The organism is Janthinobacterium sp. BJB401 (assembly GCF_013372745.1).
Classification (GTDB): domain Bacteria; phylum Pseudomonadota; class Gammaproteobacteria; order Burkholderiales; family Burkholderiaceae_D; genus Janthinobacterium; species Janthinobacterium rivuli.
Genome location: NZ_JABXFH010000005.1, coordinates 56,725 through 111,337, shown reverse-complemented (window position 1 = coordinate 111,337; position 54,613 = coordinate 56,725). Strand labels below are relative to the sequence as shown.

The following is a 54,613-nucleotide window of genomic DNA, read 5'->3' as shown; positions in this document are numbered from 1 at the left end:
ATCACGTCGGGCGCGGTGCCGATGAAGCGCCCGGGCGCCGTCTTGCGCAAGGTCCACACGCGCCGTTGTTTGCTGCCGTCGGAATACGTGAAATCCTCGTCCAGGGTGCCCGTCTCGCCCGCCCAGCTGGCCCGCATCACGACCGTGAAGCGCTTGACCACCTTGCCGGAGCGGTCCTGGAAAATGCCGTGGGCATCGAGCGTGCCATTGAAATACTGTTGCAGATCCAGCTTCGGCAATTCCTGCGCGTAAGTGGCTGGCGTGGGCGGCGTGGAGCAGGCGGCCAGCGCCAGCAGCAAGGCCGCCAGGGCGCCGCGTTTGCAAAATGTCATGAGGCGCATGTGCGAGTCTCCGAAGGTTGTGTATATATATGTTGCAGGGGCGCGCGCCACAGCAGCAGCGCGGCCAGCAGTTTCAGGACGCAGGGCAGCAAGGCGTAGGCGGCGGACAGGGCCGGCAAGCCGCCGCTGCCGCCCGGCACATAGCCGAGCCAGGCCAGCAGGGGCAAGGCGATGCCGGCCGCCAGCGCCAGGCTCATCTGCACGCCCCAGTTCCACCAGCCGAAATACGCAGCCTCATGCCGCCCGGCATGGCCGGCCGCGCCGATCAACCCTGCCAGCAGGGCCGGCGGCAAGGCCAGGTCGGCGCCCAGCGCCAGGCCCGACAGCAGACAGATCGCGGCAAAACCCCAGGCCGCGCCCGCGCCCAGGCCATACGCCCAGACAAACACGGTCGCGGCCAGCAGCATGGCGCCGCCCCAGGCGCGCGCCTCGCCAAAACGGCGCGCCAGGGCCACCCATACGGGCATCGAGGCGGCCGCCGCGCAAAAGTAGACGATCAAAAACGGCCCCGCATAATGGCCCAGGCGCAAGTAGTCGGCGGCAAAGAACAGGAACAGGGTGGCGGGAATGGCGGCCGCCACGCCATTGACGAGCAAGACGGCAAACAGCCAGCGGAACGCGCGCTGGCGAAACGGCAGGCGCCAGGCGCCAGCGGGCAGCGCCTGCGTACCTTGGCGCAAAACCGGACGCGGCGCGCGCGCCAGCAGCAACGCGCCCGCCGCCAGCAGGCAGACGGCAAAGGCCAGCGACAAGCCGTCATAGCCGAACACGGAAGTGAGGCCCGCAGCCAGGATGACGCCCAGCAAGCCGCAGCCTTCGCGCACGGCCGTCACCCGCGTCCGCTGCGCGCGCAGCTGGCTCAAGGCCGCGCCCCAGCTCTGGTGGGCGATGCCGGCCAGGCCATAGGCGGCGTAGACGAGCAGCAAGGCGGCCAGGAACCAGGCCAGGGTGGCCGCTTCCTGCATCGCGGGCGGATGGAACAGGGCGCCAAAACCCAGCAGCAGCAAGGGCAGCGAGGCAGCGACAAGCACGGCATAGCTGCGCCCGCCGCGCGCCATCCAGGCACCGAGGGCCGGATCGATGAAAGCGGCGGCGATACGGGCCGCCAGCAGCACGGCGCCGATCTGCGCCAGGTCCAGGCTGCTGCGCTGCGCATAAAACGGCGCGACATATATATAGATGGGCAGCGCCAGCATGGCCAGCGGCAAGCCGAACAGGCCATAACTGAACAAGGCAGGCAAGCTCAAGGCGCCGCCCCCGGCACTCATGGCAGCGGCGCCGCGCTCTGCAGCAAGGCCGCGCGCAGCTTCGGCGCCGTGGTCGACGGCGACAGCCAGATGGCGAAGAAGGCGCGCGCGAAGTCGCCGTCGCTCACGTCGGCCAGTACCTTGCCATCGAGATAAAAGCGCACGCCGGGCGCGATGCCGGCCCGGTAGACGCCCGCGATGCGCTGGTCTTCCTTAACGTCAGGAAAGATACGCTGCATGGTGGCCAGCCAGGCCAGGCGCTGCTCCGGCGTGCCGGCGCCGATTTTCTGCATCTGTTCATAACTGGCTTCGGCGATCTTCTTGCCGTCGAGCGCGCGCGCGTAGCGCAGTTCCAGCACAAACGGCGCCGTGGCGGACGCCGCGCCCTGGTAGCCCTGCGGCCCCACCCAAAGTTGCGCGCGATAAATACGCATGCCGAACCACGTGTATTCGCCTTCGCCCGCCAGGCGGGCTTCGGGCACGTCGGCGGCGATAAAGGCAGGCGGCGCGGCCGCGGCGCCCAGCATGGTCAAGGACAGGACGACAGTGGCAAGCAGGCGGCGCATGGTCAGTCCTTGATCAGGGTAAATTGCATCACATCCGTGTTATGCGCCTGGAAGGCGGCCTCGCAATACGCGAGGTAAAACTCCCAGGTCAGCAGGAAACGGCCATCGAAACCCTGCTTTTCCAGCGCCGTGCGCTGAGCCAGGAAGCTGGCGCGCCACTGGCGCAAGGTTTCCGCGTAATCGAGGCCAAAGCTGAAGGCGTCTTCCACACGCAAGCCCTGCGCTTCGGCGGCGCGGCGAAACTCGGCCGGTGACGGCAGCATGCCACCCGGAAAAATATACTGTTGAATGAAATCCGTGCTCTTGCTGTAGCGCTCGAACAAGTCATCGGCGATGACGATGGTCTGGATGCAGGCGCGTCCGCCCGGCTTCAGGTTGCGCGCCACGCATTCGAAATAGCCGGGCCAGTAACTTTGCCCCACGGCTTCGAACATTTCGATTGAGGCGATGGCGTCGTACTGGCCGGCGCTGTCGCGGTAATCGCACAGCTGCAGGTCGGCCTGCCCTGCCAGCCCCGCGTCGTGCAGGCGCTGGCGCGCATAGGCAAGTTGCTCCGTGGATAGAGTCAAACCCGTCACGTGCGCGCCATAGTCGCGCGCCGCCGTTTCCGCAAAACCGCCCCAGCCGCAGCCGATTTCCAGCACCCTGGCGCCTGGCTGCAGTTGCAGCTGATCGGCGATGCGCCGGTATTTCGCACCTTGCGCCTGCTCCAGGCTGGCGCCTTCGGTGAACAGCGCGCTCGAATACGTCATCGATGGATCCAGCCACAGCTGATAAAAGGCGTTGCCGATGTCGTAATGGGCGTGGATATTCTTCTTGCTGCCAGAGCGCGAATTGCGGTTGAGCAAATGGCGGACCTTGTAGACCAGGTTGCCCCACCAGTTGCCGTAGATCAGCGATTCGATGTGCGCGCGATTACGTATCATCAGCTCGATCAAGCCCGGCAAATTGTCCGTGCGCCAGTCGCCGGCGATAAACGTTTCCGCAAAGCCAATGTCGCCCGAACGCAGGACTGCCGAGCACAAACGCCAGTTGTGCAAGTCCAGGGTGACGGGGTGGCTGCCATCGCCGTACAGCAAGATGCTGCCGTCCGGCGTGCGCAGGCGCAGGGCGCCATGCTGCAATTTTTCCAGCAAGCGCAAGATCACCCGTCCGGAAGCGGGCACGTCCAGGTGCGTGTGATCGGCCGTGTGATCGGGACGGACGCAGGCGCGCGCCTGCAGGCCGGTCGGCAGGGAATCGGAGCTCATCGGGACACCTTTTCTTGTGGGGGAAGGGGTTTGCTGAAAAACGGCACGCGGCGCAACCACAGGCGCAAGGCTTGCCAGTGAATGCGCGCCATCACGCCTAACGTCATCAGGGGGTAGCGCAGCAAGGCCCAGGCGATGGCGCCATCGCGCAGCGGCTGCGCCGTGCCGGACAAGCTCGTCTGCAGCAGCGGGCCGTCGAGGTCGTCGTAGTCGACTCTGGCCAGGTGGCGTTCGCCGTCCTGTTCGCTATTGCGCAGGAAACGGAAGCGGTACCTACCCTCCACCTTGCAAAACGGCGACACGTGGAAAATTTTCTTGGCGACCAGTTCGCTGCCATAGGCGATGGCGCCGCCCTGTTCGAGCAGGTACAAATGGCGCTCGCCGAAGGTATTGCGCACATCGCAGACCACGGCGCGCAGCGCGCCATCCGGGCGGTGGCAAAACCAGAAACTGACGGGATTGAAGACATAGCCGAACATGCGCGGCATGGTTTGCAGCCAGATTTCGCCGCCCGCGTCCGACACGCCATGCTGGCGCAGCAAACCATCGATCCAGTCCAGCAGCGGCGTCGCACCATCGCCGTGGTCGCTGTCGCGGAAGGACAGCACATTGGCGCCGTTGCGCGAAATCAACCTGGCAGGAAAATCGTGCGCGCCCAGGCTGCGCAGGGGCAGGCGCAGATAAAACATGCCATAACTAAAAGCATGCGCGCGCGGACGCAAGCGCGCATGGCGCACCAGTCCCAGGCACAGCTGGGGCTGCGGCTGCGACGGCTGCGTGGGATCACGCGGCATGGCCAAGCTCCGCCGCCGCCATGCCATTGAGTACTTGCGCCACGGCCAGGCCCGACTTCAAGCCGTCTTCATGGAAACCATAGCCCGTCCAGGCGCCCGCGAACCACGTGTGCTGCGCGCCCTGGAAGCCGGCCAGGCGCGCCTGGGCGGCAATGGCCGCGCCATCGAACACGGGGTGGGCATACGAAAATTCGTCGATGATGCTGGCCGGAGCGGGCTCGTCGAGGGGATTGAGCGACACGATGACGGGCGTGGTAAAGGGCAAGGGTTGCAGCTGGTTCAGCAAATAATGCACGCACACTTGCGGCGCCTCGCCTTCCGCTACCGCCGGCCGTCCCTGGTAGTTCCAGGCCGACCAAGCCTTGCGGCGCTGCGGCAGGCAGGACGCATCCGTATGCAGCACAGCGCGATTCGGCTGGTAGCGCACGGCTTCGAGCACGGCGCGCTCGTCGTCGCGGATATCGCCCAGCAGGGCCAGCGCCTGGTCGCTGTGGCAGGCGAGCACGACGTGATCGACATGCTCGACGCCGGCGGCCGTGTGCAGCTCGACCATGCGCGCGCCAGCGTGCGGCTGGCGGCGCACGGCCAGCACGGGGCAAGCCAGGCGCTGCTGCGGGATGCCTGCCAACAATTTTTTCACATACTCGCGCGAGCCGCCGCGCACCGTGCGCCACTGGGGCCGGTCGCTCACTTGCAGCAAGCCATGGTTGTGGCAGAAACGGATGAAGGTGGCCAAGGGAAAGGCCAGCATCTGGCGCGCCGGGCACGACCAGATGCAGGCGGCCATCGGCAGCAGATACCAGTGGCGAAATTCCTCGCCATAGCCGTGCAGGTCGAGAAATTCACCCAGCGACAGGGCCGGTGCCGGCACGCTGGCCGTCGCCAGGGCGCTGGCCTGGCGGTTGAAGCGCAGAATATCGCGCAGCATGCGCAAGAAGGCGGGGCGCAGCAGGTTGCTGCGCTGGGCAAACACGGTATCCAGGTTGGCGCCGGCCCATTCCAGCACGCGGGCATCGGACGCGGTGCCCAGCGGCATTTTGACGGAAAACGACATGTCGCTATCGGCCGCCTCGACGCCGAGCTCGTCAAACAGTTGCACCAGGTTCGGATACGTGGCGTGATTGAATACGAGAAAACCCGTGTCCACGCCATGCGTGACGCCATCTAGCGTGACATCGACCGTATGGCTGTGTCCGCCAAAATAATCGCCCGCCTCGTACAAGGTGACGTCCTGGCCCGCTTGCGCCAGCCGATAGGCACACGACAATCCTGCGATTCCTGCTCCGACGACGGCAATTTTCATGAGTGCACCTGTGTTAAGTTTGTCCTGGACAAATAAGACTCATGGATAATCGATGAAATATTGATTTATGTCAATGAGCGTCCTGAGCCGTTCAGAAACTTATACGTCGGCAATTTCTAATCGGATTCAGCTATTTGGTACGGGGCGGCGGAAGGCGTAAAATGCATGCCACGTTCTTCCGCAAGCGAGCAAAGCCACCCTGGTATGGATACTGACCTGCAACCTACTTCCGCCTTCAGCATCAGCGATGTCGAACGCGATACCGGACTGGCCAAGGAAACCTTGCGTGTATGGGAACGCCGTTACGCCTTTCCCCAGCCCCAGCGCGACGCCTTTGGCGAGCGCAGCTACCCGGCCGAGCAAGTGCAAAAATTGCGCATGGTCAAGCGCCTGCTGGACCTCGGATTTCGTCCGGGCAAAATCATGCAGCACAGCACCGTGCAACTGCAGCAGCTGGCCAGCGCCGGCAGCGCGGCGCCGTCAACGCCGGCGCCCCAGCTCGAACACTATCTGGCCCTGTGCCGCGGCCATCAGATGGAGGAACTGGGCGGCGCCCTGCGCCAGGCGCTGGCCGTGCTGGGCCTGAGAGCGTTCACCATCGACGTCATCGCGCCGCTTACCGGCATGGTGGGCGAAGCGTGGGCTTGCGGCGACCTGGCCGTGTATGAAGAACATCTGTATAGCGAAACCTTGCAGACGGTGATGCGCCACGCCATTTTTTCCCTGCCGCAAGCGAGCAGCCCGTCCACGCGCACGCCGCGCATCGTCCTCAGTACCTTGCCGCAGGAGCGCCATGGCCTGGGGCTGCTGATGGCCGAGGCGCTGTGCGCGGCGGCCGGCGCCCATTGCATGTCGCTGGGGGTGGAAACGCCGCTGACGGACATCGTCGCGGCCGCCCGCGCGCAGCGGGCCGACATCGTCGCGCTGTCGTTTTCCAGCGCCAGCAAGCAACGGCAGACGCGTGACAGCCTGCAGCAGCTGCATGCAAGCTTGCCGCCAAGCATGGAATTGTGGGCCGGCGGACGCAGTCCCGTGTTGTACCGCCAGCCGCCGCCGTTTTTGCACGTGCTGGACTTGCGGCAAGTCGACGAAAGCATCGCCGACTGGCGCCGCCGCCATCAGGCGCTGGCCCTGCAAACCCATTGATCCCACTGGAAAGCACGGCAATTGCGGCGATCTCCGTGGATAGCCGCGCAATGTTGCCAATCGAACAGTAAAGCATGAAGGGCCGGGCGCGCTCTGGTAGAATAGCCCGTAACACAGTGTCCGGCGCCGCCGGGCCTTAGGTCAGCACCCGCCACCACACATCCATGTTTAGTTTCTTCAAGAAAAAACCCATCGCTCCCGAGGCTGCGCCAGCCGAGCCCCTCGTCCTTCCCGCCGCCACGCCGCCTGCACCGCAGCCTGCCGCTGCGCCCCTGAGCGGCGCGCCGGCCGAGCTCGTGCCCGTGATCGTGGCCGCCGAACCCGAGAAAAAATCGTGGATGACGCGCCTGAAGGCGGGCCTGTCGAAAACCTCGAACACCTTGTCCGTGCTGTTCGTCGGCGCGAAGATCGACGACGCCCTGTATGAAGAGCTGGAAGCGGCCTTGCTGATGTCCGACGCCGGCATCGACGCCACGGAGTTTCTGCTCACGGAATTGAAGAAGAAGGTCAAGGAAGACAAGCTGCTCGACGCGGCCGCCGTCAAGGCCGCCCTGAAAGTATTGCTGATCGACCTGCTCTCGCCGCTGGAAAAGCGCTTCGAGCTGGGCCGCCACAAACCGCTGGTGATGATGATTTCCGGCGTGAATGGCGCCGGCAAGACCACCACCATCGGCAAGCTGGCCAAGCACATGCAGTCGAACAACCAGTCCGTGCTGCTGGCCGCGGGCGACACCTTCCGCGCCGCCGCGCGCGAGCAGCTGATGGTCTGGGGCGAGCGCAACAACGTCACCGTCATTTCGCAGGAATCGGGCGACCCGGCCGCCGTCGCCTACGACTCCGTGCAATCGGCGAAAGCGCGCGGCATCGACGTGGTGATGGTCGACACTGCGGGCCGTTTGCCGACGCAGTTGCACCTGATGGAAGAATTGAAGAAAATCAAGCGCGTCATTGGCAAGGGCATGGAAGGCGCGCCGCATGAAACCCTGCTCGTCATCGACGGCAACACGGGCCAGAACGCCCTCACGCAAGTGAAAGCGTTTGACGATGCGCTGCAGTTGAGCGGCCTGGTGATCACCAAGCTGGACGGTACCGCCAAGGGCGGCGTGCTGGCGGCGATTGCCCGCGTGCGTCCCGTGCCCGTGTATTTCATCGGCATCGGTGAGAAAATTGAAGACTTGCAGCCTTTCGTGGCTGCCGAATTTGTCGAAGCGCTGCTCGGATAAGCCTATACATGATTGAATTTCAGCACGTCTCCAAGCAATACTCCCCCGATGCCGTGGCGCTCAGCGACATTTCGCTCAGTATTGCCAAGGGCGAGCTGGTGTTCCTGGCCGGCCCGTCCGGCGCCGGCAAGTCCACCTTGCTGAAAATGATCGCCGCCATGGAACGCCCCACGTCGGGCAAGCTGATCGTCAATGGCCAGGACATGGCCAAGATCAAGCCGGCCGGCGTGCCGTTTTTGCGCCGTAACATGGGCCTGATCTTCCAGCAGCAAAAGTTATTGAACGACCGCTCCATCCTGGCCAACGTCATGCTGCCGCTGCTCGTCGTCGGCGCGCATAAAGTTGCCGCGGAACAGCGCGCGCGCGCCGCGCTCGACAAGGTGGGATTGCTGGACCGCGCCATGGCGCGTCCGCTGTCGCTGTCTGGCGGGGAGCAGCAGCGCGTGTCGATCGCGCGCGCCATCGTCAACCGGCCACAGATCATCCTGGCCGACGAACCGACGGCCAACCTGGACCGCGCCAGCGCCAACAAGGTGCTCGACGCCCTGAAAGCCTTCCACTCCGTGGGCGTGACTTGCCTCATTTCCAGCCATGACGAACAGATGCTCGACGCGGCCGCCCGCGTGATCCACCTGAAAAACGGCCAGCTGGTCGCCATCGACAAGGCCACGCAGGCGCCCGTCTTCGCGCCGCCCGATCCCGATTTCGCCCCTGGCCTGGACGACGGCGAAGGAGAACAGGCATGAGAGGCTGGTTCCGTCAACACCGCTTCGCGCTCGGTTCGGCGCTGATCCACTTGCGCAAATCGCCGGGCGGCTTTTTATTGAACGTCGTCGTCGTCGCCATCGCCCTGTCGCTGCCGTTCGCCGGCTTGACCATGCTCGACAATGTACGCCCGATGTCGGAACAGATGTCGGTCGACCCGGAAATCAGCGTCTTCCTGAAGATCGACACCCCGCGCGAGCAAGCCGTGGCGCTGGCCAGTTCCATGCGCAAGATCGTCGGCGAGCAAAAGGCGAAAATCGTCTTCATCCCCCGCGAACAGGCGCTCGACACCCTGAAAAACAAGAGCGGCCTGGCTGATGTGCTGAGCACCCTGGGCGACAATCCCTTGCCCGACAGCTATGTGCTGAAACTCGACGCCTTCAGCAGCGCCAGCGAAGCGCAGGATGTCGATGCCGTGGCGGAACAGCTGCGCCAGTTGCCAGGCGTGGAATCGGCGCAAGTCGATTCGGCCTGGGTCAAGCGCCTGGCGGCCCTGCTGGGCGTGCTGCGCCTGGTGCTGTTGCTGCTGGCCATTACCCTGGGTGTGGCCGTGATCGCTGTTGTCTTCAATACCATCCGCTTGCAAGTGATGCAGCAGCGCGATGAAATCAGCATCTCGAAACTGATCGGCGCCACCGACACCTTCATCCACCGCCCCTTCTATTACACGGGCGCCCTGCTGGGCCTGTGCGCCGGTGCGCTGGCCCTGGGCGCCGTGGCGCTGGCCTTGCAACCGCTGAATACCGCGATTGCCGAGTTTGCGCGCCTGTACGCGTCCGAATTCCAGCTGGTGCCGCTGGCGCCGCTGCCGATGGCCGGCTTGCTGGCCGTCAGCGCTGGCCTGGGCCTGATCGGCGCCTTCCTCTGCGTGCAGCGCCACCTGGCGCGCCTGAACTGACCTTCCCTCCCATGGCGGCGCCTGCGGTGCCGCCATGCGCCTCACCCTCCCCATCTGCTGTTATCTTGATATTTAGCAAGTATTCTTAAGGTTCGCTTCAGCCAGAGGCCGTAGACTGATTACGTGTTCAAATCACTGTTCATATATATATCAAGCATTAAATCGCCATAGCATTTAGGCTATCAGGCCGATTAAATGTGCTGATTGGCACTCTCAAGCAGAGAGTGCTAATATAGGGACATACCAAAGGCAGAAGCGCCATGGACGCCAGATGAAGATGGTGCCGCGCTCTGCAAAGTGCAAGACCGAATACGCAAACAGACAACCGGACCACGTCGCGTGACGTGGCCAACTGGAACAAAGCAAGACTACGAGGGAGAAAACATGACTATGATGTCCGCAACGTCCGCATTGGTTCCGACCAAAAGTAATGCGCTGGGCCTCGGTTTCACCGGCAATCTGGGCAATATCGACGCCTATATTTCGGCCGTGAACCGCCTGCCCATGTTGACCCACGACGAAGAAATTTCGCTGGCGACACGCCTGCGTGAAAAAAATGACCTGGCCGCCGCGCAAGAACTGGTGCTGTCGCACCTGCGCCTGGTGGTCTCGATTGCCCGCGGTTACCTGGGCTATGGCTTGCCGCATGCCGACCTGATTCAGGAAGGCAATATCGGCTTGATGAAAGCCGTGAAACGATTCGATCCGGACCAGGGCGTGCGCCTGGTGTCGTACGCCATGCACTGGGTGAAAGCCGAGATGCATGAATACATCCTGAAAAACTGGCGCCTGGTCAAGGTTGCGACGACGAAAGCGCAGCGCAAGCTGTTCTTCAACCTGCGCAGCCACAAGACGGGCCTGGACGCGATGACGCCGAAGCAGATCGATGCGCTGGCCAAGCTGCTCGACGTGAAGCGCGAAGAAGTGATCGAGATGGAAACGCGCTTGAGCGGCCGCGACATTGCGCTGGAATCGCCGACCGACGATGAAGACGACAAGTTTTCGCCGATCGCCTACCTGTCGTCGGAGCAAAGCGAGCCGACCAAGGTGCTGGAAGCGGAACAAGTGACGCGTTTGCAATCGGAAGGCCTGGAAACGGCCTTGAGCAAGCTCGACGCCCGTTCGCGCCGCATCATCGAAGCGCGCTGGCTGGCCAACGACGACGGTTCGGGCGCCACCCTGCACGCGCTGGCGGAAGAGTTCGGCGTATCGGCCGAGCGCATCCGCCAGATCGAAGTGGCGGCGCTGAAAAAAATGAAGGGCGCGCTGGCCGCCTGGGTGTAATCGAAAGCAATGCCGCAATGCAAAAGGCGCCGCAAGGCGCCTTTTAGTTTTACCACTGATATTTATCAACAGATAAACATTGTCAGCCCTTACGCTGCAGCCAGGCCCTTGACGAGGACTTCGGCAACCAATTCATTCAGATCCGCGCCGCGCTCCTTGGCCAGGGTTTGCAATTGCAACACCAGATCGCTGTTCAGCTTGACGGCGAACGGCACCAGGCCCAGGGCCTGATCGCGCTTGCGCTGCTCGCGGCGGTCGACGACCACCGCTTCCTTACCGAATGCACCGGCGCCGGGAACACTCATCTTTCCCATCAGTTTCTTGGCATCGCTTTTGGCCAGGTCGGTTTTTTTCATGGTTGTTTCCTGATTTTCAAAACAGCCATTTTACGCAGTAATCGGCGCGCCGCGTGGCCGGCGCGTCAATTCATCGGCAGCACGCCAATAGTGCGCCTGAAAAATATCATTTTGTTACTATCATTTCATCCCACGCGTGAACAAGCACGCCGGGGACGCTCCACCTGAAAGGAAAAACATGCATTATCTGACCCGCTCTTATCGCAGCATGCTGCTGCCCCTGTTCTTCGCCTGCCTGGCCGTGCTGGCCGGCTGCGGCGCGGCCGGCAGCGCCGGCGACGCGGAAAACACGCCGCGCAGCGTCACCCACGTGCTCTCGCCGGGCGAACAGGTCGCCATCACGGCCACCGATACCCTGAAACTCGAACGCGTCAACGACAGCCGCTGCCGCAAGGGCGCCGTGTGCGTGTGGAAAGGCTACGTCAGCTACAGTTTCAGTTTGCTCAACAGTGCGGGCGCCACCGACATCGTCTTGTCCGATTCCATGCCCGGCGCCGCCAGCTCCGTCACCGTCAACCACCTGACGTTTACCTTGCTCGACGTCGATCCGGCCACGCCGCCGGCCCTGAATGCGGCCGAGCCCACTTACCGGGTCAAGGTGAAAATCACGCAGGGCGCGCTGCCCCGCTAAACGCTGTGACGCTGGCAGCTGTCGGCCGGCGCCTGTTGCCGGTCCAGCATGCCGTAATCGCGCACCACGGCGGCGATGCGCAGCCGGTAATCATCAAATACGCCCTGCCGGCCGGCCGACTGCGCCGCGCGGTGCGCTTCCAGCTGCCGCCACTGCGCCAGCGCCGCCTCGTCGCGAAAGAAGGATAGCGACAGCAATTTGCCTGGTTCGCTCAGGCTGCTGAAACGCTCGATGGAAATGAACCCATCGACTTCGTCGAGCAAGGGCCGTAGGGACGCCGCCAGGTCCAGATAGTGCTGGCGCCCTTCGGCGCTGGGCCAGACTTCAAAAATCACGGCAATCATGCTATTTCTCCCATGCTAAAGACGGGGATGCGGGCATTCAGCGACGGCAGGTAACGCCACGCCAGCGGCAGACGTTGCAACGCATCGGCCCACGTCTGCAGGCAAGCCGTGGCGATGGTGTGCGCGATGGACTGGCCCGGACAACCGTGGCGGCCATGGCCAAAGCCCAACTCCGCATCGCCAGTGCTGGCCAGCACGACGACGATCATCTGCCCGGCCGGCACGCGCACGCCATGCAATTCCACGGCATCGGCCGTGTAGCGGCGCGTGTTGTGGATGGCCGGATCATTCCGGCTGACTTCGCGCAACAGGGCCGGCCATCGCTGGGGGGCGGCGCGCAGTGACGGCAGCAAGTCAGGCTGCGCGCGCAAGGCAACGATGGCATTGCCCAGCAAGCCAGCCGTGGCGTCGCAGGTCTGCGACAGCAAGCCCACGAGGTTGGCCAGCAGGCCGCTCCCCATGGCATCGGTCTCTGTCACGATACTGGCCAGCAAGCTGCCGGGCCTCGCGTCGCCTTCGCGCAGCAAGGCGGTAAAAGCTTGCAGCAGGGCGTCGGCGGCCACTTGCGCGCCAGCCAGTTGTTCTCCATTGCTGAGCGGCGACAGGCAGGCGACAAAATCGCGCGTCCAGGCGGCCAGCGCCGGCCATTGCGCAGGCGCAAAGCCCAGCAAGTCGGCCATGGCGAACAGGGGCAGTTGAAAAATCGCATCGTTGAGCTGGACAGCATCGCCTGGCATGCAATCACCAGCAAGATGCATCGCCCGCTCCTGCAGGCGCGCCAGATCCACCTGGCCCAGCGCGCGCGCCAGCACCTGTTTCGGCACGGCATGCCGTTCGCCATCGTTCATGCGCACCAGTTCGGCAAAAATCGCGCCGCACGGCGTGCCCGCCAGAGTATCCGGTACAGGCTGTCCGGTCGGGCGCACGCGGCAAGCGGGATGCGCCAGTACGGCCAGCACGCCGGCCGCGCCCGTCGCCAGCCAGCAGTCGAGTGAGGCCTGGAAACGCAGCGGCGGGCCATCCGCCAGGCGGCGATAGTAATCATATGGCGCCGCGTGGGTAACGGCGGCGAAAGGGTCGGCGGGGTCGATAACAAAGTCGGTGGACGGCATGCGCATTCCATTGCAGTGAGGGTGGGACACGAGTATGCTGGTCCTTCCACCACAACACTTCGCCCACGAACGAATCATGGATGACAAACTTCCCTCGGCCGACATGGGTCTGGCGCAACTGGCCGGCGCCATCGCCGAACCGGCCCGCGCGCGCATGCTGTGCAGCCTGCTCGACGGCCATGCGCGCACGGCCACGGAATTGGCCACGCTGGCCGAAGTGGGCGCCTCGACGGCCAGCGCCCATCTGAGCCGCTTGCGCGACGATGGTTTGCTGTCGATGGTGGCGCAGGGCAAGCACCGCTATTACCGCCTGGCCAGCACGGAGGTGGCGCGAGCGCTGGAAGCGCTGCTGGTGGTGGCCGGCGTGCCGGCGACGCCCTTTACGCCTTCCACGCCCGACCGCCTGCGCCATGCGCGCACTTGCTACGACCACATGGCCGGCACGGTGGCCGTCACCGTGCACGACCAGTTGCTCGCCCAAGGCTGGCTGCTCGACGATGGCGGAGAATATCGTTTGTCGGAAGCGGGCGCGGCCGGCATCGCGGCGCTGGGCATCGACGTGCCGCAATTGCAGCGCCAGCGCCGCCGCTTCGCCTGCGCCTGCCTGGACTGGAGCGAACGGCGTGCCCACCTGGGCGGCGCGCTGGGGGCCGCCATCCTGCAACTGGCCCTGCGCCAGCGCTGGGTCGAGCGAGAACTCGACAGCCGCGCCCTGCGCCTCACGCCAGCCGGTGAACGGCGCCTGCTGGCCGCCTTTGGTGGCGGCTGAACGGCGCAGGCATTTTGTATCTCGGAAGCAACGAAAAAGATAAAAATGTGCTTTTATCATTCTTTTCATTCATCATAGGCTGCGCCCTTGAGCGATCATTTTTTGGCCATGGAAAGAGTTCATCTTGAAAACAGTGTCATCCAGCACCTGCCATAACTGCAATACCGATGCGCCAGGCAACTTCTGCAGCGCCTGCGGCCAGACGACGACCCTGCACATGCCCAGCGCGCGCGAATTCCTGCATGAATTTGTTGCCCATTATGTGGCGCTCGAAGGCAAGCTCTGGCGTACCCTGGCCCTGCTGCTGTTCCGTCCTGGCGCGCTGAGCAATGAATACATCGCGGGACGCCGCGTGCGCTACGTGGAACCGCTGCGCGTCTACCTGACCTTCAGCATCCTGTTCTTTGCCATCCTCAAGTTCAGCAGCCCCGACATGTTTCTCACCGTCCACGGCCAGCAAGCCCAGGCAAGCGCCCACGGCCCCCGTCAAACTCAGGAAAACAAACCATCACCTATACAGCTCAGCATCCTGGGCCAGACACCCACCCTGCCGCAGCAATGGCAAGACTTCGAGCAACTGCCCACGGCGGAGAAACAAAAACTCGTGGTGGACAGCTTTTACCATTACGCGCCGTACGCCATGTTTTGCCTGATGCCGCTGTTCGCCCTGTTCCTGAAAATCCTTTACCTGGGCAGCGGAAGGCGCTATGGCGAACATTTCCTGTTCGCCCTGCATGCGAATGCCTTCGCCTTCATCACGATGGCGCTGATGACCTTGATCCCCGTCAACATTATCCGCATCGCGCTCGGCGCCTGGCTGCTGGCCTATCTGCCCTGGGCCATGTGGCGCGTGTATCGAAGCGGCAAACTCGCCACCGTCTGCCGCTGGCTGGTATTGATGGCAGCCTACGGCATCGCCATGAGCCTGGCGATCCTGGCCTGCATCGCCATCGGCGTCATGCTGCGACATTAAGGGACGCGCCAGCGGCACCGTCTCGGGCTATCATCCTGCACGCTATCTTTTTTGGGATGCACGATGATTGCCTTCGAAGGCTTGTCCAAACAGTACGGCACGTTCGAGGCCGTCAAGCCGCTGACCTTGCAAGTGGGCAAAGGAGAAGTCTTCGGCTTCCTGGGCCCGAACGGGGCGGGAAAAACCACCACCATCCGCATGCTGATGGGCATCCTCGTGCCCAGCGCCGGCCGCGTGCTGGTCGATGGCTTCGATTGCCAGCGCGACGGCGCCGCCGTCAAGCGCAAGGTGGGCTACCTGCCCGACACCCCCATCTTTTACGATTATTTGCGCGGCCGTGAAATCCTGCAATTCGTGGCCGAAATGCATGGCTATCCACGCGCGGAAGCGGCCGCCCGCGCCGCGCGCCTGCTGGCGGAATTTGGCCTGGACGAGGCGAGCGAGGATTTCGCCGTCAATTACTCGCTGGGCATGAAGAAAAAACTGGGCCTGGCGTGCGCGCTGATACACGATCCGGCCGTGCTGATCCTCGATGAACCGATCAACGGCCTCGATCCGCGTGCTTCGCGCGACGTGCAGGAACGCTTGCTGCGCCGGGCCGCCGCCGGCACCACGATTTTTGTTTCCACGCATTTGCTCGACATGGCGCAAAAGCTGTGCAGCAGGGTCGCCATCATCCACCGGGGCGCCCTGGTCGCCACGGGCAGCCTGGACGATATTCGCCAGCAACTGTCCAGCGATGGCAGCCTGGAAGAGCTCTTCTTGCAACTGACCGATGAAACCACATGACGGCGGCGCCGCCCACCGCCTGGCGCGCCGTCTGGCTACTGACCCGCTTGCGCCTGCAGCGCCTGCTCAACGTCAGTGGTCGGGGCTTTTCCTTCAAGAAAAACAGTAAAAGCCGCCCCGCCACGCCGGGCAAGCGTGGCGGACGCTGGCTGCTGGGCGCGCTGCTATTGCTGCCCATGCTGTTTTCCTTCGGCAGCATCGCCCGCCATAGCGTGCTGAACATGCATTGTTTGCTGGACCAGGTCGCCGCCTGCCAGGCGCGTGGCAGCCTGCACACGGGCAGCCACCTGCTCGACCCCGTCATCGCGCAACTGATGGCCGCGCCCTTCAGCGCGGTGCTGACCGGCGGCCTGACCCTGCAGCTGGCGCTGCTGTGGCTGGTCAGCGTCCTGCTGCCGCTGGGCATGGGCGAGCTATCGAAGCCGGATTGGGACCTGGAATGGCTGGTCACCCTGCCCGCCGAGAAAAGCACCTTGCTGTGGGCGCGCGTGCTCGAACGCACGCTCGTCAATCCAGCCGGCTTGCTGGCCCTGTGGCCCGGCACGACCGTCATCGCCTGGTATTCGGGCCAGGGCTGGCTTGCGCCACTGTCCGGCCTGCTCGCCAGCCTCGTCCTGCTGGCCCTGGCCGCCATGCTGCGCACCCTCGTCGACACGGGCTTGCGCCTGTCACTCACGCCATCCCGGCTGGGCAACCTGCAGGCGGTCATTTCCCTGGCTGGCCTGTTGCCCATGTATCTGGGCATGTCTTTCGGCATGGGCACGGGCGGCTTCGCGTATGCGTGGGCGGCCGCCATGCCCGCCTGGAGCCACTGGACGCCGCCGGGCCTGCTGGTGCGCCTGCTCAACGCCGATGGCGTGGCCGCCTTGCTGCCCGCCGTCCTGCTGCTGGCGCAATCCCTGTGCTTGATGCTGCTGGGCATGGCCATCCTGCGCCGCCAGTTGCGTCACGGCGTCGTGGGCACGGGCCAGCGCGAGGCGGCGCGCAAGCCGGCAGCCGCGCCACTGCCCACACGGCGATGGCGCCCGCGCCTCGGCACGGCGATCCAGCGGCGCGAACTGACATTGCTCTTGCGCGACCGTAATTTCCTCGTGCAAACCCTGCTGATGCCCTTGCTGATCCTTGGCGGACAAGCCGTGGTGACGGGCCAGGCGCGCGACCTGCACGCGCTGCTGGATCATCCCGTGCTGCTGGCCTCCACCGGCTTTTTCCTCGGTACCTATGTACTGCTGATGTCCGCTTTCCAGACCCTCAACAAGGAAGGCGGCGCATTATGGCTGCTGTACACGTTTCCCCTTTCCATCGAGCAGGCGCTGCGGCAAAAGGCCCAGCTGTGGGCCGTGCTGGCCCTGCTGTACCCATTGGTCCTGTTCGGCGTGGCGCTGGTCTGGCTGCCCGCCTGGTCGTGGCAGACGGCGGGCCTGATGCTGCTGGCCCTGGCCGGCATCCCCCTGTATGCGCTGATCGCCGTGGCGCTGGGCGTATTTGCCAGCGATCCGCTGGCCACCGAAACAACGGCAAAGCTGCGTCCCATCTATACGTACCTGTATTTGCTGCTCACCGGCCTGTACATTGCCGCGCTGGCCGCCGGCAGCCTGGTGCAGCAACTGGTGTTTGTCGTGCTCACGTGCGCGCTGACCGCGGCCCTGTGGCAAAAGGCGCGCGACGCGCTGCCCTACCTGCTCGACTCCGCCGCCTCGCCGCCAGCGAGAGTAACGGCGGCCGACGGCCTGATCGCCGCCATGCTGTTTTTCATCCTGCAGACACTGGCCTTGATCCTGCTTAAAGGTAGCAATGCGGCGCCGCTGGCCATCGCCTTCGGCGCGGCCGGCGTGCTCACGTATGCGCCGCTGCGCCTCGTCTACTGGCGCGCCGGGACGGCCGGCGTGCCGCGCATCGGACAGGGGCGCCAGCCATGGCGCCGGGGAGTCGCGGGCGCCTGTGCCGCGGCGCTGTTCGGCATCGCTTATGCGGCCCTGTTGCCGCCAAGCGCTTCAACATTGATGCAGATCAATAGCGACGGACTGTGGCTGTTGGCCGTAGGCGTGCTGGCCGCGCCCCTGTGCGAGGAATTCCTCTTCCGTGGCTTGCTGCAGGGAGGCTTGCGCCGTTCTCTGCCCGCCTGGCAAGCGATCGGCATCGCCGCCGCGCTGTTTGCCCTCGTGCATCCACCGGCCGCCATGCTGCCCGCCTTCGTGCTGGGCCTGTGCGCGGGCCATGCCTACGAGCGCAGCGGCGCGCTGCTGGCGCCCATGCTCGTGCACGCGCTCTACAACGCGGCCCTGCTCGGCTGCCAGCTGAATAGGTGATTGTTGCCGAGTTTGCTAGAATCGCACACGTTTCCGTCCGTATCCCAACCCCTGACTACGCACAGATCACGCATGAATCCACGCTTGTTCGTCCCATGTATCCTCGTTGCACTGTTGAGCGGCTGCACGGTACTCGCCCTGCGCCCCAACCGCGGCGTCGAAAACCGCACGTTTACCGTGCAGGAAACCCCGCGCCTGCGCATCGACGCGCCCAAGGCGCGCATCCAGAACCCGATGCCCAACGACCATTTCATCGGCATCGCCCTGTCCGGCGGAGGCAGCCGCGCCGCCAATTTCTCGGCCGCCTCGCTGGAGCAGCTGGAGCAGTTCGGCCTCGTCAGCGGCGCCTCGGCCATCTCCGGCGTGTCGGGCGGCGCCATCGCGGGCGGCTACTATGCGCTGCATGGCAAACAGACGGACTGGCCCTTGCTGCGCAGCAAACTGAAAACGGATTTCTTTGGCCAGACCATATTGAAACCGGCCAACCTGACGACGATGTTGTTGACGAACAAGACGCGCACCTCGTTCCTGTCCGACGTGCTGGACGATGTGCTGTACGACAAGAAAACCTACCAGGACTTGCCGCACGACGGCCCCATCTTCCTGGCCAACGCGACGGACGCCACCGATGGCGGCAAGCGCGTGGTGTTTTCCTACGAGTATTTCTACAGCACCCTGCATTCGCCGATCCAGGATATCCGCCTGGCCACGGCCGTGGCCACCTCGGCCGCCTTTCCCGGCGTCTTCGATTCCGTCACCTTCGAACGCTTCCGCCCGAAAAACAGTTTCGTGCCGGAACTCGGTTCCGAGTCGCGCGAATCGCCGTCGTATGTCCACCTGTTTGACGGCGGCGCGGCCGACAACCTGGGCGTGGAAACCCTGTGGGACGTGGCCCTGACGCAGCTGTACGGCAACGACATGGCCGTCGTGCCGCCACGCCTGAACAGCAAGCCCTTCATCCTCATTTCCATCGACGCCAACGCGCCCAATTCCAGCGCCGTGTTCGAAAAGATGTCGGACGAGCGCCAGCCGCTGGACCGCATCTTCAACAAGAATATCTACGACGCCGTCGACGCCCTGTTCTCGCGCCAGCGCAAGGAAAACCTCGTCAAGATGGGCTTTGGGCAAGCCCGCTTCGATACCATCACGCATGAAAACTTTGGCGACCTGAGCCAGAAATTCGTCAAGGGCAAGCGCACCTCGGCCTTTGCCATCCCCGTGCTGTGCCGCCCCCACCTGGGCCTGTACCGCTGCGAAGTCGATGCGGCCGATCCCTTGCCGGGCCAGATCCGCACGCGGCTGGAAGGCTTTGCCTGGCATATCTCCATCGACCAGATCGCCTCGCTGGCGCTGCGCCTGGCCAGCGAAGACGTGCACGTCGATGGTGCCCGCAAGGAAGAGCGGGCCGCCCTCGTCAAGCTGCAACGTCTGGCCACGCAAACGAAAACCCATCTGAAGCTGACGGGTCCGGAAAATTGCAGCCCGGAAGTCTTGCAATCGGCCCTGTACAGCGCCGCGCGCGTGCTGATCCTCGACGACGAGGAATCGCGCTTCGCCCTGTGCGACTACATGCTGGCGGGCCAGCTGATCAATGACGACACCGTCTGCAAGCAGCGCTATGTGCACGCCGTGCCCCGCTTTGCCATCGAAAGCGAAGATTTGCAGTACCGCAACCTGAGTTCGGACGGCAATTCCGTGAACGTGCCGATACGCTGCAAGAAGTGAGCGCCCACAAAAAAGCCCGCACGATCGCTCGTGCAGGCTTTAGCGCAAGGATTCCAAGCGCCCGATTGACTTAAATCAACCGACTGCGCCTGCGCATGTAGCTGCGGCTTAACGCACCTTCCAGTTCCTGCTCCGTTTTATGCTGGTTCACCGTGTACAGGGCCCACAGGGCCGCCGGCGCCCAGCCGATCACAGTGCACTGCAAGATCAAGGCGGCGGCACCGGCCAGCGGGCGCCCCAGCATGAAAAACGTGAGACACGGAAGTAGCAAGGCTATCAGCAATCGCATCACGACATACTCTCCTTCAATATAGAGCAGCGGACAAGGGCCGGTATCCGGTCCGTCCCCCGCCCGCTGCGTACTGCTCCTTATAGATGCACGGCGATTTGCGGCATCAAGTCGTCAAACGTGCGACCGTTGCCGTTTTCTCCGATGGCGTGCATCTTCCATTCGCCGTTATGGCGGTACAGCTTGGCCATGATCTGTGCCGTGTGGGAACCTTGCACAGACAGGTTGAAACGCGCGACTTCCTGGTTATTGCTGGCATTCAAGATGCGGCAATAGGCGTTTTCTACCTGCGAGAAGTTCTGGCCAGTAAAGCTGTTGACGGTGAAGACGAGGCTTTTCACGTTCGCCGGCACTTTCGACAGATCGACATTGATCTGTTCGTCGTCGCCATCGCCCGCGCCCGTGCGGTTGTCGCCCGTGTGGACAATGCTGCCGTCCTTGCTTTTCAACTGGCGGAACCAGACGATGTCGGACGTGCTCTTGTTTTCATCGAACATGACGCACGACGCATCCAGGTCGACGGCTTCCGTCTTCGAACCGAAACCGAGGAAACCCTTGGTCTTGGCCGCATCCCAGCCCAGGCCCATGGTGATACGGGTCAGGGTGGTACCAGCTTCTTTGTCCAGAGAAATCTTCTGGCCTTTGCTCAAATTGACAGACATACGCATAGCTCCTGTTAAGTGTTTACTGCTTGATTACGCCGGCTTGCTTTGGGTCCAGGCGAGGAAGGCCGCGCGGTTGCGCGAGCACACGAGGATTTTTCCCGTGCCTGAAAACTTCAGCACCATGCCCTCGCCGCTGGTCTGGCTATTGATCAAATTGCCCAGAAAGCCGCCGCTGCTGCCGGTCGTCATGGAAATTTCGTATTGCAGGCGGTTGTCCCAGCACACGACGTGCGAGTTATCGATCACCACGTCCTTGCCCGGCGTCACTTCCAGTATCGACATCGCGCCAAAACCGGACACCGCCAACTGGCCGCTGCCTGCCGTCTCGGTAATGAAAAAACCACCGCTCTGAGCAAACAGCGCATTGCCAAGGCTCTGCGTGCGCACCTTCAATTCCACGCCAGCACTGGCCGCCACAAAGGCGCCGTCGCTGATCATGTATTGCTGGGCACCAACCTCATTGCCCACCTCATTGCCCACATTAAGCACCCGCATCGCGCCGGGCAAGGTAGGCGACAGCAGACAGTCGCCATCGCCCCGCATGGCCTCGATATGCTGCTGAAAGAACGATTCCCCGTTGGCAAAGGTGCGCATCAGCGCGGCGCCTATGCCGCCAGTCATCTTGCCTTTCAGCTCAAGATTGGTTTCCATCATCACCATCGCATTGGATTCGCAATAAATCTTCTCGCCCTTGGCAAGCGACACATGCAGGAACGGGTCGACGTCCCCGGTAATATTGAAAACTGGCATACCTGTTCCTTCCTCAACTCGGTAATGATGGGGGCGGTCCACACTGCGGACCGCCTTGACTGCTTACAACTTATACGCCGACGCCGAACGAGGCGGCGAGTGGGCCCAAGCCGCCCTTGTAGCCCTGGCCGATGGCCTTGAATTTCCAATCGGCGCCATTGCGGTAGATTTCACCGAAGACCATGGCCGTTTCCGCCGAACCGTCTTCCGACAGGTCGAAGCGGGCGATTTCCGTGTTGCCGTTGGCATTCACGCAGCGTACGTACGCCTTCGATACCATACCAAAGTTTTGCTTGCGCGCTTCGGCATCGTGAATCGTGACGCAGACGGCGATCTTGTCGATCTCGGCTGGCACCGTGGCCAGGTCGACGATGACGGTTTCATCATCGCCATCGCCGGCGCCGGTGGTGTTGTCGCCCGAGTGGGTGACGGAGCCGTCGCTCGACTTCAGGTTGTTGTAGAAAATCATGTCGATGTCGGCGCGAACCTTGCCGTCGGCCTTCAGCAGGAACACGGAACCGTCGATGTCGAACGCGGCGCCATCGGTGGCGCGGGCATCCCAGCCCAGGCCGATGATCATCTTCGAAATGCCAGGAGCTTCCTTGCTCAGGTTGACGTTGCCGCCTTTTTGCAGACTGATTGCCATGATGTATTTCTCCTATGTGGGTTGTATATGACCAAACACCTGGCGTCCTCCACCGGCCTGACTCCCCAGGCCGGCGGCGACGCTTGCTACAACTTGCCGACAAACGGGTGTAGCGTTTGTCACGCATTCTTTACACTGCCGTTGCCTTGCCCGCTTCCAGCACTTCCGTCTTGTCTTCTTCGAGGGCCATCCTGCGCTTGTAGCGGATCGACGACCACAGCGAGGCGAGAATGAAGGCCACGCCGATCAGACCCGTGAAGATCTCGGGAATGTGGAACTTCATGCTGACCAACATGATCACGGCCAGGATACCGATCGCATAGTGCGCGCCGTGCTCCAGATAAACGAACTCGTCGAGCGTACCCTTGCGCACCAGGAACACCGTCATCGACCGCACGAACATCGCGCCAATCGCCAGGCCCAGCATGATGATCACGACATCCTTGGTGATGGCAAACGCGCCGATCACGCCGTCAAAGCTGAACGAAGCGTCGAGCACTTCCAGGTACAGGAAGCCGCCAATACCGCCGCGCTTGATGATGTCGCCCATGTTGCCGTCGCCGTTATCGCCTTCCAGCAAGCCGCTGATCACATCGACGCCCACGTAGGTCAAAATACCCCACAGGCCGGCCGTCAGCACCACCAGTTTCTGGCCTTCTTCGATCATCGACAGGCTGACCATCAGGGTGCCCAGCGCGATCATCACGGAAATCGAGGAGATCTTGCCCAGCGCGCCCAGTTTTTCTTCAATACGGCCCAGCCAGTGCGTTTCTTTTTCCGAGTCCAGCAGGAAGTTCAGGAACACCAGCAACAGGAAGATGCCGCCAAAAGCCGCCACTTCCGCATGGTGATTCGTCAGGTGCATCGAATACTGTTCCGGATTGCTCAGGGCCAGATTCCATACTTCCATCAAGCCCAGGTCCGCCGCTTGCGCCACGATGACCAGCGGGAACAGCAGACGCATGCCGAAGACGGCGATGATAATGCCGACGCCGAGGAACAGGTTCTGCCAGAACTTGTCCCAGTTCTTCAGCACCGAGGCATTGACCACCGCGTTGTCAAACGACAGCGAGACTTCCATCACGCCCAGGATCACCGCTATGCCCAATGCCGACAGCATGGTCGACACGCCACCGTGCGTGTAACCCCACCAGGCGGAAATGCCCAGGCAGATAAATGTCACTAGAAATGACACTCTGAAATGTTTCATCGATAGTTCCCCGTTATCCAAATTCAATGGAAGGTAGTATAAGGACATGTGACACATTTAAAAATAGAAGATAATGGAAGTATTACTTCGTAAAAACAGAAGATAGAGGATGCAGCGATGAAAACCACGGGTTTTAATTACCGCCATTTGTACTTCTTTTGGGTGGTCGCCAAGGAAGGCGGCGTGACGCGCGCGGCCGAACGCCTGGGACTGGCCGTGCAAACCATCAGCACACAGCTGGCCCTGCTGGAAAAGGAACTGGGCAAGTCCCTGCTGCAGCCGCAGGGACGGCGCTTGGTGCCGACGGAAGCGGGCCGTCTGGCGCTCGGCTACGCGGACCAGATTTTCTTGCTGGGCGAACAGATGCAGGAAGCGCTGGCCGACACCGACGCGGAAAAGATGCGCCTGACGGTGGGCATTTCCGATTCCCTGCCGAAACTGATGGCCTACCGCATGCTTGACGCCACGCGCAGCCTGGACCAGCCCATCAAGCTCGTGTGTCTGGAAGACGAGTTCGAATCGCTGCTGGCCGACCTGGCCCTGCACAAGCTGGACCTGGTCTTGACGGACCGCGCCGTGCCGGCCGGCGCCAGCCTGCGCGTGTCCAGCCACCTGTGGGGAGAAAGCGCCATGAAGCTGTTCGGCATCCCCGCGCTGGCGGAACAGTACCGCGACAACTTCCCGCACAGCCTGCACGGCGCCCCGTTCCTGCTACCCGCGCGCAACAACGCCTTGCGCGGACGCATCGACGAATGGATGGTGCAGCAAGGCGTACGTCCCGACGTGGTCGGCGAATTCGAGGACAACGCCATGCTCAACGCGTTTGGCCGCAAGGGCCTGGGCCTGTTTTTCGCGTCCGCCAGCCTGGCGGCCGATATCGAGGAACAATTCGGCGCCGTGCTGGTCGGCGACGCCTCGTCCCTGCGCGAGCAGTTTTATGTGATTTCCAACGAGCGCAAGATCATGCATCCGGCACTGGACGTAATCCTAGCGGCCATCCAAGGGACGACAAATATTCACAAGGAAACCTGATAAATCCATTCGAAAATAACGTTTGAATAATCAATCAAAAGCGATTGTAATAAAGCCTGAGACAAACACGCGCCCATCCCTCGCCGGCAGGGCGCGATCACCATAAAAAACAGGAGCGGCACCATGTCCACGGCAGGCAAGACGATCGATATTCCCGATCTCATAAATAACAACAAGATCGGCTCCTTCCAGATCGGCATGCTGATCCTGTGCGGACTGTGCGTCATCATGGATGGCTTCGACGTGCAGGCGATGGGTTACGTGGCGCCCGCCATCATTGCCGACTGGCATGTGAGCAAGGCCAACCTGGGTCCCGTGTTTGGCGCGGGCCTGCTGGGCATGCTGGTCGGCTCGCTCGTCTTCAGCATCACGGCCGACAAATTCGGCCGCCGTCCCGTGCTGATCGGCTCGACCATCTTCTTTTCGCTGTGCATGCTGGTCACGCCGCTGGCCACCACCATCGAGCAATTGCAGCTGATCCGTTTCATCACGGGACTGGGCCTCGGTGCCGTGATGCCGAACGCCATGGCGCTGGCTGGCGAATACAGCCCGCTGCGCAAGAAAGTCACCCTGATGATGCTGGTCTCGTGCGGCTTTACCCTGGGCGCCGTGCTGGGCGGATTATTGTCCGCCGCGCTGATTCCCGCCTTCGGCTGGCAATCCGTGTTTTACGTGGGCGGCGTGGTGCCGTTGGTGATCGGCGTGCTGATGTTCTTCCTGCTGCCGGAATCGATGCAATTCCTGGTGCTGAAAAAACGCAAGCTGGACAAGGTCGCGCAGTGGCTCAAACGCATCGATCCTACCGTCAACATAACGGCCGACACGCAATACGTCGTGCATGAAAAGGAACACAAGGGCGCGCCCGTGCTGCAATTGTTTACGGGCGGCCGCGCCAAGATGACGATTTTGTTGTGGGTCATCAACTTCATGAACTTGCTGAACCTGTATTTCCTGTCGAACTGGCTGCCGACCATTGCCAAGGAAGCGGGCTTGTCGACGGCGAACGCCGTGCTGGCCGGCACGGCCCTGCAAGTGGGCGGCACCATCGGTACCCTCGTCATGGGCCAGCTGATCGACCGCTCGAGCTTCCGCCGCATCCTGCTGCCGTGCTTCCTCGTTGCCGCCGTGGCCATTGCCCTGATCGGCCGTCCGGACGTGTCGCTGGCCTTCCTCTTCATCACGATCTTCATCGCCGGTTTTTGCGTGGTGGGCGGCCAGCCGGCCGTCAACGCCCTGGCGGCCAGCTACTATCCGACCACCCTGCGCTCGACGGGCATCGGCTGGAGCCTGGGCATCGGACGCATCGGCTCCATCATCGGCCCCGTGCTCGGTGGCGAACTGATCCGCCTGAACTGGCCCAACAGCACGATTTTCCTCGTCGTCGCCATCCCCGCCATCGTCTCGGCCGTCATGGTCTTTGCCATGCGCGGCGGGCCGCAAGCGGCCCCCGCCAAGGTAGCGGCCTGAGGCCGGCGCATCGGCCAGTTCAAGCGTACGCCGTCACAAAGTTGCATGTTTTATACTCAAATACTCATCCATTTCAGTGTACCGACATGACCAACCTTGCCAATGACGGCGCCGCAAGCAGCCTTCTGGAAACAGCCTGGGCCCAGCGCGAAGAAACACTCTACAAAACCCTGTTCGGGGACCTGGGTCCGGGCATCTATCCGCTCAGCATGTCCCTGTTTGAAGAGCTGTTCAACTGCACGCAAGTCGATCCGCGCTGGCTGCATATCGGCGTGTTCGAATGCCCGCCGACACCCGCGCGGCCGCATTGGGCCTACGTGTCGTCGGGCCTGTCCAATCCATGGGAACCGGATGAAGATGAGGAATGGACGGGACTGGGCCGCGAACTGCTGCTGGAATGCCCGCAACAGTCGCCATGGGCGCTGGCGCTGGTGCGCAGGTTCGCCGCTTACCAGATGCTGCTGGCGGCTGGCCGCTTCGGCGACCAGGAACCGCTGGACGCCTGGGACCGCATGTCCGTTGGCGGCCCCATCGATGGCCAGCAGTCCGCGCTGAGCGCCATCATCATGGTGCCCAGCGAACATTACCCGGAAGAATACCAATTGGTCTCGGGAAAATTTGCCTTCCTGCAGATTATCGGCCTCAGCGCCGCCGAACTGGCGCATGGCCGCGCGCACGACTTCGGGGACTTGTTGCAGACGCTGGGCGAACAGGGCGCCGCGCCGCTGGTGGACGCCACACGCCGCAGCATCGTGTAAAACCGCAGGGCCGATTTGCCGGAAATTAGCATACTGCGCCCTTCGTCGTTTAAGATGTCGTTTTACCAGCCCATCTTCTGCGCCCCCATGCACAATGTCTTGCTAGTCCTGCTCGCCCTCTTCCTGGTCGCGCTGAACGGTTTTTTTGTTGCCGCCGAGTTTGGCATCGTCACCTTGCGGCGCACACGCATCCGCGCCATCGCCAAGACACAAGGGCTGCGGGGCCGCATCCTGGCCAAGGTGCATGGCCAGCTGGACGCCTACCTGTCCGCCTGCCAGCTGGGCATCACGCTGGCGTCGCTGGGCCTGGGCTGGGTCGGCGAGCCGGCGTTTGCCGGCTTGCTGGAGCCGCTGTTCGGCGCCATCGGCGTCACCTCGCAAGAGCTGATCCACGGCGTTTCCTTCGTCGTCGCCTTCAGCGTGATTTCCTTCCTGCATATCGTCGTGGGCGAACTGGCGCCCAAATCGATGGCCATCCGCAACCCGGAAGCCGTCGGCCTGTGGAGCGCGATTCCCCTGTACGGCTTTTACTGGGCCATGTACCCGGCCATCTACCTGCTCAACGCCAGCGCCAACTGGGTGCTGCGCATGGCGGGCCTGTCCGGCAAGGGCGGCCACGACGCCCATTACTCGTCCGAAGAGCTGAAACTGATCCTGCGCACCAGCCAGCCGGGCGAAAAGTTTACGCGCGACGAGCGCAACATCCTGGCCCAGTCGCTGGATTTCGAACAGATGACGGTGTCGGACCTGATGCGCCCGATCAATGAAGTGATCGCCCTGCACGCTTCAAACACCCTGGAAGAAAATCTCGACACGGTGCTGCGCAACCGCTTCAGCCGCTATCCGTATTTCGACATGAATGAAGACGACGTGCTGGGCGTGGTGCACTTGAAAGACCTGTTCTTTGCCCAGCAGGCGGGCAAACCGATCGCCTCGCTCACGCCGTTTTTGCGTCCCGTCGACATCATTTCCGCGCGTACGCCGGCATTGGAACTGTTCCGCCGCTTCCGTGACGGCGCGCCGCACTTCGCGCTGATCGGCGAAAAGGGCAAGCGCCCGCTGGGTTTCATCACGCTGGACAACTTGCTCGGCGCCATGGTCGGCGAAATCCGCGACGAATTCCGCCGCAATGAAAACGACTGGCTCAAGCAAAGCGACGGCACCCTGATCGGCAAGGCCAGCCTGCCCATCTTCTCGCTCGAACGCATCCTCGGCATCGATATCGAAAACGAGGAACTGGGCCTGGACGACGTGGAATCGGTGGGCGGCTTGATCATGGTCAAGCTCGGTGACATTCCGAAGCAGGGCCAGCGCATCACCTTTGTCGACTTCGACATCGTCGTCAAGAAGATGAACGGGCCCCGCATCGTGCTCATCAAGGTGATCCCGAAACAGGAACGCGACCTCGATGCGGACTTACGCGATTAATCTTTTTTCAAGGTAATCGTATCTTTTCCCTGTGGCACGGTGGTCTCTCCCACCGTCCACGTTTGCAGCAAGCTGTACAGCACCGCCAGCAGGGTCGGACCGATAAAGATACCGACGAAGCCGAAGGCCAGCACACCGCCCAGCACGCCGAGCAGCACCAGCAAAAAAGGCAGGCTGCTGCCGCGGCTGATCAGCATGGGTTTCACCACGTTATCCACGCCGCTGATCAGCAGCGCGCCCCACACCAGCATGAAAATGCCCCAGCCCGTCTGGCCGTCATTGAACAGCCAGATGGCGGCGCCGCCCCAGAACAGGGGCGGCCCGACAGGAATCAGCGAAAAGATGAAGGTGGCCACGCCCAAGAGCGCCACGGCCGGCACACCGGCAATCAGAAAACCCACCACGGCCACCAGCGCTTGCGCCAGCGCCGTGCCCAGCAAGCCGTACATGACGCCGCGCACGGTGCGGCTGATGGTCAGGCCCACGCCAGGCGCGCTGTCGCCGATGATGCGGCCGGCGCCCGTCATCAGGGCGCGGCTCAGCTGCTGGCCATCGCGGTAGAGGAAGAAGCTGACGAACACGGCCAGGCTGGTCTGCGCCAGGCCCGTGCCCAGCAGGATGCCGCCCGAGGCGAGGAAGTGGCGCGCCGGTTCCAGCATGGTCTTGCCTAAATTGAGTAATTCCTCGCGGTCAGCGAGCAGGCGTTCCACGTAGCCAGCGATGGTTTCGCCCACCACGGGAATGCTGGCCAGCCAGGCCGGCGGGTGCAGGCCGCCCGATTCCAGCGCCGCGCGCAGCTGTTCATAGATGCGCGACACATTGTCGGCCAGGTTGTAGGTGACGAGGGCCAGCGGCAGCACGATGACGAGCAGCAGCGACAGGGTCATGATGGCGGCCGCCCAGTTGCGCCGGCCTTTCAGGCGGTCCAGCAGGAGGATGTACAAAGGCCAGCTGGAAATGCCCACGCAGGCGGCAAACAGCATGGCGGCGAGGAAGGGCCGCAAGACGAAAAAGCAGCCGATCAACAAGAAGATGATGGCTGCCAGGCGGGCGTGCGGCTCGAAACGTTTGTCCATGTACTGCATATCCTGAAGATGGCGCCCTGAGGCGCGACCGGGTCAGGATAGCAGAAGTTTAAGATCGTGCGCGATGGCGGCGGGCTTTTCGCCGTGGCGCACGAACAGGCGAATCTTGCCTTCGCGGTCAAAGACATAGGTGCCGGCCGTGTGGTCGACCGTGTAGCTGCTGTCCGTCTCGCCCTCGACCTTGGCGTAATACACCTTGAATTCCTTGGCCACCCTGGCCGTCGCGGCCGCGTCGCCATACAGGCCGACGAAACGCTTGTCGAAGGCGGGCACGTACTGCGCCAGCAAGGCTTGCGTGTCGCGCTCGGGGTCGACCGTGACGAACAGCACTTGCACCTGCTCCGCCTGCGGACCCATTTCCTGCATCACCTGGGCCATGTCGGCCATGGTGGTGGGGCACACGTCCGGGCATTGCGTGTAGCCGAAGAACATCAGCACCAGCTTGCCCTTGTAGTCGGCCAGAGTGCGCGGGTGGCCCGTGTGGTCCGTCAGCGCAAATTCGCGCGCATAGCCGAGGCCCGTCACGTCCGTGTTCTTGAAGGCCAGCTTGGGCGCGGCAGGCTTGCCGCAGCCGGCCAGGACGGCGACCAGCGCGGCCGCCAACAACAGAGTCAGGGTTTTTTTCATGTGCCGAGGGGAATGTAGTGGTCGACCAGCAAAGCCGCGAACAGCAAGGCCAGGTAGATGATGGAAAACGTAAAGGCTTTGCGCGCGATCAAGTCCGTGTAGTGGCGGTACATCTTCCACGCGTAGTACAGGAAGCCGGCGTTGAGCACCACGGCCGACGCCAGGTAGATCAGGCCGCTCATGCGCACGGCGTACGGCAGCAAGGTGGTGGCGGCCAGCGCGATCGAGTACAGCCAGACGTGAAATTGCGTGAATTGCATGCCGTGCGTGACGGGCAGCATGGGCAAGCCCGAGCGCGCGTAATCATCGCGGCGGTACATGGCCAGGGCCCAGAAATGCGGTGGCGTCCAGACAAAAATGATCAGCACCAGCAGCCACGCCTGCATCGGCACGTCGTTGGCGACGGCGGCCCAGCCCAGCGCGGGCGGCATGGCGCCGGACAGGCCGCCGATGACGATGTTTTGCGGGGTGGCGGGTTTGAGCACCATGGTGTAGATCAGGGCATAGCCGACAAAGGTGACAAAGGTCAGCCACATGGTCAGCGGATTGACGAGGTGATACAGAATCGCCATGCCCAGGCCGCCGATCACCAGCGCGAACACCACCGTCTGTTTCACCGTGATGTCGCCCATGGCCATCGGGCGGCGCGCCGTGCGGGCCATGCGTGCATCGATCTCGCGCTCGGCCAGGCAATTGACGGCAAACGCGGCGCCGGCCAGCAGCCAGATGCCGATGGTGCCGAACACCACCGCGTGCCAGTCCGGCAACTCCTCGCTGGCCAGGAACATGCCGATGACGGCGCAAAACACGGCCAGTTGCGTCACGCGGGGCTTGGTCAGCGCCCAATACTGGGCGATGCGGGGGGATGGTTTACGGCTGATGGTCTGAGTAGTCATTTATGCGGTACGGGAAGAACTGGCTTGTGCCGAGGGCACTGGCGCGGAGGCGCAAGCGCGCTTAACATTGCGCGCTACATCGAGTTGGAATTTAGCCTTGTAGTTTAACATGGTCAGCAATAACACGAGCAGCGCCGCCCCGCCGTTATGCATGACGGCAATCGACAAGGGCCAGCTCAGGTAAATCGTCGCCAGGCCCGTGGCCGCCTGCAGGGCCAGCACCAGCGCCACCCAGCGTGCCGTGCCGCGCAAGGACGGCAGCTTCCATGCGCGAAACACGGTATAGCCGATGCCGGCCACCACGATGAAGGCGAAGTTGCGGTGCACCCAGTGGATGGCCGTCAGCGCGGAAAACGGCAAGTAGTGGCCGGCGGCCGTCTTGCCCAGCTCGCGCCACAGATGGAAACCATGCTCGAAATCCATCTCTGGAATCACTTTCCCGCCGCACAGGGGGAAATCCGTGCAGGCCAGGGTGGCGTAGTTGGTGCTCACCCAGCCGCCCAGCGCGATCTGCACGGTCAACAGCACGAGTGAAAAGATGGCCAGCGCACGCACGGGGCGCAGCACGGACTCTTCCGCATCGGCGCGCAGCAGGGGCTGGACGGCATGGTCCTGGCGCCCGCCCAGCCACGTCAGCATGGCCAGCAAGCCCATGCCCAGCAACAAGTGGATGGTGACGATCACCGGCTGCAGTTTCAGGGTGACCGTCCAGGCGCCGAACGCGCCCTGCAGGCAGACGAACAGAAACAGCGCCGTCGGCAGCGCCGGGGCGAATTCCGCGCGTTTGCTTTTCCTCCACTGGCGCCACGCCTGCACCATCATCGCCACGATCAAGACGCCGATGGCCATGGCCAGGTAGCGGTGCGTCATTTCGATCCATGCTTTCACCACCGTCACGGGGCCCGTCGGCATCAGGGTTTCCGCCGCGACGATGTGCTCGTGTGCAAGGAAAGGATTGGCAGAACCATAGCAGCCGGGCCAGTCAGGACAGCCGAGGCCGGAATCGGACAAACGCGTAAAACCGCCAAACATGATCAGGTCAACCGTCAAAAAGACGGCGATCCATACGAGCTTGCGGTATTTATTGGCGTCCGCGGACACCCAGACCATGGTCAATGGCAGCAGCGCCACCAGCAGACCCGTCAAGCCCAGCTGGGCCAGCGCGGAGAGATGCATCGTCGGCATGCAGACTCCTCAACCGATCGCCGAAGCTTTGAGCAGCTTGGCGATGTCTTTCTTGATCTTGTTCGGGTCCGCGTCTTTCGGGAAGCGCATCATCAGATTGCCCAGCGGATCGATCAGGTAGAAATGGTCGCTGGTCTTGCCGCCCGGCTCCACGGGCAGCCACGCTTTCAAGGCGTCGTTATTGACGCGCAGCATGCTGGTGCCATCGAATTCGCGCATCACCAGGGTGTCGAGCGGCTGGGCATCCGTCACCAGCCAGACTCTTTCCAGGCGCTCGCGCTCCTTGCCCTGCATCAGGCGCAGTTGTTGCATGTCAAACAATTGCTTCTTGCATGCCTCTTGGCAATCGGATGGCCCTGTCTGCAGCAGCACCCACTTGCCCTTGAATTGCGCCAGCGGCGACGCCTTGCCATCGAGTTCCGTCACCTGCAGCTGCGCTTCCGGTATCGGATGCAAACGCGGGTCGATCAGGGTGCCATAGTTGTTGCGGCCCGTGGGCTTGATGATGTAATACGTGAAATACGAGGCGATGATGGGAAACGCGCACACGGCCACGACGGCCAGCAGTTTCCAGCGTCCCGTATTTTGTGCCTGTTTATTGCTGCTGTCTTGCGTTGTTTCAGGGCTGTTTGTTTGCACGTCGAAATCCTGTAAAGACAAAAAATAGAAAAGCCATCAGTGCCAGTGCGTACCACTGGAATGCATAGCCGCGGTGCTTGTCGGCGCCCAGATCCGGCGCCGGCCAGTCGCGCACGGGAAGCTGGCTGGACGCAGGTGCCGTTGCTCCGTCGACTGTTTGTTCGAGAATGAAAGGCTGCAAGACCAGGCCGCTGGCCTGTGCCAGCTGGCCGATATTGGCATTTTGCACGATGGCGTGCGGCGCCAGGGCCGGCGCCGTGCCCAGCTCCATCACATGGCCCGCGTTCAGGCGCGCGATGCCGCTAATGGTGACGGTGCCGGCCGGTGTCGTGTAATCGGGAATGCGCGTGCGCTCGGCATTGTTGCGCGGCAGCCAGCCTTGCGCCACGAGAACGTGCATGGCTGAACCGTCGATCTGGAATGGCGTGAGCACATGAAAGCCGGCCTGGCCCTTGTAGGGGCGGTTGTCCAGGTACACCGTCCAGGCGGGCACGAAATGGCCCGTGACGGTAACGCGGCGATATTCGATCGCTTGCGCATCGCTCGGCAGCATGGGCACGGCCGCCAATGCCAGCGGAGCGGCCAGGTTGCCCGCGTCCAGCCGGGCGGCGCGGGCGACTTTTTCATCACCACGGCGCTGCTGCCATTGCGCCAGCGACACGCCCAGCGCCACCAGTAGCAGCATTACAACAAATGGAATCCATCTAAAATGGAAGCGGATACGCATTACAATGAAACCTCCTCAAGCCTGGCGCTACCATCCATGAAAATCCTCGTTGCCATTGCCTTCATCCTGATCCTGGGCAGCCTGGGCTCGGCCCTGTTCTTCCTCATGCGCGACAAGGGCAAGAGCAACCGCACCGTGCAGGCGCTGGCCCTGCGCGTGGGCTTGTCGATCACCCTGTTCCTGCTGATCCTGCTGGCGCACAAGCTCGGCTATATCCAGCCGACGGGCATTCATTAAGGGCCGACATTGCCTGATTGGCAAATTCTTCACACTAAGAAAAAAGCCGTACCCAGGATGTCCCGGTACGGCTTTTTTTTATGGTGCCGGCGCACGCATCAACCGCGCGCGCCCTGCCCCGCCATTATAACCAATACACGACCACGTACAGGCCCAGCCAGACGACGTCGACAAAGTGCCAGTACCAGGCGGCGCCTTCGAAGCCGAAGTGGTGTTCAGGGGTAAAGTGGCCTTTCAGCACGCGGTACAGGATGACGGACAGCATGATGGCGCCCAGGGTCACGTGGAAGCCGTGGAAGCCCGTCAGCATGAAGAAGGTGGCGCCGTAAATGCCGGACGTCAATTTCAAGTTCAGTTCGCTGTAGGCGTGCATGTACTCGTAGACCTGGAAGCCCATGAAGATGGCGCCCAGCAAGATCGTGGCGAACAGGAACAGGGCCGTCATGCCGCGGTGGCCGGCGCGCAGCGCGTGGTGCGAGATGGTCAACGTGACGCCAGACAGCAGCAGTAAGGCCGTATTGATGGTCGGAATCCAGAACGGCGTCATGGTGGTGAATTCCTGCACCGTGCCGGCGGGACCAGTATTGCCCCAGTGGGCCGCGAAATCGGGCCAGATCACCTTGTGGTCGAGGTCGGCCAGCCATGGCATCGAGATGCTGCGCGCATAGAACAGGGCGCCGAAGAAGGCGGCGAAGAACATGACTTCGGAAAAGATGAACCAGCTCATGCTCCAGCGGAAGGAGTGGTCGATGCGCTCGCTGTACAGGCCCTGCTCCGATTCGCTGATGGCGTCGCCGAACCAGAAATACAGCACCAGCAGGATGCCGGCCAGGCCGATGTAGTTCAGGTACGGGCCCCAGGAGACGTCGTTGACCCAGGCCGAGGCGCCGATCATGGTCAGCAGCAGGCTGGCGCCGCCCAGCATGGGCCAGCGCGACGGGCCGGGCACGAAATAATAAGGTACGGCGGCGTGGTTGGAACTCATCATCATCTCCTCAAAAACTTATAGGGTGGTTTTTTATAATTTATAAAACGACGAATTTAACAATTGAAATCAGGATGCCGATCAGGCAAGCCACCACCAGGAAGCCGGCGATGACGATGTGCACGGGGTTGAGCTTGGCCGAATCCGTGTCGAAATCGCTCTTGCGGCGCAAGCCTGTGAACGACCACACGACGGCCCGCAGCGAATACAGGAACGACGCTTTTTCAGGCTGCTTGGATTCGCCCATGCCACTCTCCTATTGGACGGCCGGCGTCTGAGCCTGGCTCAGACCGGCGATCTCGAAAAACGTGTACGACAGGGTGATGGTTTTCACCTCTTTCGGCAGGGCCGGATCGAGGAAGAACACCACCGGCATCTGCCGCGCCTCCTTCGGTTTCAAGGTCTGCTGCTTGAAGCAGAAACACTCGACCTTCTTGAAATGCGGCGTGGCGCTCTGCGGCGCATAGCTGGGAATGGCTTGCGCGTTGACGACGCGGTTTTGCGTGTTGACCACTTCATACATGACGGTCACCAGTTCGCCCGGATGCACCTGCATGCTCGACACGGTCGGGCGGAAGCGCCATGGCCCCTGCGCATTGCCGTCGAACTCGACGGTGATGCTGCGCGTCGTGTCGACCTGCGTATTGTTGTCGTAAGCTACCGTGCCATCTTTTTGCGTCAGCACGTTGATGCCCATCACTTCGCAAATCTGCTTGTAGACGGGAATCAGGGCATAGCCAAAGCCGAACATCAGCACGGCAATGACGAGCAGCTTGCCCAGCATCTTGCGGTTCAGGCCGCGTGTTTCCTGTTGGTGGGGCGTCGTCACGTCAGAGCCACATGCGCTTGACGAACACGGACAGGAAGAAGAAGGCCGCCAAGGCCCCCAGTATCAGCCCGGTACGCAGGTTGTTCGGTTTTTTACGCTCAGTTTTCACTTCGGTCATGACAGGCACTTTATTCAAGACGGGCCGCGCAACACGCCGGCCCGGGATACCCATTATTTCACTGTCGGCGGCGTTTCAAACGTGTGGAAAGGCGCCGGGCTCGGCACGGTCCATTCCAGGCCTTCCGCGCCTTCCCATGGTTTCGCTGGCGCAGCCTTGCCGCCGCGGATGGTCGGCAAGACCACGAAGAACAGGAAGTACACCTGCATCAGGCCAAAGCCGAAGCCGCCGATCGAAGCGATCATATTAAAATCCGTGAACTGCGCCGGATAGTCGGCGTAGCGGCGCGGCATGCCGGCCAGGCCCAGGAAGTGCATCGGGAAGAAGGTCACGTTGAACGTGATCAGCGACAGCCAGAAGTGGATCTTGCCGCGCGTCTCGTTGTACATGTGGCCCGTCCATTTCGGCGACCAGTAGTAGAAGCCGGCGAACAGGGCGAACAGCGAACCGGCCACCAGCACGTAGTGGAAATGCGCCACCACATAATAGGTGTCCTGCAGCTGGATGTCGATCGGCGTGACGGCCAGGATCAGGCCCGTGAAACCGCCCATGGTAAACACGAAGATGAAGCCGACCGAGAACAGCATCGGCGTCTCGAACGTCATGGAGCCCTTCCACATCGTGGCGATCCAGTTGAACACTTTGACGCCCGTCGGCACGGCGATCAGCATGGTCGCGTACATGAAGAACAGCTGGCTGGTCACCGGCATGCCGGTGGTAAACATGTGGTGCGCCCAGACGATGAAGGACAGGATCGCGATGGAAGCCGTGGCGTAGACCATCGACGCATAGCCGAACAGCGGTTTGCGGGCAAACGCGGGCAGGATCTGGGAGACGATGCCGAAGGCCGGCAGAATCATGATGTAGACCTCGGGGTGGCCGAAGAACCAGAAGATGTGCTGGTACATGACGGGGTCGCCGCCGCCTGCCGCGTTAAAGAAGGAGGTGCCGAAATGGCGGTCCGTCAGGGTCATGGTGATGGCGCCGGCCAGCACGGGCATGACGGCGATCAGCAGATACGCGGTAATGAGCCAGGTCCAGCAGAACATCGGCATTTTCATCAGGGTCATGCCAGGCGCGCGCATGTTCAGGATGGTGACGATGATGTTGATCGAGCCCATGATGGACGAGGCGCCCATCAGGTGCATGGCGAAAATCGCCATGTCCATGCCAGGGCCCATCTGCGTCGACAGCGGCGCATACAGGGTCCAGCCGGCAGCCGTGGCGCCGCCCGGCACGAGGAAGGACGTGGCCAGCAAGATCGCGGCCGGTGGCAGCAGCCAGAACGAGAAGTTGTTCATGCGGGCAAAGGCCATGTCGGACGCGCCCACTTGCAGCGGGATCATCCAGTTGGCGTAGCCGACGAAGGCCGGCATGATGGCGCCGAACACCATCACCAGGCCGTGCATGGTGGTCAGTTGATTGAAAAATTCCGGGTGAAAGAATTGCAAGCCTGGGTGAAACAGTTCCGTACGGATCATCAGGGCCAGCACGCCGCCCGACAGCAGCATGATGAACGAGAACCACAGGTACAAGGTACCGATATCCTTGTGGTTGGTGGCAAACAGCCAGCGGCGGTAGCCAGTCGGGTGGTCGTGGGCATGGTCGTGATCGTGACCGGCGTGATCCAAGGTGCTAGTGCTCGTGCTAGTACTCATATACGGCTCCTAATTACTTGCGTGCAGCCACGATTTCGGCTGGTTGAACGATGTTCTCTGCGGCCTTGTTCGACCAGGTATTGCGCGTGTAAGTGATCACTGCGGCAATTTCCGTGTCGGACAGCTGTTTCCAGGCTGGCATTTCAGCGGGATACTTGCCGCTCTTTTGCCCGTTCAGCAAGACGTGGATCTGTTCCGCTTTCGGACCGTTCACCACGGCCGAGCCGTCCAGCGGCGCGAACGCACCGGGCACGCCCTTGCCGGTCGCCTGGTGGCAGACCACGCAGTTGGCCGCATACACTTTCTCGCCCTTGACCTTCAATTCATCGATGGTCCACACCTTGCTTGGATCATCAGCCAATGCCGCCATTTCCTTTTGTTTTACATCAACCCAGGCCTTGTAATCTTCGTTTGACACGACCTTGACGACGATGGGCATGAAGGCGTGTTCCTTGCCGCACAGCTCGGCGCAATTGCCGCGGAAAGTGCCGATATGGTCAGCCTTGAACCAGGTGTCGCGCACGAAGCCGGGAATCGCATCCTGCTTGACGCCGAAGGCGGGCACGGACCAGGCGTGGATGACGTCGTTGGCCGTCAGCACCACGCGGATCTTCTTGTTGACCGGCACGACGACTTCGTTGTCGACTTCGATCAGGTAGTTTTCGCCGCGTTTTTCCGTCGGCGGCACGCCTGGCGCGCCCACTTGCGAGCGCGGCGTGGCCAGGTTGGAAAGGAAGGAAATGCCTTCGCCCTCGCCTTTCAGGTAGTCATAGCCCCATTTCCACTGCATGCCGGTGGCCTTGATGGTGATGTCGGCGTTCGAGGTATCTTTCATGCCGACGACGGTGCGCGTGGCAGGCAGGGCCATGCCGATGACGATCAGGAAAGGCACGACGGTCCAGGCGATCTCGACGGTGGTGCTTTCGTGGAAAGTGGCCGGCTTGTGGCCCAGGGACTTGCGGTGCTTGAAGATGGAATAGAACATGACGCCGAACACGGCCACGAAGATCACCAGGCAGATGATCATCATCAGGGTGTGCAAATCGTAGATTTCATGGGCGATCTGTGTCGCCGGCGGTTGCAGATTCATTTCGAACGGCACGGGACCGCCGGTGCCGGGATAGGTGCCGGCAGCCGGTGCCGCCGTGGCCCATCGCCCGATGCCAAACGCTGTCAAAGACAGCCCGAGCAGCAACGATTGAAGTCGCTTTGCATGTGTCATGTTTTCCCCAACCACCCAAAAAATAATGATATTTTAAACGGCTGCGGACTTCTCCGTACTGGACCGCTGCCGCTCCTCCATGAAAGCAACACGGCCAGAATGCGGCCATGTGCGTCAAGCACCAGCGAATTCCATGCTGGCTGCCGACGCCAAAACGCTGACGAACAACCATGCTGGAACCCTGTTTTTCTTCCCCACATCGAAATGGCCTCGTGTGGAAGATGGTTACTATACTAATGCAGTAACTTCGAATTCGTCTCGCTTTGTTTTTTTTATTTTGTATGCAGCCCTTGTTTTTTCTACTTAACAAGCTGACAAACAATCAACGATTATAATCAAGTAAACTTGAATCCATCAAGCAATAATCGGCTTTGTGCATGCCCTTCTCCCGGCCGCCGCGCGCTTTGCAACGCTTGCTGCAACATTAACGCGCGGATGGCGACCAAGTGTCGGTTTCTTTGCGCTTTTATTTGGGTTTGCGCGGCAAATCAAAGCGGATGATCGCCTCGCCATTGCGCGTCACGCGCGGCGCTGGACGGAAGGCGTGGCCATAGATCACCTCGAAACTCAGGCCCAGCTTGCCGTCGGGACGGCGCGTCTTTTCCAGCGCGGCCAGCATACGCTGCCAGGCCGCCTTGCCCATCAGGCCGCGCCGGCGCGTGGTCAGCGGGTTGCCGCCAAAGGCGCGCACGTCCGCCAGCAGTTTTTCCGCCGTATCGTAGGTCACCGTGATGATTTCCATGTCCAGCACGGGCGTGGAAAAGCCCGTCTCGACCAGCATGTCGCCAAAGTCGTGCATGTCGACAAAAGGCAAGGCGTGCGGATATAAATCGGCCTCGGCAAAGGCGTCGCGCACTTCGCGGAAGGTGTCGGGACCGAAACAGGAAAACATCAGCAAGCCATCGAGACGCAGCGCGCGCCGCCATTCGGCAAACACGCGGTCGGGTTGCGCATGCCAGTGCAGCGCCAAGTTGGACCACACGAGGTCGATGCTGCCCTGCGCCAGCGGCAAATCGCCGAGGTCGCCGCACAATAAATCCACGCCCGCCTTGGCCGGCAGCAGTTTGCTGAGGAACTGGTTCAGGCTCGCCAGTTTCGACGCGGGCGCGCGCGCCGCCTGCATCATCGCTTGCGCTGCATCGAGACCGATAATCTGCGCAGCGGGATAATCCTTTTGCAACTGCGCCAGATCCGCGCCCGGGCCGCAGCCGGCGTCCAGCACACGGTGCGGCGTGATTTTCACCAGCTCCAGGCGCTCGTGCATGCGTGCCGACACTTCGCGGCGCAGGAAGTCCGATGGCGCGACGCGCGCGGGACGGGAAAAGAAATCGCGTACTTGCACCGCATCGATGGGCGCACTCATTTTGGGTGGATTGGCGGGAACAGGCATGTTGAAACCGGTGAGGTGAGATAATGTCGGCAGTGTACATGGAACGACGCCATCGCGATGCGGACGGCCCCCCAACTTCGCCTTGAGGCCGCCTGGCAGGCGCTGCGGCTGTGGCTGGGCGCCACGGTGCTGCCGGCCCAGTGCGCGCTGTGCAGCATCGGCTGCCCGCAAGTGCTGTGCCCGCCCTGCCGCGCGCAATATCTGGGGCAAGGACGCGGACAACTGCGCCCCCGCTGCCGCCAGTGCGCCAATCCGCTCGACGATGTGGCAACGCTGTGCGGACGCTGTTTGCGCCACAGGCCTGCGTATGACGCCACCGTCACGGCGTTTGATTATGCGGCGCCCGTCGACCAGTTGCTGCTGCAACTGAAATTCGGCGCGCGCCTGGCGCTGGCGCCCCTGTTGGCAGAGCTGCTGTATGTTGCCATTCAGCAACAACCCGCTTGGGAGGCGCCGCAACTGCTATGTCCCGTGCCGCTGGGCCCGGCCCGGCTGGCCGAACGGGGTTTTAATCAGGCGCTGGAAATTGCCCGCCCGCTGGCGCGCCTGCTGGACGTCCCTTTACAGCCCCGCCTGGCGCTGCGCGTGCGCGACACCCGGGCGCAAAGCGGCGTGGCGCCGCAGGAACGGCAAGCCAACCTGGCGCACGCGTTCGCCATCGCGCCGGAACACGCGCCGTTATTGCAAGGGTGCCATGTGGGCATCGTCGACGACGTGATGAGCAGCGGCCATACCGTCAACGCGCTGGCGGCCGCCTGCAAGAGCGCAGGCGCGGCCAGGGTCAGCATACTGGTGGTGGCGCGCACGCCGCCGCATTGAATTAGTTATATATATGAGGAGAGCATTTTGTTTCACGTTGTTTTGGTAGAACCTGAAATCCCGCCCAACACGGGCAACGTCATCCGCCTGTGCGCGAACACGGGCGCGCAGCTGCATCTGGTCGAACCGCTGGGCTTTCCGCTCGACGATGCCAAGATGAAGCGCGCCGGCCTCGATTACCACGATTACGCCAAGATGAAGGTGCACAAGAACTGGGACGCGTTCCTGGCCGACACCCAGCCCGACCCGTCCCGCATGTTCGCCATGACGACGCGCGGCTCGCGCCCGTTCGGCGACGTGGCCTTCCTGCCGGGCGACGTATTCGTGTTCGGCTCGGAAACGAAAGGCCTGGACTCGGCCCTGCGCGACGGTTTTCCAGCGGAGCAACGCATCCGCCTGCCGATGCGCCCGGACAACCGCAGTTTGAATTTATCGAATACGGTGGCGGTCGTCGTGTATGAAGCGTGGCGCCAGCATGGCTACGCCGGTGGCGCGTAGGTCGGATTAGGCCCAAGGGGCCGTAATCCGACAACATTGTTGGCGTTAGTGGTGTTGTCGGATTACGCGGGGCTTTACCCCGCTAATCCGACCTACTCGTTTGCATACGGCGATCAGCGCAGCGCCAGCTGCGCGTCAACGCCCGTATCCGCATCCAACATCACCAGCTGCGTGCGCAAGTCGCGCGTGGCGGCCAGCTTGCCGTTGACGTACAGATTCGTCCTGACGCCATACACGCCTTGCGACACGCCTTCCGGAAAGGTCAGCTGGAACGAGTTTTCAAAGCGCCCGCCCGACTTGTTGTTGCTGGCCAAGGCCTTCGAGCCGGACTTGAATGGCTGGCCTTGCGGGTCGAGCACCACCAGCTCTTCGCGCACGTCGGTGACGCTTTGCGCGCTGCCGTTGACCAGCTCCACCACCGAATTGACCTTGAACGGCTGGCCGCGCTTGACGGTCGACGCGCTCAGCTGCGGCGTGTACGACACCACTTGCGGTTCGCGCGGCAGCGCGCCGCGCGTGCGGATGTAGTCGCGGTCCGCCTGCGCCGCCGTCTTGGTCTGGCGCGAATTGACATTGATGGCCAGGCAACCGGCCGCAGCCAGGCCGCCGCCGATGGCCGCGCCCTTCAGCGCAGCATTCTTGCCGCCCGCCAGCGCGCCCAGCAATGCCCCCACGGCTGCGCCGGCGGCAGCCGTCGCGCCCATGCTGCACGGGTCATCGTCCGTGGCCGCCTGGCTTCCACCTTGCGGATAGGAACCGTCCTGGCGCACGCCGTTCGGGCTCATCGGTGCCGTGGCGCAGCCGCCCAGCATGGCCGCGATGGTCAGCGCGGCAGCGGCGCGCACAGTGGTGTGATTCAGCATATTGACTCCCAGGATTGCTAATTGATCGTTGTTTCCGTCTGCAGCACTTGCCGTTCGCGCTCGCGGATGCGGCGCGACAGATTGTCGATGCGCGCATTGCCCGGATCGACGCGGCGCGCGCTTTCCAGATACGTCTTGGCCGCATCGAACTTGCCTTCCAGCAAAGAGCGCTCGGCATCGCGCAGGAACGATTGCGCCATCTCGTTGCGCATGGCCGCGCCGCTATCGACGGGCGACGTTTCCAGCGGACGGCGTTCGGCCACCGCTGAACGTTCGACCGCGTGCGCGGGCGCAGGTTCCTGCTGTGCCGGCGCCAACACGGGGGCCGGGGCTGGAACGGGTGTCGCGGGCGCCGACAGCGCCTGCACGTCGGCCTTCAACTGAGGCAATTCCACCGCTTCGCGGTCGATCGCTTCCAGCCTGGCGATGCCATTTTTTGCCGCCGTCGCATCCTTGCCGTCGAGCGCCTGGCGCACGCCCACCAGCACGGACGCGGCTGCCGCCTGCTGGCGCGCCAGCTGCTTGCGCAAGGAGTCGACGCTCGATGCGCCCGCGCAATCGGCGTCGAGCGCGGCGATGCCCTTGGCCGCGCTTTGCAATTGATGGCCGTCGATGGCGCGCTCGATGGAACGCACGCCGCGCTGGCAACCGCTGGACGCGGCGCCGGCCTTGCCGATGGCCGCCTGCAAATCGTCGGCCTTGGCGCTGGACTTGCCCGTACACACATTCTTCGCCGTCGCCAGCTTCTGGCGGGCGCCGTCCAGGCTGCCATCCGCCACAAGTTTCAAGCCGCTGTCGATGGCGTCGTTGCAGGCCGACTCATTCTTGCCGCCCGGCTTGCCGTTCATGTAGACGATCACCAAGGCCAGCACGGCAATGCCACCGAGCCAGCGCAGCCACTTGCGCGGCGGCGATGACCGTTCGGTTGACGCCGGTGGCGCTGCCGGCGTGGGCTTGGGCACGGCTTTCGGCTGGGCCGGCTGGGCCTGTTTCGCTGGCGCTGGCGCCGGTGGCGGCACGGATGCCGGTGCCGGTTTCGGTGGCGCTTTCGGCGCAGGCGCAGTCGCCACCGGCACAGGCGGCGGCTTGGGCGCTACTGGCGGCGGCACCGGTGCTGGCACAGGCAGCGGCGGCGGCACGGCCGCGGCTGGCCGGGCCGCGCCAGCCATCGCGTGACCGCAGTACGGACAATGGCTGACAACGGTCCACAGGCCCGTCTTGCATTTGTTACAGATATCCAAAACTAATCCTTCATTCCAACGTCATTCCAGCGTTCACAGAGGCGGCGGCATCAACGGTGGCGGCGCGCTGAGGAACAGGGGCGCCAGTTCCGGGAACTGGGCCAGGTCGGCCCAGGCCGGCAAGCCGGCGCGCCACACCTTGGTGGTGCCTGGTGCGACCTGCCCCGCCTGCACGTATTGCACGATCTGCTGGGCCGTGAACGGTCCCTGCTGCTGGCCATTGATGCCCAGGAAATACTGGTATTCCACCAGCGGCGGCGGCATGCCGCCCAGCGGTGGCGGCGCCATGCCGAACACGGCCGCCGCCGGGGCAGCGGCGGCTCCGGCTCCGGCAGGGCGCAGCAATTGCTCGAGGCGCCCCGCTTCCAGCATTTCTGCCTTGATCGCATACTTTAACCGCGGCTGGCCGTCCGCTTCCGGCTCGCGCACTTCCCAGTCGTAGGCGTCGCTGTCGGAGTCGCCGATGACGTTCGCCCACTCCTTCAGGCGGCCCAGCAAGGCTTGCACCGTGCGGTCGAGCTCATCGCTGGCCATGCCCTTGCGACGCGCCGACTCGCGCAGGCGCGCGCCCACTTCGGCGGAAATGGCGCTGCCAAAACCGACGTACGGCAGCTGCGAACCATCGGCCTGCGCCACCAGCTTGGGCGCATACACGGTGCGTTCATAGTATTTTGCCAGCGCGGCCATGGCGGCCGTCTGCACGGCGTCAAGCGCCGTCAATTTTTCCTCGATGCGCAGGGCGATATTTTTCTCGTACGAGGCGGGCATGCCGTTCTGGCGGATGGCCCGTTCATTGCCGATGCGGCGCAAGTCACCCGGCTCGACGGCAAACTGGTACTGGCCCGGCGGCACGACGCGGCCCGTGTGGCGCGTCAGCACGCCCAGCATGATCGCTTGCAGGAACTCACCAAAATCTTCCGCCAGGCGCTTCATCTCGTCCGTATTGGGCGCGATCGGGTGCGTGAATTGCGTTGGATCGATATGCGTGTGGGTCGGCGCCTTGTCGTTGTCACCTTCCTTGCGGTAACTGGTGCGCCAGCCTTCCAGGCCGCGCAGCACCGTCATCGGCACGCCGGCCAGCTCGCAATAGCAGACGGCGCGCCCGCGAATGCCCGTCTCGACGATTTCCAGCTGGTTCACCGTGATGCCCACCTGGGTCGGCATGCACGATTCGAGCTCGGCGCCGAACTTGGCTTTGAAGGCGGCCGCGTTGGCCACGCCGATCACGCACTTGAACTGGTCCGACACGACCGTGAAATCGCCCGCCATATTGGCGTCGATCCACGGCATGGAGCAGGCCAGCAGCTTGCGGAAGCGGTCCAGGCGTTCGGACACGTCCATCTGTTCCAGCGCTTCGAACAGGGGGTCGGGCGTGCTCGTCGCGCCTTCGGTCAGGCCGGCCGTGGCGATCATGTTTTCCGCCATGCGCGTGACTTTGGCCAGGATCAAGCCCCGCTGCGCCGGTTCGCCCAGCATGGGGAACAGCGCTTTCGAGCCGCCCATGTCCTTGAACGCTTCATCGGCCCACTGGCGCAAAGTGGCCGCCGATGGCAGCGCAATGTCTTTTTCCGTGACGGGAATGACGATCAGGGTTGCGTGTTCCTTGTCCAGGTCCTTTTGCAGGATGGTATTGGCCGTTTTGAGTTCCGCCAGCATGGCCAGCACACCTTCGCGGCCCGTTTGCAGCTCGCCCACGAGGCCATTCCACTGCGCGCGGCCTTGTGCATCGACGCCGACCCGGTTGCCCAGCCAGCGCGACAGTTCGCCCAGCAGCAGTACGGACTCGTCCGCCGCCTTGGCGCGCAGATGGAATTTCAGGGCATTCGCCATTTCCGTGCGCAAATGATCCATCACCACGCCCGCCTGCTTTTCGCCATTGCTGAGGAAGCCGAAGGTGCTGCGCGTCTGTTCCAGGTTGTTCAGCAGGCGCTCGTATTCGCGCGAACGCACGGCTTCCTTGATTTCGCGGTAGCGCTCGGCATTGTTGCCGATCTGCGCCGTCAAGCCGCTGCCAGGCGCCTCGATGCGGTCCTTGATCTGTTCCACCAGCGACAACACGTATTCCAGGCCGCCAAATTCCTTGTTATCCAGGTAGCCATACAGCTGGTCGCGCACGACTTTCTTGACGTCTTCCAGCACTTCGCGGCGGCGCTTGCTGATGCGGTCTTCCGTCGTGTCGGCCGTGGAATCCTGGTCGCGCACGGCGTCGCGTTCCAGGTGCTTCATGGCGTCGCGCACCTGCGCCGGCCATTCGCTGCGGTCGAAGCCCGTGCGGATATCGTTGATGCGCGTATTGACGCGGTTTTCCACGCCGGCCAGCAAGTGGCCGTGGCGGTCTTCCAGCAATTCGTCGACGACGCGGAAATCGATGAAGTCGCCGCTGGAACGCTTCAGTTCGATGCTCTTGTCGGAAAACTCGGGGAAATCGCTGAACGGCGTTCCCTTCAGGAACATATTGGCAGCCAGGAAATTATCGCGCTGCGTATCCGTGGCCCGGTTGGCGCCCGCATCCGTGCCGCCCACGCCAAAGAACGCTTGCAGCATGGCGCCGGCCCAGCGGTGAGCCCGCTCGTCGCGCGCCGCTTCCTGGCGCGTATCAAGCACGGCCATGCCGAACGAAGAAAAGCGCTTCGAGAAATACAGGCGCATGTCGCCGAAGCGGTCTTGCGGCACGGGCGCGTTGTACAGCGAATTCTTGTGCTGCGCCTGGTTGACGGCGATCGAACGCTTGGCGCGCGCGAAGTCGGCCGAGGCAAAATCCTCGAACAGCGAGTCGGCCACCATGTGGTACACGTCGCTGACATCCTTGGTGTGCTGCTGGGCCAGGTTGCCCGAATCGATCAGGTAAACCTCGCTGTACGGCTCGCGCGTCAGTTCCGGGCGGTCATACGCATCCCAGCGTCCCACATAGCCTTTATTGCCCATCATCGCCGATTCCAGCTCCATCAGCGCCGCGTAGCCGTTGGCCTCGACCCGGTCCTTGTTGGCCTTGGTGTAGCCAGTCGGCAAGAACAGCATCAGCTCGACGTCGGCCGCGCCCACTTCGCTGCGCGCCAGCCAGCGCGCCAGCAAGCCCATGTCGAGGAAGGAGCCGGACCCCGTGCCACCGGCCACGGAACCGACGATGACGATGCGGAAACGGTTCGTTTCCATGCGTAAACCCAGCTCGGCCAGCTGGCGCTCGTGCGACAGGCCCGCCTTCAACGCTTTCAGCTTCAAGCGGATCTTGTCGCGGATTTTTGCATATTTATCGAAGAAATACAGGCGCGACACGGCGCGGATCTGGCCGGCGCCGCTGCTCATGTCGAAACGCAATTCGCGGATGCGCTGCGGCGTCAGCGGCAGCCATTCCTTGATGTGCGGATATTTTTCCAGGGAATCTTCATCGCGGCTGTACTTGTCCATGTCGAACGATTCGACCACCTTGTCGTCGTCCGTGAACTTCACCTGGTCGAACTGCAAGTCCTTCGCCTGCGACTCGCCGCTTTCGATCACGGCGCCATTGTCGAGATCGAAATGGATGAATTGCGCGATGGGAAAGTCGGCCAGGCCCTCGATGCGCGTGCGGTTGCCCGCGCCGCCCCACAGGGTGTTGAGGACGCGCCGGCGCACGCGCATCAGCACCTGCATGCCCGTGCCGCCGATGCCGATGAACAGGGTCGGGCGCAGTTCGATGATCTTGTCCTGCTTGCGCTCGCTGGCGCCGCCGGTGATGGTTTGGTTCAGGTTCTCTGCCATGGTGATTCCTTCGATGATGCGTGTTACGGCGTGCTTAACGGCGGCTGGAAGTAAAAGTCAGCAACAGGGCGACCAGGCCCACCAGCACCAGCGGCCCCATGAACAGTGGCGCGAGGAATTTATGCGCGTTTACGGCGGCCAGCACGACGCCGGTCGCCAGGCTGGCCAGGAAGATGAACAGCCACCAGCCCGAGGCATTGGCCTTGTTCGGCGGCACGCGCTTGGCGACCAGGCCATTCGCGTAGGCATTCTTGGCAAAGAAAAAGGCGATGAACAGCAGCAACAGCACCACGCCACCGATCAGGGTGTCGCGCGACGAGGTATCGGTCGTGCTGGCAGGATCGAGCGCGGGCGCAGGTTCGGTCGTGGCCGTGGTGGCGGCACCTGCAGCCGGTGCGTCCGCCGCTGGCGGCGCGGACGCCGGGGCCGGCAGGGTAAAACCAGTGTTGTCTTTAGGAGTCTCTTGCGCCATGGTATGCCTCTGGTGGATTTGAATAGTTTAAAAGGAAATCGTGATCAGGCCAGGCTCAAGGCATGGCCTTCTGCCACGCGCACGACGACCGGCTGGCCCAGGCCACGTTTGAGTTCGCCAATGTCGCGGCCATCGTCATCGCGGATCTGCGCGCTCTTGAACGGTTTCAACAGCACTTGCCGCTGCACGCCATCGGCCATCACCTTGTAGCGCGTGGCACGCGTGCTGACCAGGCCCAGCGCCAGCAAGCCCAGCACGAGCGCCAGCACGCCGCCCAGTATCACCAGCACGGGCAGCAGCGGATACTGGATGCGCACCAGCAGCGGTATCGTTGCCTGCGAGGCGCGCACGCTGTCGGGCGGCGTAAACATGCCGGATATCGGGTCGCCTGGGAACAGTTCCTGCAAATCCTTGCCAAAACTGGACGCCAGCGCCAGCCGCTGTTCCGACAGGCCCACCTGCGCCTGCATCGGCAGCATCACCTGCTTGCCCATGGCGGCGATCGCCTGCGCCGACCATGGCGACGGAATCTGCGCCATCGGCAGGGCAAACTGTACCTGCACGGACTGGCTGGCGCCCGGCTGCAGCTGACGGATTTGATCTGGCACAACGTGCAGCGGTGCGTTCTGTCCCGCCAGGCTGGCGTGCACTTTGGCGCTATCGATCACGTACGGGAAAAACATGTTTTGCAGCGACGCCTGCAACACTACTTGCGGCAGCAGCTTGGCCGCATCGACGTCGAGCACGATGGTGCGCCCGTCGCGGCCCAGGCTGGCATGCACATTGGCGCTGTTCTTGACGGACTGGGGCACAATGCGCACGGCATCCTGGTCCACCGGTTTCAGGCGCGCGGGCGGGCGCGTCAGCACTTGCGACAGCCGCCCTTCGGCCAGGATGCGGTTCAGGGCCTCGGACGCCGGCTGGCCGTAGGCGAGCGCATACACCATCAAGCCCTTGGCGCTGTACAGCTTGCCCTGCACGGGCATGCGCAGGGGAAACACCACCGTCTTGGTGATCGACGGTTCCAGGTGCAGCAAGCGGTAAAAGTCGCGGTTGCGCTCGGCCGTCTGGCTGTCGTTGTTGGGGCTGTTCTTGTTATTGGTAAAGATCCACACGATGCCGGAGGCGGACTGGAACGGTCCCGTGATGGTCTTGGTGACGGCTTCCTGGAAATCAGTGTCGGCCAGCGCGCCGCCGGCGCTCTTGCGCGCCAGACCCAGGCTGGCCAGCTGGCCCGCCACGCCGGCGCCGCCCTGTCCCTGCCCGATCAGTGCGGGGGACACATTGCTGCCGCTGCTCTGGCTGAAGGCCAGCGTATAGACCTTGTCGGACGGGCTCGTGGCGGCCTGCGCCACGGCGCCCACGAGGGCTTTCAGCTGCGAATGCTCATCCGTGTAGAACGGCTCCATCCAGCCCGAGTTTTGCACGAGAAACGCTTGCTGGATGCCGGCCGCCTGCGCGGCGGCTGCACTGACACTGAGTAAAGCGGCGCAGGCCGCGATCAGGACGCGCGCCTTCATGCCTGCAAGGCCCAGCCATCGATGCGCGACAGCAGCGGGTGATACGCCCACAAGGTGCCTTCATGGACAAACAGGCGCAAGCGCCACGGTTCGCTGACGGCAAAGGTATGAAACACGGTTTCGCGCAATTCATCGTCCTGCACCAGCTGGGCGGCCAGGCGCTCGTTCGACCGCAGCACGCTCGACAGGCCGGCGCTGGTGGCAAATTTCACGCCAAAGACGCTGTTGCCAACGCTTGACTCCAGCAGCGGCATGACGGCCTGGTTCTTGCCGCCATCGTCGCCATGTTCCGGCTCTTCCCACGGCGCCGTTTTCAGCTTGGTGGCGAAGCGGTAATTGAAGCTGCCCGAACACAGGCGCGGCGCCAGCGCGTCGGCACGTTCGGACTGCGCGCCCAGTTTCACGTAAACATAGGTGCCGCGGCTGCGCTCGAAGCACAGCTGCCACAGGCCGCCGTCGCGCGACACGTAGGGGCTGCCGAATTCGAAGTGCGGCACCAGCCCTTCGGGCCAGGGCGTAAATGACGCGGCCACGTTGCCGTCCGGCTGCAGTTGCAAGCGCAGCTGGCCGTTGGCGCAAGGCCACACGGCCATGCGGTTGTAGGCGACGGGCGCGCTGACGTTGCCCAGATCAAACAGGCCGTCGAGCAGCACGTCGCTGCCCGGCTTTTGCGCGGCATCAAGATTGACGAAGCGGAGGCGGCCGTCGTCGTCGCGCAGCGGCGCCCACAGCCGGTTCTGGAACCAGACGGGCGCGGCCGCACACGGCGCGCCGCCCACGTGCTCGACCACATAGGTGAGCGAAGGCACGTCAGGACGGATGCACGCCAGACCATGGCTGGTCGGCAAGACCAGCACGCTATTGAACTCCGGCACCAGCTCGGCGCGCCAGGCGCCGTGGGCCAGGTCCGATTCGGCCAGCAGGCTGCCATAGTCGGGATCCAGCGCCAGCCAGCGTTTCGAGGCGGGCAGCCAGGCGTGCAAGACGGCCTTGCGCGGGTCGAGCGCCAGCAGCGCGGGCGCGCTGGTGCCGAACTGCGCGGAAAAAAATTCGTATTCACCGGGCGGCGGCATGGGCAGCGAGGCATCTGCCTGCGCATGCTCTTCGCGCGCGCGCTGGTCGGCCAGTTTCAGGGGCACGCTGGCCTGGCGCAAGCCGGCCGGGCCGGTTGGCGGCACGTCGCTGACGGGATAGGCGCCGTAGGGCGGCACCCACGGCGGGGTAATTGACGTGTCGGGCGGCACTTGCAAGGCCGCGCCCGAAGCGGGGTCGAACGCAAATTCGGGCGGGAACTGGCGCACGGGCGCGCCGGCCGCCGCGGGCAGGCGCCGCGCGAGCATCAGCTTGCCGATATCGGCATCGCTCACCAAGGGCGAGACGTTCTGGCCGTCCGCGCTGCGCTGCATGCTCCATGCGCCCTCGTCATCCACGTGCCAGGCGCCGGAGGGCAGTGGCCAATCCCCAGAAGTTTTATGGTCCATTTATTTTCTATGACTAGCAATGCATTCAGACGGTGTAACGTGCTGGGGCTGACGAAACGAAGTCGCAGCCCTGGCAGTTCTCATAGTAACGTCTTTTTATCTGTATGGAAACATTGACGACAGTCCTCAGCCTTGCTGCGTCCGCACTTTCGTCAACAGCTTGGTGGTCGAGCGGTCATGCTCGAAATCGATGGCCACGGCCTGGCCGCCATACGCGAGCACGGCCTTGCCTTCGGGAATGGCCGCCATGTCGTAGTCGCCGCCCTTGGCATAGATTTCCGGCTCGATGTCCTGCACCACTTCCAGGGCGCTGTCTTCCGAGAACGGCACCACCAGGCTCACCGCTTCCAGCGCGGCCAGCACGGCCATGCGATCTTCGCAGTTGTTCAGGGGGCGATCATCACCCTTGCCCAGGCGTTTCACTGAAGCATCGGTATTCACGGCAACGATCAGCGAAGCGCCCAGCGCGCGCGCCTGCGCCAGGTACGTCACGTGGCCGCGGTGCAAAATGTCGAACACGCCGTTCGTCACCACCACGGGTTTCGGCAGGGCCGCGGCGCGGGCGCGCAATTCGTCGCGGCCGCACAGTTTGTTTTCAAAATCAGGCATGGATATCTCTTGTAGGGTTAAATAGGGTCACGCTATGGCCGAACTCAGGCGTGGCTATCGCCTTGGATGCCGCCGGCATCGCGGCGCCAGGCGTCGATCAAGGCCAGGACGGCCGGATCCAGGCCCTCTTCGGCGATGCAATCTTGCCTGTTGTAAATCATCAGCGCATACACGCCGGCCAGACGGCTGACGGGCGGCGACAGCGCATATTCATTGCCGCGCGCCGGTTGCCTGGCGCGCCAGTAATTGATTGCCGCTTCCAGCGCCTGCATCCGCAATTCCATCACCGTCTCCCTTCGCCGCCCGGTCCCGCATTATAGGGGGCGATCCGCTACAATACGCCATCGGCGCCACAGTTTCACGTTTGCGCCACCTTTCATTCATTGCAAGTAAGTACTTCCTGTGTTTCAATCAACCTATGACACTGACTGAACTGAAATATATCGTTGCAGTCGCGCGAGCGAAGCACTTCGGCCACGCCGCGGAAGCTTGCTTCGTTGCCCAGCCCACCCTGTCAGTGGCCATCAAGAAACTCGAAGACGAATTGGGCGTCGTCCTGTTCGAACGGGGCGGCGCGGAAATCTCCGTCACGCCCCTGGGCGCGCAGATCATCGCGCAAGCCGAGCGCGTGCTGGAACAGACGGCCGCCATCAAGGAACTCGCCAAGCAAAACAAGGACCCGCTGGCCGGCCCGTTGCGCCTGGGCGTGATCTACACGATCGGCCCCTACCTGCTGCCGCCGCTGGTCAAGGCCATGATAGACCAGGTACCGCAGATGCCCTTGATCTTGCAGGAAAACTTCACGGTTCGCCTGCTCGAATTGCTGCGCCAGGGCGAACTGGACGTGGCCATCATGGCCCTGCCCCTGCCCGACCACGGCATGGCGATGCAGGAACTGTATGACGAACCGTTCGTCGTCGCCATGCCGCGCCAGCATCCATGGACGGCGCGCGACAAAATCGCCGCGCAGGATTTGAAATCGGAAACCATGCTGCTGCTGGGCAATGGCCACTGCTTCCGCGACCAGGTGCTGGAAGTGTGCCCCGAAATGGCGCGTTTTTCCTCGCCCGGCAACGGCATGCAGCGCACGTTCGAAGGTTCTTCGCTGGAAACCATCCGCCACATGGTGGCCAGCGGCATCGGCCTGACGGTCTTGCCGCGCGCCTCCGTCGCCAATATGCACGCCACCGACGGCATGCTCGAATACCGGCCCTTCGCCGCCCCCGTGCCATCGCGCCGGGTGGTCATGCTGTGGCGCAAGAGTTTTACGCGCAAGGCCGCCATCGACGCCTTGTGCGCGGCCATCGCCAGCTGCAACTTGCCGGGAATTACGCCGCTCTGCGAAGACGACGACTAGCGTCCAGGCGTCAAATAGTACATTTGCGTACTATTTGCGATAATCGACCTTTCTCTTCAACAAGATCGAGTCTTCCATGAACAAGCTGGCGCTGTATTTCCGCCTGATACGGCTGGACAAGCCTATCGGTACCGTATTGCTGCTGTGGCCTACCCTGTGCGCGCTGTGGCTGGCGCAGCAGGGCGTGCCGGACTGGCGGCTGCTGCTCATCTTTACTCTTGGCACTTTCCTGATGCGCTCGGCAGGCTGCGCCATCAATGACTACGCCGACCAGGATATCGACAAATTCGTCAAGCGCACGGCCGAGCGCCCCATCACCAGCGGACGCATCAGCGGCAAGGAAGCGCTGGCCGTGGCCGGCGTGCTCACCGTACTGGCCTTTTGCCTGATCCTGCCCCTCAATGCGCTGACCAAGCAGCTGTCCGTGGCGGCCGTCATCATCGCCGGCACCTATCCCTACTTCAAGCGTTTCTTTGCCATCCCGCAAGCGTATCTGGGCATCGCCTTCGGTTTCGGCATTCCCATGGGCTTTGCCGCCATCACGGATGCCGTGCCCGTCGTCGCCTGGCTGCTGCTGCTCGGCAATGTTTTCTGGGCCGTGGCCTACGATACGGAATACGCGATGGTCGACCGCGACGACGACTTAAAAATCGGCATCAAGACGTCGGCCATCACCTTTGGCCGCTACGACGTGGCCATCGTCATGTTCTGCTATGCCGTTTTCCTGCTGCTGTGGCTGGCATGCGGCTGGTATCTGGGCTTGCGTTACTGGTTCGTCGCGGGGCTGGTGGTGGCGGCCGGCTGCGCCGTTTACCACTACACCTTGATCCGCGCACGCGAGCGTATGCCGTGTTTTGCGGCATTCCGGCATAATAACTGGCTAGGAGCGGCGGTGTTTGCGGGCGTGGTTCTGGACTTTGCTTTCCGTTAAGCAATCATCCTTGCGCCGCGGTAGCCCTTGAGGCGGCGCAAGACAGCCTGGCCGCAGCTGCCTACACTGGTATTTCACTGTGCAGTTTCACTTCCATGAGGTAATACATGAGCTCGATACATACCGGAAAATCCAGCAGCGACAGCATCCTCGCCGACGCCGACAAGGCCCGCGACAAACTGGTCGGCGACCTGAAAACCGTCATCAATGAAGCGGAAGGCTGGCTCGACGGCGCCAAGGATCAGACGGGCGAGAATGTCAAAGCCGTCAAGGACAAGTTCATCGCTACCCTGGAAACGGCCAAGAAAGACTTGATCAAGCTGGAAGAAGACTTGCTCGAACGCACCAAGAAGGCGGCCAAGGCCACCGACGAATACGTGCAGGACAATCCGTGGAAAGCCGTGGGCGCGGGCGCCGTCGTGGGCGTGCTGTTCGGCCTGCTGCTTTCCTCGTCACGCCGCTAGACAGTACCGACGGCCTTGGCCGTCTCCTGACGCGAAAGGCAGCATATGGCTATCGTGCACCATGTCGCCCAAGTCGCAGCGACCCTCGCCGCCATCGTCCAGACCCGTCTGGCCCTGGCGGCCGTGGAAATGGAAGAAGAGTCGCTGCGCTTCCTGTCCTATCTGGCGCTGGCCATGCTGGCACTGCTGTGCCTGTTTGTCGGCCTCGTATTGATCGTGTTCCTCGTCATCGTGCTGTTCTGGGATACGCACCGCATCGCCGCCATCGCCATCACGGCCGCCGTCTTCATCGTCGCCGCCATCGCCACCCTGCTCGGCGTGCGCGCCAGTTTCCGCAGCAAGCCGAAACTGCTGTCCTTCACACTTTCCGAACTGAACAAAGACCTGGACGAGCTGCAATTGCTGGCCCGCCGGGGAGCGGAGCGGCCATGACCACGCATCCCACCAAGTTGTCGCATGTGCACACGGCCGCTAGCCTGGCGCAGCGGCGCGACGCGCTGCTGGCCGAATGCGCGCTGCAGCGCCTGGCCCTGGGCGTGCAGACGCGCCAGTTGCTGGAACCGCTCACGGGCGGCAACCTGCGCCACACCCTGGCCACGCGTTTCAAAATTCCCCTGATGATAGGCGGCGGCGTGCTGGGTTTGCTGCTCGTGCGCCCGCGCCGTTTCCTGCCGCTGTTGCGGGCCAGCGGCGCGCTGCTCAAGCATGCCACCACCGCCATGCCCGTCGTGCTGGCGCTGGCGCAGCGTTTCAGCAAGAAAGACACGCCGGACTAAAATATTTTTTCCTGGCTGCATCCAAATGGCAAACCCCTGCGTAGTAATGGTATCAACCAGCCGGTTGAGCCAACTACCAGGAGTTCGCCATGCTTGCCTTCACCGCCCCACGCCACACCGTTCCCGCACTGACTTTGCTGGGCGCCGCCCTGCTGCTGACGGCTTGCGCGCCCATG

59 protein-coding genes (2 of these 59 running past the window's edge) are annotated in these 54,613 nt (G+C 62.8%); 24 read left to right on the top strand and 35 right to left on the bottom strand.

What is annotated here, in order from left to right; genetic code table 11:
- The 6 genes in view from HWE17_RS05695 to HWE17_RS05670 are tightly spaced (at most 2 nt apart) and all read right to left on the bottom strand, a layout consistent with a single transcriptional unit that may run on beyond the window.
- Window positions 1-341 carry the 5' portion of a DUF3833 domain-containing protein gene (locus HWE17_RS05695; protein WP_152598847.1) on the bottom strand. 217 nt of this gene lie to the left of the window's left edge, so only the first 341 of its 558 coding nucleotides appear in the window; it begins with the start codon at window positions 339-341; the stop codon falls past the left edge of the window.
- Window positions 329-1,609, bottom strand: coding sequence for an MFS transporter (locus HWE17_RS05690; protein WP_176388107.1), 1,281 nt, complete (start codon window positions 1,607-1,609; stop codon window positions 329-331). The genes HWE17_RS05695 and HWE17_RS05690 overlap by 13 nt, the downstream gene beginning before the upstream one ends.
- Window positions 1,606-2,154 (bottom strand): chalcone isomerase family protein, encoded by a 549-nt coding sequence (locus tag HWE17_RS05685; RefSeq protein ID WP_035824805.1) that lies wholly within the window; start codon window positions 2,152-2,154, stop codon window positions 1,606-1,608. Before HWE17_RS05685 ends, HWE17_RS05690 begins: the two co-directional genes overlap by 4 nt.
- 2 nt (window positions 2,155-2,156) lie before the next feature.
- Window positions 2,157-3,404, bottom strand: a complete 1,248-nt coding sequence (locus tag HWE17_RS05680; protein WP_255206127.1) for a cyclopropane-fatty-acyl-phospholipid synthase family protein — start codon at window positions 3,402-3,404, stop codon at window positions 2,157-2,159.
- On the bottom strand, window positions 3,401-4,198 hold the full coding sequence (locus tag HWE17_RS05675) for a DUF1365 domain-containing protein (protein WP_176388106.1): 798 nt from the start codon (window positions 4,196-4,198) through the stop codon (window positions 3,401-3,403). The genes HWE17_RS05680 and HWE17_RS05675 overlap by 4 nt, the downstream gene beginning before the upstream one ends.
- On the bottom strand, window positions 4,188-5,501 hold the full coding sequence (locus HWE17_RS05670) for an NAD(P)/FAD-dependent oxidoreductase (RefSeq protein ID WP_176388105.1): 1,314 nt from the start codon (window positions 5,499-5,501) through the stop codon (window positions 4,188-4,190). Before HWE17_RS05670 ends, HWE17_RS05675 begins: the two co-directional genes overlap by 11 nt.
- A 165-nt stretch (window positions 5,502-5,666) precedes the next feature.
- Between HWE17_RS05670 and HWE17_RS05665 the strand changes: the two genes are divergently transcribed.
- The 5 genes from HWE17_RS05665 (at window position 5,667) to rpoH (ending at window position 10,817) form a co-directional block, all read left to right on the top strand.
- On the top strand, window positions 5,667-6,647 hold the full coding sequence (locus HWE17_RS05665; RefSeq protein ID WP_255206126.1) for a MerR family transcriptional regulator: 981 nt from the start codon (window positions 5,667-5,669) through the stop codon (window positions 6,645-6,647).
- 164 nt (window positions 6,648-6,811) lie between these two features.
- On the top strand, window positions 6,812-7,870 hold the full coding sequence (ftsY, locus tag HWE17_RS05660) for a signal recognition particle-docking protein FtsY (protein ID WP_035824796.1): 1,059 nt from the start codon (window positions 6,812-6,814) through the stop codon (window positions 7,868-7,870).
- Between the two features lie 8 nt (window positions 7,871-7,878).
- Window positions 7,879-8,616 (top strand): cell division ATP-binding protein FtsE, encoded by a 738-nt coding sequence (locus tag HWE17_RS05655; protein WP_035824790.1) that lies wholly within the window; start codon window positions 7,879-7,881, stop codon window positions 8,614-8,616.
- Window positions 8,613-9,533, top strand: a complete 921-nt coding sequence (ftsX, locus tag HWE17_RS05650; protein WP_035824786.1) for a permease-like cell division protein FtsX — start codon at window positions 8,613-8,615, stop codon at window positions 9,531-9,533. Before HWE17_RS05655 ends, ftsX begins: the two co-directional genes overlap by 4 nt.
- A gap of 384 nt (window positions 9,534-9,917) precedes the next feature.
- Window positions 9,918-10,817, top strand: coding sequence for an RNA polymerase sigma factor RpoH (gene rpoH, locus HWE17_RS05645; RefSeq protein ID WP_170840566.1), 900 nt, complete (start codon window positions 9,918-9,920; stop codon window positions 10,815-10,817).
- A gap of 89 nt (window positions 10,818-10,906) precedes the next feature.
- Here rpoH and HWE17_RS05640 read toward each other — a convergent pair whose 3' ends face one another.
- Window positions 10,907-11,173: a hypothetical protein gene (locus tag HWE17_RS05640; protein WP_046683371.1), complete on the bottom strand. Its 267-nt coding sequence runs from the start codon at window positions 11,171-11,173 to the stop codon at window positions 10,907-10,909.
- Between the two features lie 178 nt (window positions 11,174-11,351).
- Between HWE17_RS05640 and HWE17_RS05635 the strand changes: the two genes are divergently transcribed.
- Complete coding sequence (locus HWE17_RS05635; RefSeq protein ID WP_176388104.1) at window positions 11,352-11,804, top strand: hypothetical protein; 453 nt, start codon at window positions 11,352-11,354, stop codon at window positions 11,802-11,804.
- Here the strand turns inward: HWE17_RS05635 and HWE17_RS05630 are convergent.
- Together HWE17_RS05630 and HWE17_RS05625 are read right to left on the bottom strand one after the other, a co-directional pair.
- On the bottom strand, window positions 11,801-12,148 hold the full coding sequence (locus tag HWE17_RS05630) for an antibiotic biosynthesis monooxygenase (RefSeq protein ID WP_176388103.1): 348 nt from the start codon (window positions 12,146-12,148) through the stop codon (window positions 11,801-11,803). The two genes, HWE17_RS05635 and HWE17_RS05630, sit on opposite strands and share 4 nt — an antisense overlap.
- Window positions 12,145-13,260, bottom strand: coding sequence for a cytochrome P450 (locus tag HWE17_RS05625; RefSeq protein WP_176388102.1), 1,116 nt, complete (start codon window positions 13,258-13,260; stop codon window positions 12,145-12,147). Before HWE17_RS05625 ends, HWE17_RS05630 begins: the two co-directional genes overlap by 4 nt.
- Window positions 13,261-13,336: 76 nt before the next feature.
- Between HWE17_RS05625 and HWE17_RS05620 the strand changes: the two genes are divergently transcribed.
- The 5 genes from HWE17_RS05620 to HWE17_RS05600 all read left to right on the top strand — a co-directional run bounded on the left by HWE17_RS05620 (window position 13,337) and on the right by HWE17_RS05600 (window position 19,825).
- On the top strand, window positions 13,337-14,029 hold the full coding sequence (locus HWE17_RS05620) for a helix-turn-helix transcriptional regulator (RefSeq protein WP_176388101.1): 693 nt from the start codon (window positions 13,337-13,339) through the stop codon (window positions 14,027-14,029).
- A 133-nt stretch (window positions 14,030-14,162) separates the two neighbouring features.
- Entirely contained in the window at window positions 14,163-15,002 is an 840-nt protein-coding gene (locus HWE17_RS05615; RefSeq protein ID WP_235211855.1) for a DUF3667 domain-containing protein, read from the top strand.
- A 63-nt stretch (window positions 15,003-15,065) separates the two neighbouring features.
- Window positions 15,066-15,791 (top strand): ABC transporter ATP-binding protein, encoded by a 726-nt coding sequence (locus HWE17_RS05610; RefSeq protein WP_176388100.1) that lies wholly within the window; start codon window positions 15,066-15,068, stop codon window positions 15,789-15,791.
- Entirely contained in the window at window positions 15,788-18,100 is a 2,313-nt protein-coding gene (locus HWE17_RS05605; protein WP_176388099.1) for a type II CAAX endopeptidase family protein, read from the top strand. Before HWE17_RS05610 ends, HWE17_RS05605 begins: the two co-directional genes overlap by 4 nt.
- Before the next feature lie 72 nt (window positions 18,101-18,172).
- On the top strand, window positions 18,173-19,825 hold the full coding sequence (locus HWE17_RS05600; protein ID WP_176388098.1) for a patatin-like phospholipase family protein: 1,653 nt from the start codon (window positions 18,173-18,175) through the stop codon (window positions 19,823-19,825).
- A gap of 70 nt (window positions 19,826-19,895) precedes the next feature.
- On the opposite strand, the gene HWE17_RS05595 is transcribed toward HWE17_RS05600, so the two are convergent.
- From HWE17_RS05595 to HWE17_RS05575, 5 genes are all read right to left on the bottom strand, one after another.
- Complete coding sequence (locus tag HWE17_RS05595; RefSeq protein ID WP_034784905.1) at window positions 19,896-20,114, bottom strand: hypothetical protein; 219 nt, start codon at window positions 20,112-20,114, stop codon at window positions 19,896-19,898.
- 80 nt (window positions 20,115-20,194) lie between these two features.
- A complete protein-coding gene (locus tag HWE17_RS05590; RefSeq protein ID WP_035824768.1) occupies window positions 20,195-20,776 on the bottom strand; it encodes a TerD family protein in 582 nt (193 codons plus the stop codon).
- A gap of 33 nt (window positions 20,777-20,809) precedes the next feature.
- On the bottom strand, window positions 20,810-21,529 hold the full coding sequence (locus HWE17_RS05585; RefSeq protein ID WP_176388145.1) for a TIGR00266 family protein: 720 nt from the start codon (window positions 21,527-21,529) through the stop codon (window positions 20,810-20,812).
- A gap of 70 nt (window positions 21,530-21,599) precedes the next feature.
- The gene (locus tag HWE17_RS05580; RefSeq protein ID WP_176388097.1) at window positions 21,600-22,175 is read right to left on the bottom strand and encodes a TerD family protein; all 576 of its coding nucleotides are present in this window, start codon (window positions 22,173-22,175) and stop codon (window positions 21,600-21,602) included.
- 130 nt (window positions 22,176-22,305) lie between these two features.
- Window positions 22,306-23,385 carry a DUF475 domain-containing protein gene (locus HWE17_RS05575; protein WP_176388096.1) on the bottom strand — a complete coding sequence of 360 codons (1,080 nt, stop codon included), beginning with the start codon at window positions 23,383-23,385 and terminating at the stop codon, window positions 22,306-22,308.
- Between the two features lie 117 nt (window positions 23,386-23,502).
- Between HWE17_RS05575 and nhaR the strand changes: the two genes are divergently transcribed.
- The 4 genes from nhaR to HWE17_RS05555 all read left to right on the top strand — a co-directional run bounded on the left by nhaR (window position 23,503) and on the right by HWE17_RS05555 (window position 28,070).
- Entirely contained in the window at window positions 23,503-24,417 is a 915-nt protein-coding gene (gene nhaR, locus HWE17_RS05570; RefSeq protein ID WP_176388095.1) for a transcriptional activator NhaR, read from the top strand.
- Window positions 24,418-24,540: 123 nt separating this feature from the next.
- The gene (locus HWE17_RS05565) at window positions 24,541-25,884 is read left to right on the top strand and encodes an MFS transporter (RefSeq protein ID WP_176388094.1); all 1,344 of its coding nucleotides are present in this window, start codon (window positions 24,541-24,543) and stop codon (window positions 25,882-25,884) included.
- Window positions 25,885-25,970: 86 nt separating this feature from the next.
- The gene (locus HWE17_RS05560; protein ID WP_176388093.1) at window positions 25,971-26,642 is read left to right on the top strand and encodes a suppressor of fused domain protein; all 672 of its coding nucleotides are present in this window, start codon (window positions 25,971-25,973) and stop codon (window positions 26,640-26,642) included.
- A gap of 87 nt (window positions 26,643-26,729) precedes the next feature.
- Window positions 26,730-28,070, top strand: coding sequence for a hemolysin family protein (locus tag HWE17_RS05555; protein WP_035828641.1), 1,341 nt, complete (start codon window positions 26,730-26,732; stop codon window positions 28,068-28,070).
- Here the strand turns inward: HWE17_RS05555 and HWE17_RS05550 are convergent.
- From HWE17_RS05550 to HWE17_RS05525, 6 genes are read right to left on the bottom strand one after another with little or no spacing between them, the layout of a single operon-like run.
- The gene (locus tag HWE17_RS05550; RefSeq protein ID WP_176388092.1) at window positions 28,067-29,146 is read right to left on the bottom strand and encodes an AI-2E family transporter; all 1,080 of its coding nucleotides are present in this window, start codon (window positions 29,144-29,146) and stop codon (window positions 28,067-28,069) included. The two genes, HWE17_RS05555 and HWE17_RS05550, sit on opposite strands and share 4 nt — an antisense overlap.
- 42 nt (window positions 29,147-29,188) lie before the next feature.
- Window positions 29,189-29,782, bottom strand: coding sequence for an SCO family protein (locus HWE17_RS05545; RefSeq protein ID WP_176388091.1), 594 nt, complete (start codon window positions 29,780-29,782; stop codon window positions 29,189-29,191).
- Window positions 29,779-30,678: a heme o synthase gene (cyoE, locus tag HWE17_RS05540; protein ID WP_035824745.1), complete on the bottom strand. Its 900-nt coding sequence runs from the start codon at window positions 30,676-30,678 to the stop codon at window positions 29,779-29,781. Before cyoE ends, HWE17_RS05545 begins: the two co-directional genes overlap by 4 nt.
- Window positions 30,679-31,854, bottom strand: a complete 1,176-nt coding sequence (locus HWE17_RS05535) for a heme A synthase (RefSeq protein WP_176388144.1) — start codon at window positions 31,852-31,854, stop codon at window positions 30,679-30,681.
- 18 nt (window positions 31,855-31,872) lie between these two features.
- Window positions 31,873-32,502: a cytochrome C oxidase subunit I gene (locus HWE17_RS05530; RefSeq protein WP_176388090.1), complete on the bottom strand. Its 630-nt coding sequence runs from the start codon at window positions 32,500-32,502 to the stop codon at window positions 31,873-31,875.
- Complete coding sequence (locus tag HWE17_RS05525; protein ID WP_369681706.1) at window positions 32,483-33,187, bottom strand: SURF1 family protein; 705 nt, start codon at window positions 33,185-33,187, stop codon at window positions 32,483-32,485. Before HWE17_RS05525 ends, HWE17_RS05530 begins: the two co-directional genes overlap by 20 nt.
- A gap of 78 nt (window positions 33,188-33,265) precedes the next feature.
- Between HWE17_RS05525 and HWE17_RS05520 the strand changes: the two genes are divergently transcribed.
- Window positions 33,266-33,466: a twin transmembrane helix small protein gene (locus HWE17_RS05520; protein WP_034748996.1), complete on the top strand. Its 201-nt coding sequence runs from the start codon at window positions 33,266-33,268 to the stop codon at window positions 33,464-33,466.
- 124 nt (window positions 33,467-33,590) lie between these two features.
- On the opposite strand, the gene HWE17_RS05515 is transcribed toward HWE17_RS05520, so the two are convergent.
- From HWE17_RS05515 to HWE17_RS05490, 7 genes are all read right to left on the bottom strand, one after another.
- A complete protein-coding gene (locus tag HWE17_RS05515) occupies window positions 33,591-34,451 on the bottom strand; it encodes a cytochrome c oxidase subunit 3 (RefSeq protein ID WP_099403386.1) in 861 nt (286 codons plus the stop codon).
- 40 nt (window positions 34,452-34,491) lie between these two features.
- Window positions 34,492-34,698, bottom strand: a complete 207-nt coding sequence (locus tag HWE17_RS05510; protein ID WP_034749002.1) for a DUF2970 domain-containing protein — start codon at window positions 34,696-34,698, stop codon at window positions 34,492-34,494.
- Window positions 34,699-34,707: 9 nt separating this feature from the next.
- Window positions 34,708-35,280, bottom strand: coding sequence for a cytochrome c oxidase assembly protein (locus HWE17_RS05505; protein WP_099409817.1), 573 nt, complete (start codon window positions 35,278-35,280; stop codon window positions 34,708-34,710).
- Between the two features lies 1 nt (window position 35,281).
- A complete protein-coding gene (locus HWE17_RS28500) occupies window positions 35,282-35,398 on the bottom strand; it encodes a cytochrome oxidase small assembly protein (protein ID WP_216350353.1) in 117 nt (38 codons plus the stop codon).
- Window positions 35,399-35,451: 53 nt separating this feature from the next.
- Window positions 35,452-37,056: a cytochrome c oxidase subunit I gene (gene ctaD, locus HWE17_RS05500; protein WP_034784874.1), complete on the bottom strand. Its 1,605-nt coding sequence runs from the start codon at window positions 37,054-37,056 to the stop codon at window positions 35,452-35,454.
- A 13-nt stretch (window positions 37,057-37,069) separates the two neighbouring features.
- Window positions 37,070-38,278 carry a cytochrome c oxidase subunit II gene (coxB, locus tag HWE17_RS05495; protein WP_176388088.1) on the bottom strand — a complete coding sequence of 403 codons (1,209 nt, stop codon included), beginning with the start codon at window positions 38,276-38,278 and terminating at the stop codon, window positions 37,070-37,072.
- Between the two features lie 466 nt (window positions 38,279-38,744).
- Window positions 38,745-39,641 carry a methyltransferase domain-containing protein gene (locus HWE17_RS05490; RefSeq protein WP_046683389.1) on the bottom strand — a complete coding sequence of 299 codons (897 nt, stop codon included), beginning with the start codon at window positions 39,639-39,641 and terminating at the stop codon, window positions 38,745-38,747.
- An 84-nt stretch (window positions 39,642-39,725) separates the two neighbouring features.
- Between HWE17_RS05490 and HWE17_RS05485 the strand changes: the two genes are divergently transcribed.
- Together HWE17_RS05485 and trmL are read left to right on the top strand one after the other, a co-directional pair.
- A complete protein-coding gene (locus tag HWE17_RS05485) occupies window positions 39,726-40,487 on the top strand; it encodes a ComF family protein (RefSeq protein WP_176388087.1) in 762 nt (253 codons plus the stop codon).
- 27 nt (window positions 40,488-40,514) lie between these two features.
- Window positions 40,515-40,985, top strand: a complete 471-nt coding sequence (gene trmL / locus HWE17_RS05480; RefSeq protein ID WP_176388086.1) for a tRNA (uridine(34)/cytosine(34)/5-carboxymethylaminomethyluridine(34)-2'-O)-methyltransferase TrmL — start codon at window positions 40,515-40,517, stop codon at window positions 40,983-40,985.
- 113 nt (window positions 40,986-41,098) lie between these two features.
- On the opposite strand, the gene HWE17_RS05475 is transcribed toward trmL, so the two are convergent.
- The 8 genes from HWE17_RS05475 to HWE17_RS05440 all read right to left on the bottom strand — a co-directional run bounded on the left by HWE17_RS05475 (window position 41,099) and on the right by HWE17_RS05440 (window position 51,193).
- Window positions 41,099-41,848: a hypothetical protein gene (locus tag HWE17_RS05475; RefSeq protein ID WP_176388085.1), complete on the bottom strand. Its 750-nt coding sequence runs from the start codon at window positions 41,846-41,848 to the stop codon at window positions 41,099-41,101.
- A gap of 17 nt (window positions 41,849-41,865) precedes the next feature.
- A complete protein-coding gene (locus HWE17_RS05470) occupies window positions 41,866-43,089 on the bottom strand; it encodes a hypothetical protein (RefSeq protein ID WP_176388084.1) in 1,224 nt (407 codons plus the stop codon).
- A 33-nt stretch (window positions 43,090-43,122) separates the two neighbouring features.
- Window positions 43,123-46,827: a tubulin-like doman-containing protein gene (locus HWE17_RS05465; RefSeq protein WP_176388083.1), complete on the bottom strand. Its 3,705-nt coding sequence runs from the start codon at window positions 46,825-46,827 to the stop codon at window positions 43,123-43,125.
- A gap of 34 nt (window positions 46,828-46,861) precedes the next feature.
- Window positions 46,862-47,299 carry a hypothetical protein gene (locus tag HWE17_RS05460; RefSeq protein ID WP_176388082.1) on the bottom strand — a complete coding sequence of 146 codons (438 nt, stop codon included), beginning with the start codon at window positions 47,297-47,299 and terminating at the stop codon, window positions 46,862-46,864.
- A 44-nt stretch (window positions 47,300-47,343) separates the two neighbouring features.
- Window positions 47,344-48,819: a hypothetical protein gene (locus HWE17_RS05455; protein WP_176388081.1), complete on the bottom strand. Its 1,476-nt coding sequence runs from the start codon at window positions 48,817-48,819 to the stop codon at window positions 47,344-47,346.
- Entirely contained in the window at window positions 48,816-50,300 is a 1,485-nt protein-coding gene (locus HWE17_RS05450; RefSeq protein WP_176388080.1) for a hypothetical protein, read from the bottom strand. The genes HWE17_RS05455 and HWE17_RS05450 overlap by 4 nt, the downstream gene beginning before the upstream one ends.
- A 126-nt stretch (window positions 50,301-50,426) precedes the next feature.
- The gene (gene rfaE2 / locus HWE17_RS05445) at window positions 50,427-50,909 is read right to left on the bottom strand and encodes a D-glycero-beta-D-manno-heptose 1-phosphate adenylyltransferase (RefSeq protein WP_035824719.1); all 483 of its coding nucleotides are present in this window, start codon (window positions 50,907-50,909) and stop codon (window positions 50,427-50,429) included.
- Between the two features lie 44 nt (window positions 50,910-50,953).
- Window positions 50,954-51,193 carry a DUF3717 domain-containing protein gene (locus HWE17_RS05440; protein WP_176388079.1) on the bottom strand — a complete coding sequence of 80 codons (240 nt, stop codon included), beginning with the start codon at window positions 51,191-51,193 and terminating at the stop codon, window positions 50,954-50,956.
- Window positions 51,194-51,327: 134 nt separating this feature from the next.
- Between HWE17_RS05440 and HWE17_RS05435 the strand changes: the two genes are divergently transcribed.
- The 6 genes from HWE17_RS05435 to HWE17_RS05410 form a co-directional block, all read left to right on the top strand.
- Window positions 51,328-52,266, top strand: a complete 939-nt coding sequence (locus HWE17_RS05435; protein WP_035824715.1) for a hydrogen peroxide-inducible genes activator — start codon at window positions 51,328-51,330, stop codon at window positions 52,264-52,266.
- A gap of 76 nt (window positions 52,267-52,342) precedes the next feature.
- Window positions 52,343-53,197: a 4-hydroxybenzoate octaprenyltransferase gene (gene ubiA, locus HWE17_RS05430; protein WP_035824713.1), complete on the top strand. Its 855-nt coding sequence runs from the start codon at window positions 52,343-52,345 to the stop codon at window positions 53,195-53,197.
- Between the two features lie 107 nt (window positions 53,198-53,304).
- Complete coding sequence (locus HWE17_RS05425; protein WP_046683402.1) at window positions 53,305-53,661, top strand: DUF883 family protein; 357 nt, start codon at window positions 53,305-53,307, stop codon at window positions 53,659-53,661.
- Window positions 53,662-53,706: 45 nt separating this feature from the next.
- On the top strand, window positions 53,707-54,093 hold the full coding sequence (locus tag HWE17_RS05420; RefSeq protein ID WP_035824711.1) for a phage holin family protein: 387 nt from the start codon (window positions 53,707-53,709) through the stop codon (window positions 54,091-54,093).
- Entirely contained in the window at window positions 54,090-54,437 is a 348-nt protein-coding gene (locus HWE17_RS05415) for a hypothetical protein (protein ID WP_035824704.1), read from the top strand. Before HWE17_RS05420 ends, HWE17_RS05415 begins: the two co-directional genes overlap by 4 nt.
- A gap of 89 nt (window positions 54,438-54,526) precedes the next feature.
- Window positions 54,527-54,613, top strand: the 5' end (the start) of a protein-coding gene (locus HWE17_RS05410) for a DUF3455 domain-containing protein (RefSeq protein ID WP_035824701.1). The gene runs 471 nt beyond the window's last position; only the first 87 of its 558 coding nucleotides appear in the window; it begins with the start codon at window positions 54,527-54,529; its stop codon lies beyond the right edge, outside the window.

What these genes read in the sequence shown, in the direction of transcription:
- HWE17_RS05690 (WP_176388107.1), bottom strand. Translation starts at nt 1,609, where the DNA reads ATGAGTGCCGGGGGCGGCGCCTTGAGCTTGCCTGCCTTGTTCAGTTAT.
- HWE17_RS05685 (WP_035824805.1), bottom strand. Translation starts at nt 2,154, where the DNA reads ATGCGCCGCCTGCTTGCCACTGTCGTCCTGTCCTTGACCATGCTGGGC.
- HWE17_RS05680 (WP_255206127.1), bottom strand. Translation starts at nt 3,404, where the DNA reads ATGAGCTCCGATTCCCTGCCGACCGGCCTGCAGGCGCGCGCCTGCGTC.
- HWE17_RS05675 (WP_176388106.1), bottom strand. Translation starts at nt 4,198, where the DNA reads ATGCCGCGTGATCCCACGCAGCCGTCGCAGCCGCAGCCCCAGCTGTGC.
- HWE17_RS05670 (WP_176388105.1), bottom strand. Translation starts at nt 5,501, where the DNA reads ATGAAAATTGCCGTCGTCGGAGCAGGAATCGCAGGATTGTCGTGTGCC.
- HWE17_RS05665 (WP_255206126.1), top strand. Translation starts at nt 5,667, where the DNA reads ATGCCACGTTCTTCCGCAAGCGAGCAAAGCCACCCTGGTATGGATACT.
- ftsY (WP_035824796.1), top strand. Translation starts at nt 6,812, where the DNA reads ATGTTTAGTTTCTTCAAGAAAAAACCCATCGCTCCCGAGGCTGCGCCA.
- HWE17_RS05655 (WP_035824790.1), top strand. Translation starts at nt 7,879, where the DNA reads ATGATTGAATTTCAGCACGTCTCCAAGCAATACTCCCCCGATGCCGTG.
- ftsX (WP_035824786.1), top strand. Translation starts at nt 8,613, where the DNA reads ATGAGAGGCTGGTTCCGTCAACACCGCTTCGCGCTCGGTTCGGCGCTG.
- rpoH (WP_170840566.1), top strand. Translation starts at nt 9,918, where the DNA reads ATGACTATGATGTCCGCAACGTCCGCATTGGTTCCGACCAAAAGTAAT.
- HWE17_RS05640 (WP_046683371.1), bottom strand. Translation starts at nt 11,173, where the DNA reads ATGAAAAAAACCGACCTGGCCAAAAGCGATGCCAAGAAACTGATGGGA.
- HWE17_RS05635 (WP_176388104.1), top strand. Translation starts at nt 11,352, where the DNA reads ATGCATTATCTGACCCGCTCTTATCGCAGCATGCTGCTGCCCCTGTTC.
- HWE17_RS05630 (WP_176388103.1), bottom strand. Translation starts at nt 12,148, where the DNA reads ATGATTGCCGTGATTTTTGAAGTCTGGCCCAGCGCCGAAGGGCGCCAG.
- HWE17_RS05625 (WP_176388102.1), bottom strand. Translation starts at nt 13,260, where the DNA reads ATGCCGTCCACCGACTTTGTTATCGACCCCGCCGACCCTTTCGCCGCC.
- HWE17_RS05620 (WP_176388101.1), top strand. Translation starts at nt 13,337, where the DNA reads ATGGATGACAAACTTCCCTCGGCCGACATGGGTCTGGCGCAACTGGCC.
- HWE17_RS05610 (WP_176388100.1), top strand. Translation starts at nt 15,066, where the DNA reads ATGATTGCCTTCGAAGGCTTGTCCAAACAGTACGGCACGTTCGAGGCC.
- HWE17_RS05605 (WP_176388099.1), top strand. Translation starts at nt 15,788, where the DNA reads ATGACGGCGGCGCCGCCCACCGCCTGGCGCGCCGTCTGGCTACTGACC.
- HWE17_RS05600 (WP_176388098.1), top strand. Translation starts at nt 18,173, where the DNA reads ATGAATCCACGCTTGTTCGTCCCATGTATCCTCGTTGCACTGTTGAGC.
- HWE17_RS05595 (WP_034784905.1), bottom strand. Translation starts at nt 20,114, where the DNA reads ATGCGATTGCTGATAGCCTTGCTACTTCCGTGTCTCACGTTTTTCATG.
- HWE17_RS05590 (WP_035824768.1), bottom strand. Translation starts at nt 20,776, where the DNA reads ATGTCTGTCAATTTGAGCAAAGGCCAGAAGATTTCTCTGGACAAAGAA.
- HWE17_RS05585 (WP_176388145.1), bottom strand. Translation starts at nt 21,529, where the DNA reads ATGCCAGTTTTCAATATTACCGGGGACGTCGACCCGTTCCTGCATGTG.
- HWE17_RS05580 (WP_176388097.1), bottom strand. Translation starts at nt 22,175, where the DNA reads ATGGCAATCAGTCTGCAAAAAGGCGGCAACGTCAACCTGAGCAAGGAA.
- HWE17_RS05575 (WP_176388096.1), bottom strand. Translation starts at nt 23,385, where the DNA reads ATGAAACATTTCAGAGTGTCATTTCTAGTGACATTTATCTGCCTGGGC.
- nhaR (WP_176388095.1), top strand. Translation starts at nt 23,503, where the DNA reads ATGAAAACCACGGGTTTTAATTACCGCCATTTGTACTTCTTTTGGGTG.
- HWE17_RS05565 (WP_176388094.1), top strand. Translation starts at nt 24,541, where the DNA reads ATGTCCACGGCAGGCAAGACGATCGATATTCCCGATCTCATAAATAAC.
- HWE17_RS05560 (WP_176388093.1), top strand. Translation starts at nt 25,971, where the DNA reads ATGACCAACCTTGCCAATGACGGCGCCGCAAGCAGCCTTCTGGAAACA.
- HWE17_RS05555 (WP_035828641.1), top strand. Translation starts at nt 26,730, where the DNA reads ATGCACAATGTCTTGCTAGTCCTGCTCGCCCTCTTCCTGGTCGCGCTG.
- HWE17_RS05550 (WP_176388092.1), bottom strand. Translation starts at nt 29,146, where the DNA reads ATGGACAAACGTTTCGAGCCGCACGCCCGCCTGGCAGCCATCATCTTC.
- HWE17_RS05545 (WP_176388091.1), bottom strand. Translation starts at nt 29,782, where the DNA reads ATGAAAAAAACCCTGACTCTGTTGTTGGCGGCCGCGCTGGTCGCCGTC.
- cyoE (WP_035824745.1), bottom strand. Translation starts at nt 30,678, where the DNA reads ATGACTACTCAGACCATCAGCCGTAAACCATCCCCCCGCATCGCCCAG.
- HWE17_RS05535 (WP_176388144.1), bottom strand. Translation starts at nt 31,854, where the DNA reads ATGCATCTCTCCGCGCTGGCCCAGCTGGGCTTGACGGGTCTGCTGGTG.
- HWE17_RS05525 (WP_369681706.1), bottom strand. Translation starts at nt 33,187, where the DNA reads ATGCTGCTACTGGTGGCGCTGGGCGTGTCGCTGGCGCAATGGCAGCAG.
- HWE17_RS05520 (WP_034748996.1), top strand. Translation starts at nt 33,266, where the DNA reads ATGAAAATCCTCGTTGCCATTGCCTTCATCCTGATCCTGGGCAGCCTG.
- HWE17_RS05515 (WP_099403386.1), bottom strand. Translation starts at nt 34,451, where the DNA reads ATGAGTTCCAACCACGCCGCCGTACCTTATTATTTCGTGCCCGGCCCG.
- HWE17_RS05510 (WP_034749002.1), bottom strand. Translation starts at nt 34,698, where the DNA reads ATGGGCGAATCCAAGCAGCCTGAAAAAGCGTCGTTCCTGTATTCGCTG.
- HWE17_RS28500 (WP_216350353.1), bottom strand. Translation starts at nt 35,398, where the DNA reads ATGACCGAAGTGAAAACTGAGCGTAAAAAACCGAACAACCTGCGTACC.
- ctaD (WP_034784874.1), bottom strand. Translation starts at nt 37,056, where the DNA reads ATGAGTACTAGCACGAGCACTAGCACCTTGGATCACGCCGGTCACGAT.
- coxB (WP_176388088.1), bottom strand. Translation starts at nt 38,278, where the DNA reads ATGACACATGCAAAGCGACTTCAATCGTTGCTGCTCGGGCTGTCTTTG.
- HWE17_RS05490 (WP_046683389.1), bottom strand. Translation starts at nt 39,641, where the DNA reads ATGAGTGCGCCCATCGATGCGGTGCAAGTACGCGATTTCTTTTCCCGT.
- HWE17_RS05485 (WP_176388087.1), top strand. Translation starts at nt 39,726, where the DNA reads ATGCGGACGGCCCCCCAACTTCGCCTTGAGGCCGCCTGGCAGGCGCTG.
- HWE17_RS05475 (WP_176388085.1), bottom strand. Translation starts at nt 41,848, where the DNA reads ATGCTGAATCACACCACTGTGCGCGCCGCTGCCGCGCTGACCATCGCG.
- HWE17_RS05465 (WP_176388083.1), bottom strand. Translation starts at nt 46,827, where the DNA reads ATGGCAGAGAACCTGAACCAAACCATCACCGGCGGCGCCAGCGAGCGC.
- HWE17_RS05460 (WP_176388082.1), bottom strand. Translation starts at nt 47,299, where the DNA reads ATGGCGCAAGAGACTCCTAAAGACAACACTGGTTTTACCCTGCCGGCC.
- HWE17_RS05455 (WP_176388081.1), bottom strand. Translation starts at nt 48,819, where the DNA reads ATGAAGGCGCGCGTCCTGATCGCGGCCTGCGCCGCTTTACTCAGTGTC.
- HWE17_RS05450 (WP_176388080.1), bottom strand. Translation starts at nt 50,300, where the DNA reads ATGGACCATAAAACTTCTGGGGATTGGCCACTGCCCTCCGGCGCCTGG.
- rfaE2 (WP_035824719.1), bottom strand. Translation starts at nt 50,909, where the DNA reads ATGCCTGATTTTGAAAACAAACTGTGCGGCCGCGACGAATTGCGCGCC.
- HWE17_RS05440 (WP_176388079.1), bottom strand. Translation starts at nt 51,193, where the DNA reads ATGGAATTGCGGATGCAGGCGCTGGAAGCGGCAATCAATTACTGGCGC.
- HWE17_RS05435 (WP_035824715.1), top strand. Translation starts at nt 51,328, where the DNA reads ATGACACTGACTGAACTGAAATATATCGTTGCAGTCGCGCGAGCGAAG.
- ubiA (WP_035824713.1), top strand. Translation starts at nt 52,343, where the DNA reads ATGAACAAGCTGGCGCTGTATTTCCGCCTGATACGGCTGGACAAGCCT.
- HWE17_RS05425 (WP_046683402.1), top strand. Translation starts at nt 53,305, where the DNA reads ATGAGCTCGATACATACCGGAAAATCCAGCAGCGACAGCATCCTCGCC.
- HWE17_RS05420 (WP_035824711.1), top strand. Translation starts at nt 53,707, where the DNA reads ATGGCTATCGTGCACCATGTCGCCCAAGTCGCAGCGACCCTCGCCGCC.
- HWE17_RS05415 (WP_035824704.1), top strand. Translation starts at nt 54,090, where the DNA reads ATGACCACGCATCCCACCAAGTTGTCGCATGTGCACACGGCCGCTAGC.